Source organism: Streptomyces sp. NPDC051987 (genome assembly GCF_040680735.1).
Classification (GTDB): Bacteria; Actinomycetota; Actinomycetes; order Streptomycetales; family Streptomycetaceae; genus Streptomyces.
In genome coordinates this window covers 1-40,956 of the sequence record NZ_JBFAXI010000075.1, presented here as the reverse complement: position 1 = coordinate 40,956, position 40,956 = coordinate 1, and the positions used below count along the sequence as shown (strand labels likewise).

At 70.8% G+C, this 40,956-nt stretch carries 37 protein-coding genes, 3 pseudogenes and 1 riboswitch; of the genes and pseudogenes, 18 read left to right on the top strand and 22 right to left on the bottom strand.

Going from position 1 to position 40,956, the window contains the following annotated elements; all coding sequences use genetic code 11:
• Positions 1-85: 85 nt before the first annotated feature.
• The 6 genes from bioD to AB0M11_RS30605 all read right to left on the bottom strand — a co-directional run bounded on the left by bioD (position 86) and on the right by AB0M11_RS30605 (position 8,121).
• The gene (bioD, locus tag AB0M11_RS30630; protein ID WP_365711186.1) at positions 86-802 is read right to left on the bottom strand and encodes a dethiobiotin synthase; all 717 of its coding nucleotides are present in this window, start codon (positions 800-802) and stop codon (positions 86-88) included.
• 2 nt (positions 803-804) lie between these two features.
• Positions 805-2,091, bottom strand: coding sequence for an adenosylmethionine--8-amino-7-oxononanoate transaminase (locus AB0M11_RS30625; protein WP_365711182.1), 1,287 nt, complete (start codon positions 2,089-2,091; stop codon positions 805-807).
• Entirely contained in the window at positions 2,084-3,298 is a 1,215-nt protein-coding gene (gene bioB / locus AB0M11_RS30620) for a biotin synthase BioB (protein WP_365711180.1), read from the bottom strand. The genes AB0M11_RS30625 and bioB overlap by 8 nt, the downstream gene beginning before the upstream one ends.
• Before the next feature lie 283 nt (positions 3,299-3,581).
• Positions 3,582-6,272: an RICIN domain-containing protein gene (locus tag AB0M11_RS30615; protein WP_365711178.1), complete on the bottom strand. Its 2,691-nt coding sequence runs from the start codon at positions 6,270-6,272 to the stop codon at positions 3,582-3,584.
• A gap of 761 nt (positions 6,273-7,033) precedes the next feature.
• On the bottom strand, positions 7,034-7,156 hold the full coding sequence (locus AB0M11_RS30610) for a hypothetical protein (RefSeq protein WP_365711176.1): 123 nt from the start codon (positions 7,154-7,156) through the stop codon (positions 7,034-7,036).
• Between the two features lie 266 nt (positions 7,157-7,422).
• Positions 7,423-8,121, bottom strand: a complete 699-nt coding sequence (locus tag AB0M11_RS30605) for a helix-turn-helix domain-containing protein (protein ID WP_365711174.1) — start codon at positions 8,119-8,121, stop codon at positions 7,423-7,425.
• A 135-nt stretch (positions 8,122-8,256) separates the two neighbouring features.
• Here AB0M11_RS30605 and AB0M11_RS30600 point away from each other — a divergent pair.
• The 5 genes and pseudogenes from AB0M11_RS30600 to AB0M11_RS30580 all read left to right on the top strand — a co-directional run bounded on the left by AB0M11_RS30600 (position 8,257) and on the right by AB0M11_RS30580 (position 12,859).
• Positions 8,257-9,137 (top strand): annotated as a pseudogene (locus tag AB0M11_RS30600) (NADP-dependent oxidoreductase).
• A 264-nt stretch (positions 9,138-9,401) separates the two neighbouring features.
• Positions 9,402-10,435: pseudogene (locus AB0M11_RS30595) on the top strand (alpha/beta hydrolase).
• Between the two features lie 21 nt (positions 10,436-10,456).
• Positions 10,457-10,681 (top strand): zinc-binding dehydrogenase, encoded by a 225-nt coding sequence (locus tag AB0M11_RS30590; RefSeq protein ID WP_365711172.1) that lies wholly within the window; start codon positions 10,457-10,459, stop codon positions 10,679-10,681.
• A gap of 82 nt (positions 10,682-10,763) precedes the next feature.
• Positions 10,764-11,669, top strand: a complete 906-nt coding sequence (locus AB0M11_RS30585) for an NADP-dependent oxidoreductase (protein WP_365711170.1) — start codon at positions 10,764-10,766, stop codon at positions 11,667-11,669.
• A 197-nt stretch (positions 11,670-11,866) separates the two neighbouring features.
• Positions 11,867-12,859, top strand: coding sequence for a hypothetical protein (locus AB0M11_RS30580; RefSeq protein WP_365711168.1), 993 nt, complete (start codon positions 11,867-11,869; stop codon positions 12,857-12,859).
• Positions 12,860-13,706: 847 nt separating this feature from the next.
• On the opposite strand, the pseudogene AB0M11_RS30575 reads toward AB0M11_RS30580, so the two are convergent.
• The 7 genes and pseudogenes from AB0M11_RS30575 to AB0M11_RS30545 form a co-directional block, all read right to left on the bottom strand.
• Positions 13,707-13,802: pseudogene (locus AB0M11_RS30575) on the bottom strand (2-deoxy-D-gluconate 3-dehydrogenase); the annotation flags it as partial.
• Between the two features lie 130 nt (positions 13,803-13,932).
• The gene (locus AB0M11_RS30570) at positions 13,933-14,838 is read right to left on the bottom strand and encodes an amidohydrolase family protein (RefSeq protein WP_365711166.1); all 906 of its coding nucleotides are present in this window, start codon (positions 14,836-14,838) and stop codon (positions 13,933-13,935) included.
• A gap of 38 nt (positions 14,839-14,876) precedes the next feature.
• A complete protein-coding gene (locus AB0M11_RS30565) occupies positions 14,877-15,224 on the bottom strand; it encodes an L-rhamnose mutarotase (RefSeq protein WP_365711164.1) in 348 nt (115 codons plus the stop codon).
• Positions 15,221-17,269 carry a hypothetical protein gene (locus AB0M11_RS30560; RefSeq protein WP_365711162.1) on the bottom strand — a complete coding sequence of 683 codons (2,049 nt, stop codon included), beginning with the start codon at positions 17,267-17,269 and terminating at the stop codon, positions 15,221-15,223. The genes AB0M11_RS30565 and AB0M11_RS30560 overlap by 4 nt, the downstream gene beginning before the upstream one ends.
• A gap of 8 nt (positions 17,270-17,277) precedes the next feature.
• Positions 17,278-18,132: a carbohydrate ABC transporter permease gene (locus tag AB0M11_RS30555; protein ID WP_365711160.1), complete on the bottom strand. Its 855-nt coding sequence runs from the start codon at positions 18,130-18,132 to the stop codon at positions 17,278-17,280.
• A 103-nt stretch (positions 18,133-18,235) separates the two neighbouring features.
• On the bottom strand, positions 18,236-19,150 hold the full coding sequence (locus tag AB0M11_RS30550) for a sugar ABC transporter permease (RefSeq protein ID WP_365711158.1): 915 nt from the start codon (positions 19,148-19,150) through the stop codon (positions 18,236-18,238).
• Positions 19,147-20,511, bottom strand: coding sequence for an extracellular solute-binding protein (locus AB0M11_RS30545; protein ID WP_365711156.1), 1,365 nt, complete (start codon positions 20,509-20,511; stop codon positions 19,147-19,149). The genes AB0M11_RS30550 and AB0M11_RS30545 overlap by 4 nt, the downstream gene beginning before the upstream one ends.
• 303 nt (positions 20,512-20,814) lie before the next feature.
• Here AB0M11_RS30545 and AB0M11_RS30540 point away from each other — a divergent pair, with 303 nt between their 5' ends.
• On the top strand, positions 20,815-21,576 hold the full coding sequence (locus tag AB0M11_RS30540) for an FCD domain-containing protein (RefSeq protein ID WP_365711154.1): 762 nt from the start codon (positions 20,815-20,817) through the stop codon (positions 21,574-21,576).
• Positions 21,577-21,853: 277 nt separating this feature from the next.
• Here AB0M11_RS30540 and AB0M11_RS30535 read toward each other — a convergent pair whose 3' ends face one another.
• The 3 genes from AB0M11_RS30535 to AB0M11_RS30525 form a co-directional block, all read right to left on the bottom strand.
• Complete coding sequence (locus AB0M11_RS30535) at positions 21,854-23,461, bottom strand: MFS transporter (protein ID WP_365711152.1); 1,608 nt, start codon at positions 23,459-23,461, stop codon at positions 21,854-21,856.
• A gap of 14 nt (positions 23,462-23,475) precedes the next feature.
• Positions 23,476-24,888: an alpha/beta hydrolase gene (locus AB0M11_RS30530; protein WP_365711150.1), complete on the bottom strand. Its 1,413-nt coding sequence runs from the start codon at positions 24,886-24,888 to the stop codon at positions 23,476-23,478.
• Positions 24,889-25,047: 159 nt separating this feature from the next.
• Positions 25,048-25,872, bottom strand: a complete 825-nt coding sequence (locus AB0M11_RS30525; protein ID WP_365711148.1) for a PaaX family transcriptional regulator C-terminal domain-containing protein — start codon at positions 25,870-25,872, stop codon at positions 25,048-25,050.
• 191 nt (positions 25,873-26,063) lie between these two features.
• Here AB0M11_RS30525 and AB0M11_RS30520 point away from each other — a divergent pair, with 191 nt between their 5' ends.
• Positions 26,064-27,191 carry an 8-amino-7-oxononanoate synthase gene (locus AB0M11_RS30520; protein ID WP_365711146.1) on the top strand — a complete coding sequence of 376 codons (1,128 nt, stop codon included), beginning with the start codon at positions 26,064-26,066 and terminating at the stop codon, positions 27,189-27,191.
• A gap of 111 nt (positions 27,192-27,302) precedes the next feature.
• On the opposite strand, the gene AB0M11_RS30515 is transcribed toward AB0M11_RS30520, so the two are convergent.
• Both AB0M11_RS30515 and AB0M11_RS30510 read right to left on the bottom strand, forming a co-directional pair.
• A complete protein-coding gene (locus AB0M11_RS30515; protein ID WP_365711144.1) occupies positions 27,303-27,530 on the bottom strand; it encodes a DUF397 domain-containing protein in 228 nt (75 codons plus the stop codon).
• Between the two features lie 9 nt (positions 27,531-27,539).
• Complete coding sequence (locus tag AB0M11_RS30510) at positions 27,540-28,400, bottom strand: helix-turn-helix transcriptional regulator (protein ID WP_365711142.1); 861 nt, start codon at positions 28,398-28,400, stop codon at positions 27,540-27,542.
• A 211-nt stretch (positions 28,401-28,611) separates the two neighbouring features.
• Between AB0M11_RS30510 and AB0M11_RS30505 the strand changes: the two genes are divergently transcribed.
• Positions 28,612-29,070 (top strand): ATP-binding protein, encoded by a 459-nt coding sequence (locus AB0M11_RS30505; RefSeq protein ID WP_365711140.1) that lies wholly within the window; start codon positions 28,612-28,614, stop codon positions 29,068-29,070.
• Positions 29,071-29,107: 37 nt separating this feature from the next.
• Here the strand turns inward: AB0M11_RS30505 and AB0M11_RS30500 are convergent, their stop codons facing one another.
• The 3 genes from AB0M11_RS30500 to AB0M11_RS30490 form a co-directional block, all read right to left on the bottom strand.
• Entirely contained in the window at positions 29,108-29,581 is a 474-nt protein-coding gene (locus AB0M11_RS30500; RefSeq protein ID WP_365711138.1) for a C40 family peptidase, read from the bottom strand.
• 3 nt (positions 29,582-29,584) lie between these two features.
• A riboswitch (cyclic di-AMP (ydaO/yuaA leader) is annotated at positions 29,585-29,769 on the bottom strand.
• A gap of 361 nt (positions 29,770-30,130) precedes the next feature.
• On the bottom strand, positions 30,131-30,439 hold the full coding sequence (locus tag AB0M11_RS30495) for a hypothetical protein (protein ID WP_046730013.1): 309 nt from the start codon (positions 30,437-30,439) through the stop codon (positions 30,131-30,133).
• A 7-nt stretch (positions 30,440-30,446) separates the two neighbouring features.
• Positions 30,447-31,082, bottom strand: coding sequence for an ATP-dependent Clp protease proteolytic subunit (locus AB0M11_RS30490; protein ID WP_365711137.1), 636 nt, complete (start codon positions 31,080-31,082; stop codon positions 30,447-30,449).
• 141 nt (positions 31,083-31,223) lie between these two features.
• Here AB0M11_RS30490 and AB0M11_RS30485 point away from each other — a divergent pair, with 141 nt between their 5' ends.
• From AB0M11_RS30485 to AB0M11_RS30450, 8 genes are all read left to right on the top strand, one after another.
• Positions 31,224-31,511, top strand: coding sequence for a type II toxin-antitoxin system Phd/YefM family antitoxin (locus AB0M11_RS30485; protein WP_365711136.1), 288 nt, complete (start codon positions 31,224-31,226; stop codon positions 31,509-31,511).
• A 449-nt stretch (positions 31,512-31,960) separates the two neighbouring features.
• Positions 31,961-32,263 (top strand): urease subunit gamma, encoded by a 303-nt coding sequence (locus AB0M11_RS30480; RefSeq protein ID WP_037782101.1) that lies wholly within the window; start codon positions 31,961-31,963, stop codon positions 32,261-32,263.
• An 11-nt stretch (positions 32,264-32,274) separates the two neighbouring features.
• Positions 32,275-32,586 carry an urease subunit beta gene (locus tag AB0M11_RS30475; RefSeq protein WP_365711135.1) on the top strand — a complete coding sequence of 104 codons (312 nt, stop codon included), beginning with the start codon at positions 32,275-32,277 and terminating at the stop codon, positions 32,584-32,586.
• The gene (locus tag AB0M11_RS30470; protein WP_365711134.1) at positions 32,579-34,300 is read left to right on the top strand and encodes an urease subunit alpha; all 1,722 of its coding nucleotides are present in this window, start codon (positions 32,579-32,581) and stop codon (positions 34,298-34,300) included. The genes AB0M11_RS30475 and AB0M11_RS30470 overlap by 8 nt, the downstream gene beginning before the upstream one ends.
• Before the next feature lie 15 nt (positions 34,301-34,315).
• Positions 34,316-34,996 carry an urease accessory UreF family protein gene (locus tag AB0M11_RS30465; protein WP_365711133.1) on the top strand — a complete coding sequence of 227 codons (681 nt, stop codon included), beginning with the start codon at positions 34,316-34,318 and terminating at the stop codon, positions 34,994-34,996.
• A 198-nt stretch (positions 34,997-35,194) separates the two neighbouring features.
• Complete coding sequence (gene ureG, locus AB0M11_RS30460) at positions 35,195-35,875, top strand: urease accessory protein UreG (protein ID WP_365711129.1); 681 nt, start codon at positions 35,195-35,197, stop codon at positions 35,873-35,875.
• Entirely contained in the window at positions 35,872-36,633 is a 762-nt protein-coding gene (locus AB0M11_RS30455; protein ID WP_365711184.1) for an urease accessory protein UreD, read from the top strand. Before ureG ends, AB0M11_RS30455 begins: the two co-directional genes overlap by 4 nt.
• 139 nt (positions 36,634-36,772) lie before the next feature.
• Positions 36,773-38,377 carry an alpha/beta hydrolase gene (locus AB0M11_RS30450; protein WP_365711127.1) on the top strand — a complete coding sequence of 535 codons (1,605 nt, stop codon included), beginning with the start codon at positions 36,773-36,775 and terminating at the stop codon, positions 38,375-38,377.
• A gap of 110 nt (positions 38,378-38,487) precedes the next feature.
• Here AB0M11_RS30450 and AB0M11_RS30445 read toward each other — a convergent pair whose 3' ends face one another.
• Entirely contained in the window at positions 38,488-39,213 is a 726-nt protein-coding gene (locus AB0M11_RS30445; RefSeq protein WP_365711125.1) for a lysophospholipid acyltransferase family protein, read from the bottom strand.
• A 578-nt stretch (positions 39,214-39,791) separates the two neighbouring features.
• Between AB0M11_RS30445 and AB0M11_RS30440 the strand changes: the two genes are divergently transcribed.
• Both AB0M11_RS30440 and AB0M11_RS30435 read left to right on the top strand, forming a co-directional pair.
• A complete protein-coding gene (locus AB0M11_RS30440) occupies positions 39,792-40,199 on the top strand; it encodes a DUF6153 family protein (protein ID WP_365711123.1) in 408 nt (135 codons plus the stop codon).
• A gap of 83 nt (positions 40,200-40,282) precedes the next feature.
• Positions 40,283-40,900 carry a DUF305 domain-containing protein gene (locus tag AB0M11_RS30435; protein WP_365711121.1) on the top strand — a complete coding sequence of 206 codons (618 nt, stop codon included), beginning with the start codon at positions 40,283-40,285 and terminating at the stop codon, positions 40,898-40,900.
• The last annotated feature ends 56 nt before the right edge of the window (positions 40,901-40,956 follow it).

Sequence of the window (40,956 nt, the reverse complement as noted above, 5' to 3'; positions counted from 1 at the left end):
GCGTCGCCGACCCCCTTCTTTTAGGGGCGCGGGGAACTGCGCGACCAGTCCCCACGCAGCCGCACCTGACCAACGGCCTGCACCCCTAGGGCGCCTCCCGTACCCGGAAGGCCTCCGCGTCCCAGCTCCCGTCCAGCCGCGGCGACAGCCAACCCGGCGCCGCCGCGCGGAAGCCGGTGGGCGTCAGCGCCCCGGCCCCCGCGGGCACCGCGCCCAGCAGCGGCGCCCCGGCCACCTCCGGCAGGTCGGCGACATTGCACCGCGACGCCAGATCGGGGGAGTCGGGCCAGCTGCCGATCACCACACCCAGCAACTCCAGCTCGCGCAAGCGCAGTTCACGGGCCGTCAGCTCTGTGGTGTTCAGGGTGCCGAGCCCCGCCGACGCCACCACCAGCACCGGCGCGTTCAGCAGCCGGGCCGCGTCCGCCAGCGTGCCGCCCGTCGCGTCGAACCGGACGAGCAGGCCGCCCGCGCCCTCGACCAGCACCAGCTCGTGCTCGGTCGCCAGCTTGGCGGCGGCCTCCGCCACGTCCGCAGGCCGCACGGGGGCCAGGCCCGCCCTGCGGGCCGCCGTGCCCGGCGCCAACGGCTCGGGGAACCGTGCCACTTCGGCCGCCGTCACGGCCCCGGCGAGCCGCGCGACCTCCTCGGCGTCCCCGCGTTCGCCCGGTCCCACCCCCGTCTGCGCGGCCTTCAGTACCGCCACCGAGCGGCCCGCGGCGAGCGCGGCTGCGGCGACCGCGGCCGTGGTGACCGTCTTGCCGACCTCCGTGCCCGTCCCCGTGATCACCAGGATCGGCAAGTTCATCCCTCCCGGGCTGCGGCGCACACCGCGCGCGCGATCCGTGCCACGTCCGCGTCACCCGTGACGTACGGCGGCATCGTGTACACCAGGTCACGGAAGGGCCGCAGCCACACGCCCTCGCGCACCGCGGCCGCCGTGGCGGCCCTCATGTCGACGTCGTGGTCGAGTTGGACGACGCCGATGGCGCCGAGGACCCGGACGTCCCGCACCCCGGGGAGCTCCCGGGCGGGTTCCAGCCCCTCCCACAGCCCCGCCTCGATCCGCTTGACCTCCGCGAGCCAGTCCTGGCCCAGCAGCAGCCCGAGCGAGGCGCAGGCCACGGAGGCGGCGAGCGGATTGCCCATGAAGGTCGGGCCGTGGGCCAGCACCGGCACCTCGCCCCGCGAGATGCCCTCGGCCACCCCGGGCGTGCACAGGGTCGCCGCCATCGTCAGGTAGCCGCCGGTCAGCGCCTTTCCCACGCACATCACGTCCGGGGTGACCCCCGCGTGGTCCGCCGCGAACAGCGCGCCGGTACGGCCGAGGCCGGTGGCGATCTCGTCGAACACCAGCAGCACGTCGTGCACGTCGCACGCCTCGCGCAGCACCCGCAGGTAGGCGGGGGAGTGGAAGCGCATCCCGCCGGCCCCCTGCACCACCGGCTCCACGATCACCGCGGCCAGCTCGTGCGCGTGCCGTTCGACCATGGACCGCAGGTGGTCGGCGTACGCCTCGTCGTACTGGGTCGGCGGCGCGTCGGCGAACACCTGGCGGGGCAGCACCCCGGACCAGAGTTCGTGCATCCCGCCGTCGGGGTCGCAGACGGACATCGGCTGCCAGGTGTCGCCGTGGTAGCCTCCGCGCCAGGTCAGCAGGCGCTGCTTGGCGGGCCGGCCGAGGGAGCGCCAGTACTGCAGGCACATCTTCACCGCGACCTCGACCGACACCGACCCCGAGTCGGCGAGGAAGACGTGCTCCAGGCCGGCGGGCGAGATGTCGACCAGGAGCTTGGCCAGGCGGACGGCGGGCTCATGGGTGAGCCCGCCGAACATCACATGGCTCATCCGGCCGAGCTGCCCGCGCGCCGCCTCGTTGAGCACCGGGTGGTTGTAGCCGTGGATCGCCGACCACCACGACGACATGCCGTCGACCAGCTCGCCCGAGCCGTCGGCCAGCCTCAGCCGGACCCCGCTCGCCGACTCCACGACGAGCGGTTCGGCCCGGCCGGGCATCGGACCGTACGGGTGCCACACGTGCCGGCGGTCGAGCTCCAGCAGCTCGGGGACGCTCAGGCCGGGGTCAGGCATTGGGCGCGAGATCCGTGCCGGCCCCCCGGCGGCGGACGGCGACCAGATCGGTGCGCGGCTCGTTGGCGGGGACGGCCGCGGCGCCGACAGCTTCGTGCGAGCCGCACCCCGCGCCTTCGTGCGAGCCGCACCCGGCGTCGGCGTGCGCCCCGCAACCGGACCCGCACCCTCCCTCGGCGTGCGACCCGCAGACACCGCCCGCCGCCCGGTGCTCAGGCAGCGTCACCTCGTCCGCGCCCTCCACCACGAACCCGGCGTCCGCGATCATCTCCAGGTCCGCCTTGCCCGCCTGGCCCTCGGTGGTCAGGTAGTCGCCGAGGAAGATCGAGTTGGCCAGGTGCAGCGCGAGCGGCTGCATGGTGCGCAGGTGCACCTCGCGGCCGCCCGCGATCCGGACCTCGACGTCGGGGCAGACGAACCGCACCATCGCCAGGATGCGCAGGCAGCGCTGCGGGGTGAGGTTCCACTCCTTGGCCAGCGGGGTGCCCTCGACCGGGATCAGGAAGTTCACCGGAACGGAGTCCGGGTCCAGCTCGCGCAGCGAGAAGACCACGTCGACCAGGTCCTCGTCCGACTCGCCCATGCCGGCGATCAGGCCCGAGCAGGCCGACAGCCCCGCCGCGTGCGCCTTGTTGACCGTGTCCACCCGGTCGGCGTACGTGTGCGTGGTCGTGATGTCCCCGTACGTCCCCTCGGACGTGTTGAGGTTGTGGTTGTAGGCGTCCGCGCCCGCCTCGCGCAGTCGCTCCGCCTGCCCGTCGGAGAGCAGACCGAGGCAGGCGCACACCTCGACGCCCTCGTTCTGCTCCTTGATCGCCTTGATGGTGCCGGCGACCCGGTCCACGTCCCGGTCGGTCGGACCGCGCCCGCTGGCCACCAGGCAGACCCGCTTGGCGCCCCCGGCCAGGCCCGCGGCGGCTGCCTTGGAGGCCTCGTCGGGTTTCAGCCAGGTGTACTTCAGGATCCCGGTGGTGGAGCCCAGCCGCTGCGAGCAGTAGGAGCAGTCCTCCGGACACAGTCCCGACTTGAGGTTGACCAGGTAGTTGAGTTTCACGCGCCGGCCGAACCACTGCCGGCGTACCTTGCCGGCCGCGGCCACCACGTCGAGCACGTCGTCGTCGGAGGTCGCCAGCACGGCGAGCGCTTCCTCGCGGGTCGGCAGCTCGCGCCGAAGCCCCTTGTCCACCAGCGTGTTCAGCAGGTCCATGAGAGCCGATCCTCTACTACGAGGCTGCTCCGGGCCAAGGAGAGTTTGCACAACCCTGTCAGTTCGACGTGTGGGGTATGTAACATGCCCGCCCCAGGACGCAGGGTCTACAGAGAGCACGGAAGACCAGGTCAGAGGCCCGAAGGGGGACCGCGTGGCGGGACCGGGTCCGAGCGGCAGGCATGCCCTCGCAGGTCTCGGCGGCCTGCATCCCAATGATCGGTGGGGCAGGGAGGCCGTCGCCCCCTGCCCCACCGTCTGCGGTCCTGCGTCGGTCACCCTGTCACTGGATCGTCCAAGCCTGGTTGGACTGGTTCAGGGGCATGTACTGATCGATGGTGGCCCCGTTCGCGGTCGAGCCGCCGCTCACCTCCAGGATCTGCCTGCTCTCGAAGTTGCGGATCAGGTAGCCACCGCTGGTCGGCTCGAAGTACCACAGCTGGTTGTTGCTGCCGTTGTAGGTGCTCTGCTGCAGCGCGGTACCCCTCCAGTGGCTGGCCCAGCCGAAGTCCAGGACCTTGCCGCTGTTCCTGTTCACGATCTTGTAGAGCTGACCGCTGACCGGGACGATGTTCCACTGCTGGTTGGTCCCGCTGTTGTTCGGCCACTGGATGACGCTCGCGCCGTCGGCGGTGGAGGCCTGGTACACGTCCATCAGCTGCCCGCTGTTGACGTTCTTGATCGTGTAGAAGGTCGTGGGGTTGGTGTTCGGTGTACCGGTGGAGTCCTCGAGCGCTCCGCCGGCTTGCTGCACGCTGAAGTCCGTGATGTAGAAGTAGGCGCCGTCGGTCTTGGCGACGCGGATGTAGCGGAAGGCCTGGCGGACGTCGATGTCACCGGTGAGGGTGGCGGCGAGCGGCAGGGTGCTCGTCTGGCGTCCTACGACGGTGTAGGTGGCGAAGGACGGGTCGTTGGATGCCCGGATCTCGAAGTTGCCGCGGGTCTCGGACTGGTCGAGGTCCTGGCGGGTGGTCAGGGAGAACTGTCCGAGCTGGTAGGCCTGTCCGAGGTCGACCTGCCACCAGGCGGAGGTGTCGCTGCCGGTCGGCGACCAGCCGGTCGTGCCGTTGTTGTCGACGGCGTTGGAGGCGGGCGTGAAGGAGGCGTAGACCGACGACGCGGACGCCGGTTTGTTGTAGGCGAGGTTGAGCTTCGCCGCCAGCCCCTGGTAGGCGGACTCAAGACCGGAGGCCTTGATGACCGAGTCGCCGGACGTCGTGTTGTTGGTGAGCGTGACGTTGGAGCCGTTGGCGTTCTGGTTGATGAAACCGTCCGTCTGCGACAGCACGTTGTTCGAGAGGGTCATGTTGTTCGACCCCTCGTCCGTGTAGAGGCCGGCCACGGCTGAGCCGCAGGCGGCCGGCGTCCTCACCACGTCGTGGATGTAGTTGCCGTTGATGACGGTGCCCGGGTCGTTGGAGAGGTGGTAGATGGCGGCGGAGTCGCAGAGCCGGTTCATCACGTTGCCGATCCGGTTGTAGCTGATGCTGTTGTTGCCTTCGGCGTTGGCCGCCGACTGCCAGCCCCAGCCCAGCGAGATCCCAGCCCACGGGGTGTCGGAGATGTCGTTGTGGTCGATGGCGGTGCTGTTGACGAAGCCCGCGTTGATGCCCGCGGTTCCCGGGTAGTCCTCGCCGATCCGGGTGATCAGGTTGTCCTTGACGGTGATGTTCTTGACCACTTCCCGGGCGTCCTCACCTGCCGGTGAGGTGGGCGGGTTGTAGACGGTGTGCATCTCCACGGTCGGGTCGGAGAACTTGCCGACCATGATCCCGTTGCCGGCGATGTCGTAGACGAGATTGCCCGTCACGGTGCTGTCGTGCACACCGTGGGACAGATCGAGGGCGCTGGCGCCCATCTGCGTGAAGGTGTTCCCGGTGAAGGAGACACGGTCGGCGTCCGCCGCCTGGACCCCGGCCGGCGGGCGGCCGACGTACTGGTGGTTGGACGAGTCGGCGGAGATGTTGTAGTTGCCGCCCTGGCCGTTGAGGTAGCCGTTGTCGGTCGCTTCCATCCAGGTGGTCCCGGTGAAGGTGATCCCGGAGAAGCGCAGGTCATGGACGGGACTGTCGAGGCTGGTGCCCTTGATGTCGAAGAGCGTCTTCAGCGTCGGCGCCTGCACGGAGGCCGTGGACATGTCCTCGCCGGGGCGGGGCTTGTAGTAGACGGTCTGCGCGGCCGTGTCGACGTAGAACTCGCCCGGTTCGTTGAGGAACTCGTGGGCGTTCTCGAAGTGCAGGGGGGAGCCGTCGGAGAGCTGGGGCCAGGGGCGCGGGAAGAGGATGCCCGCCTCGTGGTCCTGGATCGACACGTTCGCGATGCCGCCCGCGGAGGTGAACGACTTCAGCCGCAGGTAGCTCTCGCCCCACTGCGTTTCCAGCATCATCTCGACCTGGCTGAGGTTGTTCCAGTTGGAGACCTGGGAGCTGAGCACCTTCAGCAGCTTGTTGGTCTTGTCGCTGCCCTGGAGCTGGAAGTCCGTGCCGAGGTCGGGGAAGCGGGCCCGGGTGGCGCGGACCCCGTTGACGTACAGCTGCCGGAAGTTGAGGCTGCCCACGGACGCCTTGTACTCGCCGTTGCTGGCCGCGGTCCACCCGGTGATCGCCTTGCCACCGGTGATGACGGGCGTCTCGCCGTTGTAGGCCTGGTAGACGACCGTGTGGCCGTTCGTGCCCGAGTCGCTGGTACCGAAGGTGATCGGGGCCGTGAGGGAGTAGGTGCCGCCCCGCAGGTTCACGACGATGTCGTCGGACATGTTCGCGTTGACGGCCCGGACCGCGGCCTGGGCGGCCTGTACGGTCCTGAACGCTGCGGCAGTGCTGGTTCCTGAGTTGCTGTCGTTGCCGTTGACCGGGTCGACATAGAAGTTCGTCGTCGCCGCGTAGGCAGGTTGGGCAGGCAGTACGGCTGCGAAGACGACGGCAGCCGCTGCGAGCGCCTTCACTGCTCCCGCTCCGATGCGTAGGGGTCTCATCTGTGGTGTTCCTCCTCTGAACCCCGCTCTTATGAGTGGCATTTATCGATGCAGGAGGGCGTCGCGGTCAAGGTGATAGGCATACTTATTTTTCTCAGCGGCAACATCATCGACACAAGGAATCGCTAGGTCTGGCCACGCGGAGCCCCATCGCTGCAGCTAGAGCGGCTACTCGCTCTCAATCAAAGATCACCGAGCGGTGTGCGATTCGCCAAGTCCGGCGAGCCGGCTTCCCACAAATGAGTACTACTTATCACTCGGCCCACTCGCCCCGCTCGCCCCTGTACCCGTGGTCCGCCGCCCGGACCTACGCCGGCGCCGTCTCTCGGAATTCCCAAGTCGGGCGGAGCTGGGCTTCGGCTCCGGCATGACCTGCCGGCGGTCTCGGCTCGCATCCAGGTCGTCCCGCCCGGACGCGGCCGGCGCGGACGAACGCGACAACGACCGGTAGCGCTCTACGCCGACCGCGGCTACGCAGGTCGCCTGAGTGGCGGCCGCGGCCGGAGTCGGAGTGCTGTCGCTCAGAAGCCATCCGCTTTCCGAACGTGATCGTTTGGTTCGGGCTGGGTGGGCATGAACTCCGGCTGGTGGCGGGAGAGCTGGGCGTGGTTCGTCTGCTCGTGTCGCTGGTGGAGGTGGCTGGTGCCGTCGGTGCTCGGTTTGCTGGAGGCCCGGGAGAAGAAGGTCCGGGAAGAGGTGGCACGGCTGCGGGAGGAGGCCGAGCGAGTGGAGGCTGCCCTCGGCGAGGCGGAACGGGCGCTTCAGCGTCTGGCGGATGCCCGCGTGACGGTGGCCGAGGTGCCGGCCGAGCCGCCCGTCGCGGTCGCGGAGCCGTTGGTGAGTGCGGTGGCGGGGTCGGTGGTGTCCAGACGGACCGAGGGCATGACGGCGGCGCCCCACGCTCGGCGGCAGCGTCCGCGGCGTGCACGCCCCCGGCTTGTACGTGCTCCGCGGCAGTGTGGATCGGAGCGTTTTTTGGAACTGGGCGCTAAACGTCGTGCCGCGCCCCAACCAGGGCGAGGCGGCGGTCAGGTCGCCGCCATGCGTGCGTGCCAACCCCCGGGCGATCGTCACCCCGATACCGCTGCCCCCTGCCTCGGTGTCTGAGGGGATCACTCGAGACCGTGATGTGACCGCAGGGATGTTCCGGTCATGGCGGTGGATCGTCGCTGGGTGGCCGATCAGGGATGATGCCCTGAGTGCGTTGCATGGCCCGGAAGAGGGCGTCGTGCGCCGGCGGTGCCGGAAGCGGCCGGGGGTCGCCGGCCGCGAAGGCTTGCAGCAGGTATTCCACGTGGCGTTGCCAGGCTTCGGGTGCGGTGCCTGCGGTGGCGGCGACGACGCCCGCGTTGGCCATCAGCAGCACGACCATGTCGTGGGGATGGAAGTCCGGCCGGAGCCGGCCGGCCGCTTTGGCCTTGTCGACGATGGTGACCCAGTCGTTGTATGCGCAGTCGCGCCGGTTCTCCAGCTCCTCGGTCGCCGGGTTGACTGGGGCGAAGGTGAGCGTGAGCAGGTCGGCGAAGCCCCGGTCGCCGGACTGCATGGCGCACACGCGGCGCACGTAACCGCAGAACCCCCGCCACGGGTCCGGCTCGGCGAGGGCCTCGGCGCCCGCGTCGGCGTAGGCGCGCATCTTGTCGCCGAACGCGGCGGCGATCAACGATGCCCGGTCCGGGAATCGGCGGTGCACGGTGGCCTCGCCGACCCCGGCCCGCCGGGCGATCTCGTCGAACGGCACCTGCAGGCCGGACTCGGCGAAGGCGCGCTGCGCCGCGGCCACGATCAAGGCACGGTTGCGGGCGGCATCGACGCGCAGGGGCCGCTCGGGCGACGTTCGTTCGGGCACGGCTCCACGATCGCACAAGTGGCGGACATCCGCCACTTTCGTGCTACGGTGAAGTGAAGGAAGGGCTCCACTTAACTGGCGCCCGCAGACGGGCGGTGGGTCTTGCGCCCACGCGACCTGAGAGGCGTCCTTTCGGTGCGAGCAGTGACTTACCACCGGTACGGCGATCCGTCGGTGTTGACGGTCGAGGAGGTGCCCGAGCCGCATGCCGGCCCGGGACAGATCCGGATCCGCGTCGCCGCGGCCGGCGTCACCCCGATCGGCTGGAAGCTGCGGGCCGGATACCTGCGCGAGATGTTTCCGCTGCAGTTCCCGAAGGTCCCGGGCCGGGACGCGGCCGAAGTGGTGGACGAGGTCGGTGAAGGTGTGGCCGGCATCGCGGTCGGCGACCGGGTGTTCGGCAACACGAGCGTGGGGACCACGGCCGAGTACGCGGTGCTCTACGAGTGGGCGCGGGTGCCGGACGCGTGGACGATGGAGCAGGCCGCGGCCGTGGGGGTGGCGGCCGAAACCGCGATCCGTGTACTGAACCAGCTGGGCGTCCGGCCCGGCAGCACCCTGCTGGTCGAGGGAGCCGCGGGTGGGGTCGGCAGCGCTGTCGTCCAGTTCGCCGTCGCCCGGGGAGCCACCGTGATCGGCACGGCCGGCGAGGGCTACCACGAGTTCCTGCGTTCGCTCGGCGCCATCCCGACCGCGTCCGCGCGCTCGCCCCTGCCGGCGTGGACGTCGTGCTCGACGTGGCGGGCGCCGGCTCCCTGCCGGACCTTGTCAAGATCGCACCCAGTGCCGCCGACGTCGTCTCGATCGCCGACCACACCGCCCAGGAGCACGGCGCCCGCCTGTCGACCGCGCCCGACGACCCCACGCCGGCCTCGCTGGTCGAGGCCGCGGCCTTGGGAACGGCCGGGAGCTACGTCCCGTACGTCGACGCCGGCTTCGCCCTCGACCAGATCGCCGAGGCGCATGCCCGCAGCCAAGCCGGACACGCTCGGGGAAAGCTCGTCATCCGGCTCTGACCACCGCGCGGCCCGGCGCCTTCCCCGCCCATCGTCAACTGGCCCTGGCGGCCGGCGCCGCCCACGCCGTAACCCACACCTCCGGCGGGTTACGTGGGGTCAGGCGCCGTCCGCCGGCACCGCCGGCCCGAGGACGGCGGCTCGGATCGAGGTCAGGCCGGTCACCAGGGGCCGGCGCGTCTTCGCCGCCGGCTACGGCCCCACCAGCGGGACCGCCACTTTCACGTTCTACGAAGACCGCGACTACCTTGGAGAGACGCCAGTATGACCACTAGCGAGTCGGCCGTCGACATCAGTGTCGACCCCGAGGGCACGATCACAGTCGGCCCGCGCACGATTCCCCTGCCAGGATCGATCAGTGAGCCAATGCGCCGGGCGCTTTCGACGCAGCCGCCGCCCCAGACGGCGCTTCCGTCGCCCGAGGACAAGGACGCTTGGCGAAAGCTGGTCGACCAGTGGAACGCGGCCACGGCTCCGGTGGTCGACGCCGTCCTGCAGGCGACGAAGGAGGTGGCGGCAATCGAGACGGTCACGCTCGGCGAGACCGTCGTCCACGTCGGGACGCCGACACGCCCCGCGGGTCAGAACAACGAGCGCGCCGTGATCACCGTCCACGGCGGCGCGTTCATCCTCTTCGGGGGTGCCAACGCCCGCCGCCCGGCGGCGGAGGCCACGGCCCAGTGGAACTGTCCGTCGTACTCGGTTGACTACCGCATGCCCCCCGACCATCCTTACCCGGCAGCACTCGACGACACGCTGGCCGTCTACCGCTACGTTCTTGAGCGTCACGAGCCCGCCAACGTCGTCCTGTGGGGTCAGTCCAGCGGGGCGGCCTCGCGGCCGGCGCGATATTGCGGGCTCGCGATGAAGGGCTGCCGCTCCCCGGCGCGCTGATGGTGAACACGCCGGAGTGCGACATGACCGAGTCCGGTGACTCGTTCCACACGCTGCAGTCGATCGACCCAAGGCTGCCCGCCTGGATATCGGACGCCGCCAAGCTCTACGTTGGCGACCACGACCCAGCCGACCCGTACCTGTCGCCGATCTTCGCCGACTTCAGCCGCGGTTTCCCGCCGGCCCTCGTGCAGAGTGGCACGCGCGACGTCTTCCTCTCCAATGCTGTCCGCCTGCACCGGGCACTGCGCGACGCTGAGGTCGAGGCCGAGCTGCACGTCTGGGACGCGGTTCCGCACCACGGTTTCGTGGGCTTCGCCCCTGGCGCGGCCGAGAACGCCGAGATCCTCGCCGAGCAGGCGCGGTTCCTGGCCAAGCACGGCGGCCCGGCGTGGCGCGGCTGAGCCTGGATCCACCGATCAACGGTGGGCCTGGCGCTGTCACCGCTCATCAGCCAGAAGGTGCTGGCGCTCGCGGTCATGCCCACCGCCTCGGACTTTGAGCAGCTGAGCGAGGTCGTCACGGCCGGAAAGCTCACACCCGTCATCGACCGGACCTACCCGCTGCGCGACACGGCCGACGCGATGGTCTATCGCCACACGGAACGCGCCCGCGGAAAGGTCATCGTCACGGCCACCGAGGCCGCCTGAGCGCCCCGCAGCATGGCGCCCACCCACCCAACTATCGACTCCCAATTACCCGATTCCACAAAGGACTTGGAGGTCCATTTCGATGCGAGCAGTGACCTACCACGAGTACGGCGACCCGTCGGTGCTGAGGGTCGAGGACGTGCCCGAGCCGCACGCCGGTCCGGGCGAGGTCCGGATCCGGGTCGAGGCCGCCAGTGTCAACCCGATCGACGTCAAACTCCGGGCCGGGTACCTGAAGGAGATGATGCCGCTGCAGTTCCCGAAGATCCCGGGCCGGGACGCAGCCGGAGTGGTGGACAAGGCCGGTGACGGCGTGACGGGTGTCGCCGTCGGCGACCGGGTGTTCGGGAACTCGGCCGTGGGGACCACGGCCGAGTACGCGGTGCTCTACGAATGGGCGCCGGTACCGGACGCGTGGACGATGGAGCAGGCCGCGGCCGTGGGGGTGGCGGCCGAGACGGCGGTCCGCGTGCTGAACGAGCTGAAGGTCGGTGCGGGCAGCACGCTGCTGGTCGAGGGTGCCTCCGGTGGTGTCGGCAGTGCCTTGGTCCAGTTCGCCGTCGCCCGGGGAGCCACCGTGATCGGCACCGCCGGCGAGGGCAACCAGGAATACCTGCGCTCGCTCGGCGCCACGCCCACGACCTACGGGCCTGGGCTGGCGGACCGCGTGAGCGCGCTCGCTCCCGCCGGTGTGGATGCCGTCGCCGACTTGGCGGGCGCCGGCTCCCTGCCGGACCTCGTCAAGATCGCGCCCACTCCGGCAGCCGTCGTCTCCATCGCCGACCCGACCGCTCAGCAGCACGGCGCCCGTCTCTCGGCCTCCCCCGACGTCCCCACGCCGGCCTCGCTGGTGGAGGCCGCGTACCTGGGAGGGGTCGGCGCGTACGTCCCGCACATCGAAGCCACGTACCCCCTCGACCGGATCGCCGAGGCCCACGCCCGCAGCGAGGCCGGCCACGCCCGGGGCAAGCTCGTCATCACGATCTGAGCAGGCCGCACGGCCCCGGCGATCGGCACCACCCTGCTCAACACGATCGCCGCCTACGCCAAGACCTCCTGCGACGCCGACCCATCCCCCTTACCCCGTTTCGACCTGGCTGGGCATGATGCCGTGCCCATCGCATCCCACCTGCACACCTGCCTACCCGGGCCGCCGACACAACGGCCCATGACCCAGATTGGTTCATGATGCACAGACGAGCACTCCTGACCGCCGTCGGCGGCGCTGCCACGGGACTGGCACTTCTCGGTTCCGCTCCGGCCGCCGGGGCCGCACCGGCGACGACGCGGTCCGGACCAGCCGAACGCCGCGCCGGTGTCTACCCGGATGTCGCGGACACCAGCCACGCCTCCAAGAGGGCAGTGGCCTTCTTCCGCAGCTACTACACGGCCAAGGACCTGCGTGACTCCGACGCCTTCATGGAGCACTACCTCCGGTCCCAAGTCGGCTACTACGACGGCGTTCTCGGCGGCAGCGTCGTCGTGACCGACTGGACCATCATGAAGGAAGCGAACACCCAGGCCATGAGCAGCTGGGCACCGGGCGCGCTGGCGTACCCGCTGCGCATCTTCGGCGACACCAACAGCGCCATCGTCCACTTCGTCGACACACCCGAAATGTTCGGGGCGGAAATCCGCGGCCTTTCCACGTTCGACTTCAAGGACGGCAGGATCACCCGCCAGGTCGACTACTGGGACGGACGGCGCAATCCCTTCATCACCGGCCGTGCCCCGGTCGACCAGTACCCGCGCACCCTCGGCGTGGAGAAAGTACGGCAGAACGCATCCCCGGCCATCGACAGGGTTGCCCGTCAACTGGGCGCCGCGATGGGGGCGGGCGACGCCGCACGGAGCGCAGCGCTGTTCTCCGCCGACGCCGTCTTCGAGGACCTGACCACGAGAGCCGGCCTGGAGGGACGGCTGGCGATCGGCCGCTACCTTCACCGAGCGCTGCCCCAGCTGCCGTACGGGCCGGGGGCGGTGGTCCGCCACGTGCTCGGCAGCGCACAAGGCGGCGGCTACGAGTGGGTTGTGGACGGCAGGCCGGAACTGAGCGGCGTCACCGCACTGCAGCTCGACAGCGCGGGCAGGATAACCCGGCTCAGCACCGTCTGGGACGGTTCGCGGCACAGTGATCCGGCCATGCGGTCCCTGGCGGCCCTCTCCATCGAGGACTGACACAGCTGCCTCGCCCGAGCCGAGAACGGGTGATCATTGATGGTTCTCGGCATCGCCGGCCCCGGCGGTCGGCACGTTCCGCCCTTCGGCCGCCCCCGGGAAGGGGCGCCCGCGCGCTCCTTCCCGGCCCCTCTCTCCTTCCCTCCCCGAAAGATCCTCTCCCGTGAACGTCGTCCTGTGGATCGTGCAGGCGGTGCTCGCCGCCGTGTTCGCCATGGCAGGTGTCACCAAGTCCACCCGGCCCAGGACAAGCTGACCGAACAACTGCCCTGGGTGGCCGCCTTCTCCCAGGGCACCGTCCGCCTCATCGGAGTCGTGGATAGCGGATCGCATCCAGCATGACGCGGTGGCAATGGCCCTCCGGTCTGCCGCCCCGCCCCTGAAGCCACGTGGGGATCGGCAGCAGCGGCCGGATGACCTGCCATTCGGCCTCCGTCAGGTCGGAGCCGTAACACGGGACGCGGTCCGGCCCGTCCGCCGCGTTGCCGAACCTGTGCGCGAGACAGTCACACGCCGGAGACGGCGCGTTGGACTCCACGGACGCAAGCGCGACAGACTGCAGCAGCAGGGCCTCCCGGTGCTCGTTGGCTTCGACAACCCCGAGCTACCGCGAGGCCCTGCCTTCATGCACCGACCCCACCGCGATCACCCGATCAAGACCCTTGTTCGACCAACAAACCCGCTGATCGGAAAGCGGATGGCGTCTCAGTCCGTCCCACAGGCTGTCGGGGACACGCCGGGCGTGGAGCTCCACGTTGCGGCGGATCGTGCTCGGGGTCGCGCATGCCGAGGGGGACGTTGATGACGCTCGGTTGAATGAGGGCAGTGGTTTCGGCGGTCACCGGCCTCACCGGCCCAGCCGGCCGCCGTCGACCGGCAGGGCGGCGCCGTGCGGGTAGGCGGCGGCGCCGGAGGCGAGGAGCACGGTGCCGCCCGTGAGGTCGCCCGTGAGGTCGACGGCGAGTGGCTCGGCGTCCATGGCGGTGAGCCCGGCGTGGGTTGGTGCCGGTTCATGCGGGTCGGTGTGGTGGGTGCGGCCTGCGGTGGTGGCTGTCGCCGCGGGTGGGAGCGGGTCAGGTGGTCGGGGCGGAGGCCTGCCCTTCTCCAGCGACGGGGGCAAGGCCGTAGAACGCGCCGGCCGTGCCGGCCAGGAGGGCGTGGACATCGCCCTCGCTCCAGCCGGTGAGCAGTTCGTCCACGGTGGCGGCCCACCGGTTCCAGCCGCCCGCCAGGTTGGCGACCGGCCAGTCCGAGCCGAACATCAGCCGGTCGGGGCCGAAGGCGGAGAGCAGCACGTCCCAGACGGGGCGGATGTCGTCGACGGTCCACTTCTCGTGGTCGGCCTCGGTGATCAGACCCGAGACCTTGCACATCACCTGCGGGTGCCCGGCCAGTTGCCGTATCCGGCGTTCCCAGTCGGCGATGTCCCCTCGGGCGATGTCCGGCTTGCCCGCGTGGTCGAGCACCTGGGGCAGGTCGGGGAAGCGCTCCGCGAGCCGGATCGCCTGAACGAGCTGGTGGTCGCGCACCAGCACGTCGTAGCGCAGTCCGCGATCCCGGGCCGCCCCCAGTCCGCGTTCCACGTCCGGGCGTTGCAGCCAGTCGGGGTCCGTCTCGCCCTGGACGAGGTGGCGCAGGGAGCGCAGGTACACGCCGCCAGGCCCGTCGATCAGCCTGTCGAGCACGTCCCCGATCGCCGGGGACGTCAGATCCGCCCAGCCGACCACGGCACGGATCAGCGGCTCCTGTTCGGCGAGTGCCAGCAGGTCCTCGGTCTCGGCGACCTCCGCTATGCACTGGACGACCACCGTGCTGTGCAGCTGTCGGCCCGCAATGGGGTGAGTGGCGGTGGTGCGCAGGTCCTCGGGGGTGAAGGTGCGGCGGATCGACGCCACGCCGGGGTCGTCCAGCCAGGGCTGGGGTCGGTGGGAGAGGTCCCACAGGTGGTGGTGGGCGTCGACGAGCACGGATGTGTTCACGGGCTGGTCCAAGTCGGGTCGGGCGGGCGTGGGCCCGGTCAGGCGGTGGCGTCGTCGGCAGGCGGGCTCAGGTGCCAGATCTCGGGGAGTTCGGTCCACTGGCGGGAGTCGCCCCGGTCGGGCCAGGGTTCCTGGCAGGGGTCGGTGAGCTTCCACCAGCGCTGGGTCTCGGGGTCGGCCTCGATGGAGGCCATGTCGGCCTCGAAGTTCTCGCCGTGGTACTCCAGGTAGGCAAACAGCGCGTCACCGTGGAGGAAGATGCTGTAGTTGCGGATGTTCGCCCGGTGCAGGGCCGCTTCGACTCCTGGCCACACCGCGGAGTGGAGCCGCAGGTATTCCTCGCGGTGTTCGGGGCGGAGTCTGATGGTCTGGGCGATGCGCTTCACGCCGATTCCCCTGTCGTGGTGGTGGAGTTGGAGCCGTCGGCCGGGTTGTCGAACGGAGTGCGGTAGCTGGGAGTACGGGTGCGCAGTTGGAGGCGCAGGGTGAGCCGGATGCGGGTGGAAGCGGGCAGACGGACTGTCAGGAACGGTCCGTCGCATGTGGTTTCGGTCTCGGTGACGGTCGGTTCGGTGTGGCCGTAGTCGTACATGTCGCCGATCCAGCTGTCGTCGGTGCAGGTGGTGTACCGGACGGTGGTGATGGTGTGTTCGGCGAAGGCGCCGGCCTGGACGATGACGGTGCGGTCGGTTTCGGGGGAGAGGTTGAGGAGTTCGACGGTGGTTGCCTGGGGGTCGATGGAGGTGACCAGTGCGGCGATGTCGGCGGGCAGGCCGGCGCGGCGGGCGTCGGCGTCGTGGTAGCGCAGCCGGGCCTGCTGCAGTCCGCCTTGATACAGGACCTGGGGGCCGCCCCAGGTCAGCTGGACCAGGGCTTCGGTGACCACGGGGTTGCACTGCTGCCAGACGTGGATGTCGGCTTCGGGTACGTCCAGGTCGCGGTAGCGGTCGATGCGCCGTAGCCGGTGGCGGATCTGGGCCTGGGCGGCGGCGAGGATGCGTTCGGGGTAGCCGGGGTCGTCGCCGGCGAGGAAGGCGAACCAGGCTTTCTCGTGTCCGGAGTCCTCCTTGGACCGGAAGGGCCGTACGGTGCGCCAGTCGATGCCGTCCGTCTCGCGCAGGTGCTCCAGCCGGGCGCGGTCGGCGGCGGAGAAGGTGTGGTGCCACAGGGCCACCGGTACGGGGGGTGTGGCGGGGTTGTGGTCGAACCAGCCGGAGTCGTTGTGGCGGAAGGGCAGGTGCGGGGTGGGTGTGTGGCGGTCGTCGGGGCCGAGTTCGACGGCCCATTTGGAGGGCAGGCTGGAGTCGGCCTCGGTGTGGGGCATGACCTTGGCGTGGTCGATGAGGGTGTCGAGTGAGGTGGCGACCATGGAGAGGTAGTCGTCGTCGCCGGTGACGGTGGCGGCTGCGAGTGCGGCCACGCAGGCTGCGTGGCCGAGGCTGTGCCAGCCGTGCGGCCAGGACCAGCCGTAGTGGCCGCCGTACCAGCGGCCTTCCAGCAGGCCGCCGACGATGCCGTCGGGGCTGACGTTGTCCGGGATCAGGCCGCCGTTGGCCTGGGTGCGTTCGCGCCAGGCGCCGACGTACTCGGTGATCCAGTCGCGGTAGCGTTCCTCGCCGGTCAGGATCCAGGCGTTGAGGACGAGTCCGGCCGCGGCGAGGTTCATCGTGGTGTCGCCGACGCCCGTCCGGTCGCGCATCTGCTCGCCCAGGCGCGGGTCGGCGGAGAGCGGGTAGGGGCCGTCCTGGGCTTGGGGGAGCCATTCGAGGGGGTAGCCGTAGGTGTCTGCTTCCTTCTGCAGCCAGGGGTAGACGTCGCCGTCGAAGAGGCCGGTGCGGTCGGGGTCGCTGCCGTTGTGGGGGCGGGTGATGATGCGGTGGGCGGGGTCGTAGTTGCCCTTGGCCGGGTCGACGTACAGCTCGGCGAAGCGCAGGGCGCGCTCGCGCCAGCGGTCGGGTGCGGCCATGCACAGGAAGTACAGCAGGAGCAGGCTCTCGCCCTGGTGGAACCAGTCGTAGCCGCGCTCGTACTCCTCGCGCAGCATGTTCAGTTCGGTCAGCTGCCGGGTGACGCCCTCCCAGTGCTGCTCGCTGGCGGGCAGGAGGTCGTCGGCGCCGCCGAGGAGGTAGAGCTGGGGCCAGTTGAAGAACACTTCGTAGAAGTCGTCGACGCCGTCGCGGGTGGTCAGCTGCCCGTGGTAGTTCAGGCGTCCGTCGGGGCCGGTGAAGGCGTCCTCGAAGCGCCGCCAGGCGTGGTCGAGCAGCTCGAACAGGGCGCGCTGGGCGACGGCCCAGCCGGGGGGTTCGAGCAGCGGCACCGAAGCCTGAACGTCGGGTGCGGGTGCGGGTGCGGGTGCGGGTGCGGCGCGGTCGGCGGCCGGGGTGTCGTCGCCGGGGTCGCCGGAGATGTGGGGGTGGGGGCTGGAGGGCATGAGAGCGGTCACTCCTTGGTGGCGCCGGCGAGCATTCCGCTGACCAGGAAGCGCTGGGCGAACAGGAACACGACGAGGACGGGGGTGATGGCGACCAGTGTGGCCAGTGCCAGTTGCGGGCGTTGGATGGCGAGGTTGCCGACGGTCGGGTTGAACGACGGCACGTTGCTGAGCAGGCTGCCGACGCCCACCTGGACGGGCATCTGGTCGCTGTCGGGGAGCATCACGTAGGGCAGGAAGTAGTTCGTCCAGTTGGCGACGAAGCTGAAGAACCCGACGAGCGCGATGACGGGGGTCGCCAGCGGCAGGGCCACATGGCGGAAGACGCCGAACTCCGAGCAGCCGTCCATGCGGGCTGCGGCCAGGAGGTCCCGGGGCACGGCGGTGGTGAAGTAGATGTAGGTGAGGTACACCCCGAACGGGTAGAACGAGTACGGCAGGATGATCGACCACATGGTGCCGATCAGGTGCACCGCGTTGATCTCCAGGAACAGCGGCACCACCAGGGTGGCGTTGGGCATGAGCATCACGACCAGGGTCGCGATCAGCAGCGTGTGCCGGCCGCGGAACTCGGTCATGGCCAGCGCGTATCCGGCGGGTATGGCCAGGCAGAGCGTGATGACCAGGGAGATCGCGGCGTAGAGGGCGGAGTTGCGCAGCCACAGCAGGATGGCGTCGTCCTGGAAGGCGGTCAGCGCGTGCCAGTTGGCTGTCAGCGCGTGCCAGGATCCGAAGGAGAGCGGGTTGCCGTGGACGAGTTGCTGGTCGGTCTTGGTCGCCGCGAGCAGCAGCCAGATCACGGGCAGCACGAAGAACACCACGAACACGGTGAGCACCGAACCCGCCAGCAGCCCTGAGCCCACGTGCCGCGGCGGACGGCGGCGCTGCCTCCGCTCTCCGTGCCCGCTTTTGCTGTTCCGGTCCCGTTTCGCGTGAGGAGCGGAGGCAAGGGGGGTGGTTCGTGTGTCAGTCGGCATCGAAGAACCCCGATCGTGCGACGAAGACACCGGCGACCGACACGCTGACGACCAGGAGTTCCACCGAGACCGCGGCGGCGCCGTTGATGTTGTTCATCTGGAAGGCGAAGTCGTAGGTGAGCTGGTTGAGGGAGTAGTCGCGGCCGGCCACGCCGGTGCTGGCCAGGGAGAGCAGCTGCGGCTCGACGAAGAGCTGCGCGCCGCCGGCGAAGGCGAGGATCACCATGTAGACGATCCACTTGCGCAGCATGGGGATCTGTACCCGCCAGGCGGTCTGCCAGCCGTTCGCGCCGTCGATGCGCGCGGCTTCCATGACGTCCTTGGGGATGTTGTTCAGCGCCCCGTACATGACCACGATCCAGCCGCCCGCGCCGGTCCAGAACGCGATGATCGTGAACAGCAGTGCCAGGTTGCCCGGCGCGATGACCGCGCCGAAGGTGTGAAAGCCCAGGGCCTGAAGCAGCGAGCTGACCGGGCTGACCGTCGGGTCGAGCATGAACAGCCACACCAGGACGCTCGCGGCACCGGCCAGCGCGCCGGGGATGTAGTAGAGGAAACGCAGTGCCTGGCTGAGCGGCCCGGAGGACAGCTTGTGCAGCAGCAGCGCCAGCAGCACGACGAACACGACCAGCGACAGCAGCCAGAACACCAGGTACAGGGCCACGTGGCCCAGGGAGTCGGCGAAGCGGAAGTCCCGGGCTGTGGCGGTGAAGTTGGAGATGCCGGTGAAGGCCCCGCCTGCGTCGGTGAACGCGAAGTAGATCGCGTAGCAGGTCGGCAGGACGCCGAAGGCGGTCAGCAGCAGGACGTAGCCAGCGACGAATGCCACGCCGGCCCGGCTCTGCCGGGAGGTGCCGCGAGGGCGCCCCCGGACAGAGCCGGCCGAAGAGTGCGTGGCCGTCACTGGGCGACCTTGTATCCGTCGGCCTGGGCGTACTTGACGATCGCGTCCTGCCAGGCGGGCAGCAGCGACTCGATGGTCTTGCCCTGGGTCAGGCCGGGCTTGACGGTGGCGGCCCAGATCGCCTCCTGGCTGAACTGGCCCGAGCCCCAGTCGGACCACACCTGCGAGGAGGCGTCCTTCAACGCGGTGAGGTCACCGGCGAAGTACCCCGAAGCGGCCTGCGCCTTGAGCCAGGTGGCGGCGGCCGGCGCGTAGGCCGGGAAGCCGGGGGCCTTCTCGCCCTGGTAGGCGTTGTCGGTGGTGACCCACTTCAAAAAGTCGGTGGCCGCCTTGATGTGGGCGGAGTGCTTGGACAGCAGCCACGTTCCGCCGCCGACGTTGCCGGTGGAGGGTGAGGTCTCGCCCTGCCACTGCGGGATGGGCGCCACCGCGATCTGCTGGGCCGGGGTCTTGAAGGTGCCCTCGAAGACCGCGCCGCCGTACCACGCCGGGCCGGGCATGAGCAGGACCTTCTTGGCCTTGTTCTTGCCGAAGTCGGTGCTGAAGACACCGCTCGTCGACATCGACTTGTCCTTGATCAGCACATCCAGCAGCTTGGCCATCCTGGTACAGGCCTCGCTGGTGGTGTTGACCGACACCGCCTTGGGGCCGGTGATGTGGTTGGCGCCGCACTTGCCCGCCCACAGGTAGATCTCGGGGGTGAAGGTGTCACCCGCGTCACCCACCAGGTAGCCGGGGTGCTCCTTGGCGACCTTCTCACCGAGCGCCTGGTACTGCTCCCAGGTGGTCGGCACCGTGTAGTGGAACTTCTTCAGCAGCGGCGCGTTGTACCACAGCACCGCCTGGGAGAGGTCGTTGCGCAGGCAGTACAGGGTCCCGTCGACGGTGCAGACGTCGTTGGCGCCCTTGGCGAACCCGCTGAGGGTCGCCTGCGGGATCAGACCCTTGTTCAGCGGCGCCGCGAAGCCCGCGTCGACCGCCCAGCTCGCCTCGTTGTTCTGCGAGCTGAACACCACATCCGGCCAGCCCTTGCCCGTCCGGTTGAACAACTGCACCTTCGTCTGCAGGTAGTTCGAGCCGTTGGCGTCACCGTCATAGCTGACGATGTGCAGCTTCACACCCGGGTGCGACGCCTGGTACTGCTTCGCCGCAGCCAGGCGCGTCGCGTCCACCCACACGGTCAACGCCCCCTTGTCCTGCGCGGCCTGCGCGAAACCGTCCTTCGTCGTGCCGGTCGAACCGCCACCCCCGCCACAGGCGGTCACGGTCAGCAGGACGGTGGCGGCACAGCCGGCCAGCAACCCGGCACGTCTCCTGCTGGTCCCCGGCTCCTGGGTGACCGAAGGCTTGTATACGGACATGTGCGACTCCACTGGGTGCGCGTGAGACTGACGGCTCTGTCATTACCGCCGCGGAAGAAATTAGCCGCCACATCAAAGGCCGAGTCAAGAGGTATGTACGGCTTTTCCGAAGGCGAAGTGCGTGCGAGATCAGCTCCGTCGGATCCTTGAAGTGCGCAAATAGGCACTTAGCGGTCATGTCTTCTCTCAAGATGCCACCAGGTAGGCCCCAGATGAGTACTACTTATCGTGGCCTGGGGTACGATGAGCTCGGCTCCAAGGCCGATCAGTCGCCGTCGTCGCAGTCACCCGGAGGCAGGACATATGAAGGACACGCCCGCCGTGGCGGCAGTGATGAACGGATCGGATGAGCGACGGGACTACCGCCCCGGATACGAGGTCGTGGCGGAGCGGATCCTCGAGTTCATCGCCGAGTCGCGCCTGGTGCCCGGAGACCGGATGCCCACGGAGAACGACCTGGCCCAGCAGTTGGGCACCAGCCGGGCGGTGGTCCGGGAAGCCGTGAAGATCCTCTCGGCGCTCGGCCGGGTCCGGGCGCACAAGGGGCGCGGGCTGTTCGTCGCGGACGACGAGGGCATGCTGATCACCAGCCGCTGGGGCGGCTTCTTCCGGCCCGTGGACCTCGATCACGTGCTCATGTTGTTCGAGTTCCGCAGGGTTCAGGAGATGGCCGCCGTCCGGCTCGCGGCCACCCGTGCCACGCCCGCCGAACTGCGCACGATCGAGGTTGCCATGCAGCAGTGCCGGCACGGGTACACCCATGGCGAGGTCGAGGTCTTCAACCAGGGTGACGACGATTTCCATGCGGCGGTGGCCGCCGCCTCGCACAACACCTTCCTCGGCAGCGCGGTGCGTGACGCCCGCCGGCTGCAACGCCAGTCCAGCGCGATCGGCATCCACGACTCCTTCGGTGACGGCACCGCGGCAGCGGTCGAGGAACACGAGGCGATCTACCGCGCCATTCGGGACGGCCGACCCGACGAGGCCGCCGAGGCCGCCGCCGTACACCTCGACCGCACCCTGGAGGACTACCGGCGGGAGATCCAGCGGCGCCTGTTCGGCTGACCGGCAGTGGCCGTAGCGGGCGAGGGTCACCGCTCGGCGCTGCGCACCCTGCCGGAGCGGGAACGCTCCGCCCGCCCGTGTCGTGGAGCCTTTCGCCGCGTAGGCGCCCGCCCCCGCACGATCACCAGCACGTCCTGTGGCCCCAGCCCGAAGGGCTGGGGCCACAGGCGCGTTCACGGTCCCGGGATCCGTCCGCGGCTTTCTGCACACCGGACGTCCACGTGCGGGGATACGCACCGTCCGATCGGGACGGCCTCCTGCCAGGGCTGCTGTGATCTCAGCCCGCGGCGGGTGCGGGCTGCTCCGCGACCTCCTTCGCTTCCGTCGCGTCCTCCTCCGCCGTGCGTCCCCGCAGCGCGGTCACCACCAGCACCGCCGAGAGCAGGGCGGCCGAACCGCACACGACGAATCCGATCCCGTAGCCGTGTCCCAGGGCGTCGAGGGCGTAGGACCGGGCCGCGCCCGGCGGGGAGGTGGCGGGGACGGAGTTGAGGGCGAGGGGGCCGCCCTCCTTCAGCACCTCGTGGGCCGCGGCCTTCGACCCGGCGTCCAATGACGTCGAGGTGGCCAGCGAGGAGGCCACCCGGGACGCCGCCTGGCTCAGCGCGACCGCGCCGATGACCGCCGGTCCGAGGGTGAAGCCGAAGTCACGCAGCAGGTTGGTGGCCGCACTGGCCATGCCCGCGAGCGGGACCGGCACGGTGTTCACGGCGGTCGCGGTGATGGACGACACGGTGAAGCCGAAACCGATGCCCACCAGGCCGAGCGGCAGGATCAGCGAGGTGAGCGCCCGGTCGTCCACGTCGAGTCCCGCGGCCAGGAAGTCACCGGCGGCGATCAGCGCCAGGCCGACGGTGAGCAGCCACCGCGAGGACAGACGGTGCAGCAGCCGCGAGGTCAGCGGCGTCAACAGCGGTGTGATGCCGTTGAGCAGGAGGAACGCGAACGCGGTACGCATCGGGCTCTGGTGCTGGATGGGGCCGAGTCGGATGCTCGCCGCGTACGCGGTGCCCAGGAAGCTGAACATGCCCACGACCGCGACGACCGCGGCGACGGCGAAGGACCGGTTGCGGAACAGGTCCAGCCGCAGCAGGGGCGAGCGGGCTCGGCTCTCGGCGTAGACGAACAGGGCCACGAACACCACCGCGATCACGAATGCCGCGACCACGGGTGCCGAACCCCAGCCGTCCGTCGGTCCCTGGATGACGGCGTACAACAGGGCGAACAGACCGACACCGATGGTGACCTGTCCACCGAAGTCCAGCGAACGGCCTTCCGGCGCCCGCGAGTTGACCGCGAGCCACAGGCTCACCGATGCGCTGACCGCGGCGAGCGCGGCGACCACCACGAACGCCGAGCGCCACGAGCCGTAGGTACCGGTGAAGCCACCGAGCAACGGTGCCAGGAACCCGCCCGCGGACAGGCTGGAGGCCCAGACGGCAATGGCGCGGGCGCGCTGCACACCGGTGTGCGTACCGGCCGCGATCATCGCGAGCGAGGTCGGGAAGAGGGCGGCGGCGCCCAGGCCCGCCAGTGCCATGCCCACCCACAGCTGGTGGACACCGGAGGCGCTGGCCGCGACGATCTCGCCCACGCACAGCACACCGGCGCCTCCGACGAGGAGCTGTTTGCGCCCGAAGAGGTCGCCCAGCACACCGAAGGAGAGTTCGAGGACGGCGACAGGCAGCAGGAACGCGTCGGATATCCAGGTCAGTTGGGAGCCGACGGGGTGAAGGTGTTCCTGGAACAGGCCGTTCAGGGTCGCCGGTATCGCGAGGCCGATCTGGGCGAGGCAGACGGCGAGACAGCCGGCGACGAGCGTGCCGATCGGGAGGGGCGAGCGCGCGGCAGCGGACACGGGCGAGGACGGGGGTGCGTCGGACATGAGAGGTCCCAACATCAGTGGTGGGTGGGGTACGCGGGGCGGTCGCGGCCGACTGTCAGCGGGGCCGGGTGGTAGGTGACGTAGGCTGCCCCGTCGAGCCCGAGAGCGGTGGCGGAGCGCTGGAGCACGTCCGGGGTCGCGGCGTCGCCCCAGTGGCCGGTGCTCACCCGGTGTTCGAGCGCATGCAGGGCGGCCACCGTCTCGGCGGTCGTGAACGTGCAGTGCCCCTGCCGTTCGACGAACGCCTGCCGCAGCAGCGCACCGTCGCCGGACGCCTTCACCCGCCCGGCGAAGCGGTTCTCCTGCTCTACGGGCACGAGGTTGTCGCCGGTCGTGTGGATGTCGAGCAGGGGTACCTCAAGTCCCTGACCGGCGGAGGATGTCCGCAGCGCGGTACGGACTGCGGCGGGATCGGCGGTGATGGCGGCCCCCGCGGTCAGCGTGCGCAGGTCGGCCCCCAGGTCGAGGCCCGCCGCCTTGTAGAGGGCACGGACCTGGGGTGCGTGTTCGGAGCCGGCGAGCAGACGGGCGTAGTCCACCCCCCGGTTCCAGGAGTTGTTGCCGCCGGCCGACTGCTCGATGGCGTACCGGCCGCCCTCGACGAACGACAGGATGCCCTGCGCGAACCAGTCGTACTGCTGCTCCTCCTGTCCCGCCCAGTCGGTCGCGGCGGGCCGGTCCTTTCCGGGCGACCAGGCGGGCAGGTTCAGGAAGGCCGCCGCCAGCGCGATCCGGGCCCGGCCCCGCGGGGTGGCCTGAGCGGCTGTGACCGCGTCGGTGAGCCGTCCGGCGACGGCGGCCGCGTCCGCGGAGGAACCGAAGTGGACGAGCTGCACCTCCTGCGCCGGCAGCAGCAACCGGGCGATGGTGTACTCGGCGTCGAGCTGGTAGTTGTCCAGATCGGTACCACCCGCGACCAGGCCGCACTGGCCGAGCGCGCCGTCGATACGCCCACCGCCGTCCCGGGCGAGCTGCGCATTGACGAGCCCGCCCATGGACTGGCCGACGGCCAGCGTGCGCCGCGGTTTCCCGATCTTCGCGACGACGGCGTCGAGTGTGGCGAACTGGTCGCGTTCAGCGCTGTTCAGGGCCCACATCGAGCCATTGGGGTCGTACGACGACCCTGCCATCGCATAGCCCTCGGCGAGCAACTCGGTGCGTACGGCGTCGGTGGGGGCGTCCCTGGCGACGGTCGGCCCGAAACCGTGGCTGAAGACCAACAGGGTGCCGTTCCAGTTCACGGGAACGTCCGCGACCCACGTAGCGCCGTCGGACAGGGTGCCGGTGAGGTGGCCGGCGGTCGCCGTGTCCGCCTGGGCGGTCGATGACGGGAGCGCGGTCAGAGCCGCGGAGGTCAGCGTGGTCAGAGCGGCAATGGCGATGCGCAGACGGGGGCGACGCGTGCGGGGACGGGTGCTGGCAGACATGGGGGGCTCCCTGAGGAGGCGGCTGCGGAGCGGGGCACGGGCGGATACTCAGTGCACTGAACCAAGATGCCGTGGAATGTAGGGCTCATTTCTTGCGACAGTCAAGAGAATGCACAACATGACTGAAGCCGGCACGACGGCATGGACAGCGTGCCGCGGCTACGCCGGAACCGTCTCGATCAGTCGGCGCGCCGCCTCCCGGGCCGGCGCCTCCAGCCGGGCGTGAACCGCACGGAACGTCTCCTCCGCCGTCCCCGCGGGCCAGGTCGCCGGCAGGTGAAGTACGGGCAGCCTGGGGTCGGTGCGGATGACCTGCAGCCACTCCGCGGTCAACCGGAGACGCAGGGCGAGGGCCTTCTCCGTGGGCAGGTCCTCACCGCTTGAGACGTACGGCTTCCAGGCTTTCTCGAAGGCCCGGTAGCGGTTGGCCAGTTCCTGCAGATCCCAGGCATCGTCGATCATCTCGGCGATGTCCATGCCGACGTCCGCGCGGGCCCGGAACACCTTCACGTGCGCGGCCAGACCCAGTTCGGCGACGATCCCGGAGACGTCGACATCGCCCGGCGCGATCCACAGCCCGCCGAACAGCGCGCCGAACCCCGCCCAGGTCAGCTGCGAACGCAGATCGTGCCGCTGGCGTTGCCAGGACTCCGGAAGCGAGAAACCCAGGAGCGTCCAGGTGCCGTCCCAGTCCCGGTTGACCGCGCCCGCCTTCCAGATGCGCCGCTCGCCGTCACGCAGGATCGCCTCCGAGCGGTCGGTGAGACCGACGTAGACCCGGCGCCCCTCGCGTCGGCGACGCAGCAGTCCCCGGTCGACCATGCGGGTGAGGGTGGACCTGGTGGCCTGTTCTCCGACTCCGGCATGCCGGAACACCTCGATGATGCTGCCCGTGTACACGCACTCACCGCGGCCCAGCACCTCGTCACCGAGGAAGCTCAGCAGAAGGGCCTGAGGGCGGGGGGCGGGACCGGTCACGCGCATACATTACGACGCCGCGATCCGCCGGACCTACGGCGCAAACCCCCAGGACACCGCGGACGCTGTGCCCGGCGACGCCGCGTTCGACGCGGGAGGCCGGGGGGCAGCACCCTGTCTGTGGGTAGTGCCACACAGTGGGCCGAGAGCCGCCCCGCTAGGGTCTTTCCACTGCCTACACATTCACCGGAGGGGCCATGGCGTTCGGCTGGATCGACGAACAGGCGGAGCGGCGCCGCCGCGCCGGACTCGTGCGGACCCTGCGCCCCCGCCCTGCCGACTCGCCGCTGCTGGACCTCGCGAGCAACGACTACCTGGGCCTCGCCCACCACCCGGAGGTGGCCGAGGGCGCCGCCGGGGCGGCCCGGACCTGGGGCGGCGGCTCCACCGGCTCCCGGCTGGTGACCGGCACGACGGAACTCCACACCGAACTGGAGCGGGAACTGGCCGATTTCTGCGGGTTCGAGGCCGCCCTGGTCTTCTCCTCCGGTTACGCGGCCAACCTCGCGGCCGTCACCACGCTCGGCCCGCACGGCTCCCTGATCGTCTCCGACGCCCTCAACCACGCCTCCCTGATCGACGGCTGCCGGCTGGCCCGCGGCACCACCCAGGTCGTCGGGCACGCCGCCCCGGACGCCGTGGACAAGGTGCTCGGCACCCATGAGGGGCCCGCGGTGGTCGTCTCCGACACGGTGTTCTCGGTCGACGGCGACGCGGCACCGCTGGCCGGCTTGGCCGCGGCATGCCGGGAGCACGGCGCCGGGCTGCTGGTCGACGACGCCCACGGGCTCGGGGTCCTCGGGGAGGGCGGGAGGGGGGCGCCGTACGCGGCCGGGCTCGCCGGCGCCGACGACGTGGTGGTCACGGCGACCCTGTCGAAGTCGCTGGGCAGTCAGGGCGGCGTGGTGCTGGGCCCGGCCCGGGTGATCGACCATCTGGTGAACGCGGCCCGCACCTTCATCTTCGACACCGGCCTGGCCCCCGCGGCGGCGGGCGCGGCGCTGGCGGCCCTGCGCCTGCTGCGCCGGGAGCCAGGGCGGGCGGCGCGGGCCCGTGAGGTGGCCGCGGAGCTGCACGCACGGCTGACCGCCGCGGGTCTGGAAGCGGTGCGTCCGGACGCCGCGGTGGTCTCCGTGCGGGCCCCGTCCCCGGAGCAGGCGGTGCGGTGGGCGGCCGACTGCCGGACGGCAGGGCTGGCCGTGGGGTGTTTCCGTCCGCCGTCGGTGCCGGACGGCATCTCACGGCTCAGGCTGACCGCCCGTGCGGACCTCTCCGGGGCCGAGATCGAACGCGCTGTACGTGTGATCGGCGAGACACGACCATGAGTCGGCGTGACACGGCCGGGCCTGGCTCGCGAGCGGATACGGAGTAGGGGATGGACCGGGTCGGAGTCTGGTCGGTTCCGGTCGTCTCCGATCAGACCCTGCTGGGGCCGATCAGTCGGTGAGCGCGGCCGTGAATCCCGCCCAGCTCTCGGGGGAGAAGAGCAGCGCGGGGCCCGCCGGAGCCTTGGAGTCGCGCACGGCGAGCAGTCCGGCCGCCGGGCCGGAGCGCGGCCGTGCCGTCTCCACGCAGTTGTTGGCTCCGGTGCTGTAGCTGCTGCGCAGCCACCGCAGTCCGGTCAGATCAGCACTTGAGGGAACGTTCCGAGGCAGTGCGGTCATGGTGCCTCCTTACGCGCCGTCAGCTATTGCGGCGATGTAATCCAACGAGTCCTCGGGGGAAAGGGCGTGGATCCGGAGCGTGTCGAAGGCCTCCGTGTAGGCCTGGAGGTCTTCTTTCCGCTCCAGGTAGAGGCTACTCGTCAACTGGTCGATAACAACCACGTCCAGATCGGAAGTGCTCGGAAATGAGAAGATTACGAAAGGGCCGGTGATGCCGATATGGGCTCCGGCCGCGAACGGCAGCACCTGGAGCTGTACTTGGGGCAGCCGGGCCGCCTCCACCAGTCGCGTCAGCTGCCGCGCCATCACGCCGGGGCCGCCCACCTCCCGGCGCAGCACCGCCTCGTCCAGGACCGCGTTCAGCTCCAGCGGCGGATCGTTGTGCAGCACGTCCTGCCTGGCCAGCCGCACCTCCACCAGGGTGTCCAGAGCCTCGTCGTCACTCCCGTCGACGGCCGCCCGGGTCACCGCGCGCGCGTACTCCGGGGTCTGCAGCAGGCCCGGCACCACCAGGGTCTCCAGGGTGCGCATCGCGCTGGCCTGTGACTCCAGGCTGATGAAATCCCGGTAGGCGGGCGGCAGTACGCCACGGTAGGCGTGCCACCAGTGGTGGCGCCCCGTGGTGTCCTCCGATCCCGCCAACACCAGGAGCAACTCACGCAGTTGCCCCTCGGACACGCCGTAGGCGTCCAGAAGTAACCGCACATCGGCCGGTTTCACACCGCTGGCGCCGGTCTCGATCCGGCTCACCTTCGACTGATGCCAGCCCACCAGACGGGCGGCCTCACCGCTCGTGAGGCCGGCGCCGGTGCGCAGTGCGCGCAGTTCGGCGCCCAGTTTCCGGCGGCGTACCGCGGGACCGTTCTGCATGGGCTACTCCTTACTCCTACCGAGCCACCCAAATACGGTCTGAGGTCGCAGAGTTCACCGCTTCGGGCGACAGATATATGCATATCTTGGTGGATCGCTCCCCTGACCGGCCCGGTAATGGCAGTCTGGCGAAGAAGCACCAGTCCGGGACCGTACTCGAACCATCCGCACCGTGTCGGACTCCGGTCCCGAGGAAAGGGACGACGTCGCCATGGCAGACCATCTGGAAGCATCCGTCACTCTGCCGAGCGAACCAGCCTCGGTCGCCACCGCCCGCTCCTACGTGCTGGACGTCCTCGCTGAGTGGGGACTGCCGCCCGAGACGGAGACCGCGGACACCGTCCGCCTCATCGTCTCCGAACTCGCCACCAACGCCGTGCAGCACACCTTCGGGCAGTCACCCACCTTCACGGTGGGCCTCGCGCTCGATCGGGACGAGCACCTGCGCATCGGCGTCACGGACAGCCATCCGCGCTTCCCCAAGAGACTTCCCGCCGCGGTCCAGCAGGACAACGGGCGCGGCATGGTCATCATCCGCTGGCTGACCGCCGAGTGCGGCGGCAAGCTCCGGGTGCGCCCCACCCGGGAGGGCGGCAAGACCGTCTCCATCGAACTCCCCTGGACGGTCCCCGCGAGCACGGTCACCGTGGCCGGTCAGCAGGAGCCGTAACCCCGAGCCCCTGCCGGCCGGCCGTCGCGGGAACGGGTCAGCTGACCCGGCCGTACCAGACACTGCGGGTCCAGATCTTCTGGAGCCGCACCACGTCCCCGGTCTTCGGGGCGTGCCAGATCTTTCCCTTCCCGGCGTAGATGCCGACGTGGTACACGTTGGAACCCGAGTGGAAGAAGACCAGGTCCCCGGCCTTGCGGTTGCCGGCCGAGATGTGACGGGTCTTGTTGTACTGCTGGGCCGCCGTCCGCGGCAGGGTCTTGCCCGCCTTCTTGAACGAGTACAGCGTGAGCCCGGAGCAGTCGAACCGGTTCGGGCCGGTGGCACCCCAGCGGTAGGGCGCGCCCTTCTTCGAGGCGGCCACCTGGAGCGCCTTCGTCGCCAGCGTGGCGGCCGAGGCGTCGGAGGCGACACCCGGTATCACGATCGAGCCGCCCACGGCGGCGATCGTCAGCGCGGAGGCCGTACCGGCCCGGGCCATGAGCGACGGAACACGATTGAGCGCAGTCATGCGCAACCCTTCGTCAGCCGCCTGTGAAGGATGACCTGTCGGATTCGGGCTGGCGAAGTTGCCCGGCCGTGGTGCCACGGCTTCACCCCAAGGGCTGCTCGGCCCGGTCATGGCGTGACCGTGCCGGCGACCCGGCTTGCTTGGGTCCTCCACTCCTGCCGATGCACTTCTGTCGACGGGTCAATCCGGGCGGCGGCAGGACTCGGCGTCCGCCCGGACCGCCCCGCCGCTGTGGCGGGGGCTTGTCGTCAGACAGGGATCTTCACTCACGCGTGTCCGAAAATCCCAACGGAATCGGGGGTTTGTGGGGTTACTCACCACCCACCCGTTCGGGTGGACAGTCCTGTGTTCGATTCTTCGTCAACTGCCCTGCGTACCCCCGGACCTGCGCGGAAGCCCCTCGGAGGCACCCCCGCGCAGGCACCCTGAGCGGCCTCCGCGGGCAGGTAAAACCACGCCACACTCCACCGAACGGCGGTAACCCCTTTGGAGCGTTTCGACTCCGGCCCCCGCGCACCGTCGACGCCCCGGACCGGAGTCCGGCGGGTCTCACCGTACGCAGTCGGGCGGGAGTGCGACGCGAGCGGTCCGGCGCTCGCCGTCGAGCACCCGCAACGCCCGTGCCAGCGTGTCCCCGTGAAGCTCCGTCTCGCCCCGCCGGTGCATCAGGGCCAGCGCGTCCCGCAGCTCGGACGCCGCGCGCACCAGCGCCTGCGCGGCGCGCAGCCCGCGGTAGGTGTCCTCGTTCTGCGCCGGATTGATCCGGCCCAGCAGGTCCACCACGTCCAGGTAACGGTCGATCAGCTCACCCTCGGCCCGGGTCAGTGCGGGCAACGGCGGCAGCTCCGGTGGCAGCATCGGCGGCTCACCTCGCGCCCGGCAGGCCGGGCATGGGGCGGCGGCCGGGCACGATCCGGTCCACCAGGCCGTACGCCAGCGCCGCCGGCGCGTCCAGCACCAGATCCCGCTCCAGGTCCCGGTGCACCTGCTCCGCCGTGCGTCCCGTGTGCCGGACGAGCAGCTGTTCGAGCAGCGCCCGGACCCGCTCCAACTCCTCGGCCTGGAGGAAGAGATCACTCGGTTGGCCCTGCACGGGTTGTGGCAGTGACGGCTGTTGGAGCACGACGCGCGCGCCCGGCAGCATGGACCGCTTGCCCGGTGTGCCGGCCGCGAGCAGGACCGCCGCCGAGGCCCCGGCCTGGGCGAGGCAGATCGTCTCCACGTCGCAGCTCACGTACCGGACCGTGTCGTAGATCGCGGTCATGGCGCCGAACGAACCGCCCGGGGAGTTGATGTACAGCGCGATGTCCCGCTCCGGAGCCGCGTGCTCCAGATACATGAGCTGCGCCGTCACGTCGTTGGCCGAGACCTCGTCGACGGGCGCGCCGAGGAAGACGATCCGCTCCTCCAGCAGCTTCGAGTACGGGTCGAGGGTGCGGTGCCCAGCGGTCGTGCGTTCGGTGAACTCGGGCAGGACATGGCGGGCGGACGGTCGGGTCATGGCTGTACCCCTCCTCGCGACGGAGACGGCCCGGTTGCCGGGCTCTCTGGTCAAAATGTACAGGACGTACAGATCGTTGCGGAGGGGTTCCGCTGTCACCGGACAAGAGGTGATGTCCGGGGTGCCCCGTAAGCTGGGTTCATGGCCTACGAGATTCCGGTGACGCAAGCCAGGGCTGAGCTCGCCGAACTGATCAACCGGGTGGTGTACGGCGGTGAGCGCGTCGTCGTGACGCGCCACGGCAAGCCGCTGGTCGCCCTCGTCTCCGCCGCCGACCTCGAACGCCTCGAAGGGCTCTCGGAGCCCGCCGAGGACCATGTGGACCACGTGGTCAGCTCGGTCTCCACGGTCCGCGAGACCCCCACCGCGCGGCCGGAGCGCAGCCGCTTCGGCATCGCGGCGGAGCACCGGGGGGCCACCGGCGGCTAGCCGGCCCCGAGCGAGCGCGGCGGCCCTCCCCGGGCGTTCGGGTGAGGGCCGTTCGGGTGTCGTGGGCGGCGCGGGTGGCGCAGGGCGGCGCGGGTGTCGTGGGTGGCGCGTGGCGCGTGGCGCGGGTGTCGTGGGCGGCGCGGGTGGCGGACGGGTCCGGCGGCGCCGCCGGGGCGTGTGGCGGAGCGATGCGGAGTGAGGCGGTGCGGTGCGGAGTGAGGTGGAGCGAGGCGCGCTTCCGTGCGCCGGTCGCGCCGCCTGTGCCGCTCGTGCGCCGGTCATGAGGTGATCAAGGTCCGGTTAACGTCGTCGAAACGCCGGCGAACTAGCCTGCCGATCCATGCCACCTGGGGTTTTCCCCGGCCGGATCGGGTCGTGAGCCCCGTCGGTCGCGGTGGCCGCGGCAACCGGACCCCGCACGGTCCGGAGCGAGGACTGTGAGGTGGGACGTGCAACTGACCCCGCACGAGCAAGAGAGGCTGCTGATCCACGTGGCGGCCGACGTCGCCGAGAAGCGCCGGGCCCGCGGGCTCAGGCTGAACCACCCCGAAGCGGTCGCGCTCATCACGTCGCACATTCTCGAAGGCGCCCGTGACGGCCGTACCGTCGCCGAACTGATGGCCTCCGGGCGCAAGCTGCTCACCAGGGACGACGTCATGGAGGGCATTCCCGAGATGATCCACGACGTGCAGGTCGAGGCGACCTTCCCGGACGGCACCAAGCTCGTCACCGTCCACGACCCGATCGTCTGAGGGGGGCGACGATGATTCCCGGAGAAGTGCTCTTCGCCGACGGACCCGTCGTATTCAATGCGGGCCGCGAGGTCACCCGGCTGACCGTCCTCAACGCCGCCGACCGGCCCGTCCAGGTCGGCTCCCACTACCACTTCGCCGAGGCCAATCCCGGACTGGAGTTCGACCGGGAGGCGGCGCGCGGCAAGCGGCTGAACGTCGCCGCCGGCACCGCCGTCCGTTTCGAGCCCGGTATCCCCGTCGACGTCGAACTCGTCCCGCTCACCGGCGCCCGCGTGGTCCCCGGGCTGCGCGGCGAGACCGGAGGTGCCCTCGATGCCTGAGATCTCCCGCGCCGCGTACGCCGACCTGTTCGGGCCGACCACCGGGGACCGGATCCGGCTCGCCGACACCGACCTGCTCGTGGAGATCGAGGAGGACCGCTCCGGCGGCCCCGGGCTCGCCGGGGACGAGGCGGTCTTCGGCGGCGGCAAGGTCATCCGCGAGTCCATGGGCCAGTCCCGCGCTACGCGCGCAGACGGCACCCCCGACACGGTCGTCACGGGTGCCGTGATCATCGACCACTGGGGCGTCGTCAAGGCCGACATCGGCATCCGCGACGGCCGGATCACCGGCATCGGCAAGGCCGGCAACCCCGACACCATGGACGGCGTCCACCCGGACCTGGTGATCGGCCCCGAGACCGAGGTCATCGCCGGCAACGGACGCATCCTCACCGCGGGCGGTGTGGACGCCCACGTCCACTTCATCTGCCCGCAGATCGCCGACGAGGCGCTGGCGTCGGGGATCACCACGCTGGTGGGCGGCGGCACCGGCCCCGCCGAGGGCTCGAAGGCGACCACCGTCACCCCGGGCCCCTGGCACCTCGCCCGGATGCTGGAGGCGATGGAGCAGTACCCGCTCAACATCGGGTTCCTCGGCAAGGGCAACACCGTCTCGCACGAGGCGATGCTCTCCCAGATCCGGGGCGGAGCGCTGGGGCTGAAGCTGCACGAGGACTGGGGGTCGACGCCGGCCGTCATCGACGCGGCCCTGACCGTCGCCGACCGGACCGGCATCCAGGTGGCCATTCACACGGACACCCTGAACGAAGCGGGATTCGTGGCGGACACGCTCGCCGCGATCGGCGGCCGCGGGATCCACGCTTACCACACCGAGGGTGCGGGCGGCGGGCACGCCCCGGACATCATGACGGTCGTCTCCGAACCGCACGTGCTGCCGAGTTCGACCAACCCGACCCGGCCGTACACGGTGAACACCGCCGAGGAACACCTCGACATGCTGATGGTGTGCCACCACCTCAACCCGGCGGTGCCGGAGGACCTGGCCTTCGCCGAGTCCCGGATCCGGCCGTCGACCATCGGCGCGGAGGACATCCTGCACGACCTGGGCGCGATCTCGATCATCTCGTCCGACTCGCAGGCCATGGGACGCGTGGGCGAGGTGATCCTGCGCACCTGGCAGACCGCGCACGTGATGAAGCGGCGGCGGGGCGCGCTGCCGGGCGACGGGCGCGCCGACAACCACCGGGTACGGCGCTACGTCGCCAAGTACACGATCAACCCGGCCCTCGCGCAGGGGCTGGCCGGGGAGATCGGCTCGGTCGAGACCGGCAAGCTCGCCGACCTGGTGCTCTGGGAGCCCGCGTTCTTCGGGGTCAAGCCGCAGCTCGTCCTCAAGGGCGGCCAGATCGCCTACGCGCAGATGGGCGACGCCAACGCGTCCATCCCGACGCCCCAGCCGATCCTGCCCCGCCCGATGTACGGGGCGATCGGGCGGGCCCCGGCCGCCAACTCCCTCAACTTCGTCGCCCCGTTGGCGATCGAGGACGGCCTGCCGGAGCGGCTGGCGCTCGGGAAGCGGTTCGTCGCCATCGCGTCGACCCGGGGTGTCACCAAGGCGGACATGCGGCAGAACGACGCGCGTCCGCGGGTGCGGGTCGATCCCGACAGCTTCGCCGTGCACATCGACGGGGAGCTGGTCGAGGCGACGCCGGCCGCGGAACTGCCCATGGCCCAGCGCTACTTCCTCTTCTGAGCGCAGGGGGTCGGGATGTCTCGGGCAGCTTTGCTGGTGCTGGCCGACGGCCGGTTTCCCGCCGGCGGGCATGCGCACTCCGGCGGGGCGGAGGCCGCCGTCAAGGCCGGGCGGATCACCGGGGCCGCGAGCCTGGAGGAGTACTGCCGGGGGCGGCTGCACACGGCGGGGCTGGTGGCGGGTGCGGTCGCCGCGGCGGCGGTACTCGGCGTCGGCGTAAGGGAGTTGGACGCCGCTGTCGACGCGCGGACGCCGTCGGCCGCGCTGCGGGGGGCGGGGCGCAGGCTCGGGCGGCAGTTGCTGCGGGCCGCGCGGGTGGCCTGGCCGTCCGCCGAACTCGACGCGCTGGCCGGTGGGTTTCCCAAGGGGGCGCACCAGCCCGTGGTGTTGGGGGTGGTGGCGCGGGCTGCGGGGCTTTCGGCGGAGGACGCGGCGTACTGCGCCGCGTACGAGAGTGTGAGCGGGCCGGCCACGGCGGTGGTGCGGTTGCTGGGTCTGGATCCGTTCGAGGCCACGGGGGTGCTGGCGCGGCTGGCCGGGGAGGTGGACCGGGTGGCCGACGGGGCGGTGGAGGCGGCGCGGGAGGTGGTGGCCGGCGGGGACGGGGTCGATGCGTTGCCCGCGGGGTCGGCGCCGTTGGCGGAGATCGGGGCGGAGTGGCATGCGGCGTGGGCGGTGCGGTTGTTCGCGTCGTAGGGGGTTTCACGCCCCCGCCGCCCCTACCCGTCCCGTCCCTCCAGGGGGTGGGCCCCCTTCGACCGCCCGGTTCGGGGGCTGCCGCCCCCGGACCCCCGCATCGGCCTGCCGGCCTCGTCCTCAAACGCCGGACGGGCTGAAAGCGTCTGCCGGACGGGCTGAAAGTGTCCTCGAACGCCGTTGAACAAGGAGCCGTACATGCATCTCGATCATGATCACCACCACGGTCCCGCTGCCCTCGGCGCGGACGCCCGGCGGGCCGACGGGTCCCGGCGGGCTCTGCGGATCGGGCTCGGCGGGCCCGTGGGGTCCGGGAAGACGGCCACCGTGGCCGCGCTGTGCCGGGCGCTGCGGGACGAGCTGTCCCTTGCTGTGGTCACCAACGACATCTACACGCGCGAGGACGCCGAGTTCCTGCTCCGGGAGGCCGTGCTGCCGCCGGAGCGGATCGCCGCCGTGGAGACGGGGGCCTGTCCGCACACCGCGATCCGGGACGACATCTCGGCCAACCTCGAAGCCGTGGAGGACCTGGAGGACGAGGTCGGGCCGCTGGACCTCATCCTCGTCGAGTCCGGCGGGGACAATCTCACCGCCACCTTCTCCAAGGGGCTCGTGGACGCGCAGATCTTCGTGATCGACGTGGCGGGCGGGGACGACATTCCGCGCAAGGGAGGACCGGGGGTGACGACGGCCGACCTGCTGGTGGTCAACAAGACGGACCTGGCGCCCTACGTGGGGTCGGATCTGGCGCGGATGGCCGTCGACGCCAAGGCGCAGCGCGCCGAACTTCCCGTCGTCTTCCAGTCGTTGCGTGGCGAGACAGGCGTCGCGGACGTGGCCGCGTGGGTGCGGGAGCGGCTCGCGGCGTGGGCCGCGTGACGGGCACGGGGGTACGCGCCCTCGCCCGGATCGTGGCGCGGCCCGACGGGCGGGGCGGTACCGCGCTGCCCGTGCTGGAGGGCGAGGGGCCGCTCGCCCTGCGGCGTACCCGGGGGAGCGGCGCCGAGGCCCGGGTGATGGTCGTCGGGGCGATGAGCGGGCCGCTCGGCGGGGACCGCTTCGGGATCGAGGCCCGGGTCGAGGCGGGGGGCCGGCTCTCGGTCGGGTCGGCCGCCGCCACCATCGCGCTGCCGGGCCAGGGGAAGGAGGAGGCGCGGTACGACGTCCGGCTGGAGGTCGCCGACGAGGCTGAACTGCGGTGGCTGCCGGAACAGTTGATCTCGGCCGGCGGGAGCGATCTGCGGGTCCGCACCCGCGTCGACGTCGCGGCGGGCGGCCGGCTCGTGCTGCGGGAGGAGCAGGTGCTCGGGCGGGTGGGGGAGGAGCCCGGCCGGCTCGGCAGCCGGCTCACCGTCCGGGTGGCCGGGAGAGTGGTGCTGGACCAGGAGTTGGCCTGCGGACCCGGGGCGCCGGGCGGCTGGGACGGGCCCGCCGTGCTCGCAGGACATCGTGCCGTGGGACAACTCGTGGTCATCAGGCCGGAGTTCGCGGAGGAGCCGATGGCGGCGCGGATGCTGGGGGAGTGCGCCGCGCTCACTCCGCTCGCCGGGCCCGCGGTGTTGGTGAGCGCGGTGGCCGGGGACGCCCTGCGGCTGCGGCGGAAACTGGACGAGGCGTTGGCCCGGTTGGGCGACTGATCCGCTCAGCGGGACAAGCGGGATGTGAACGTCCGGTTATCGGATTGGTAAAGACGGCTGACAGGCCCTGTTCTCAGCGGGCTCACAGCCGGAAGGATCTCCCCTGACCGATCGTCATCATGTGAGGGGGAGGGCCCACTTGAGGGACATCCGCAGATCGAGAAGCCGGGTGCTGGCGCTGGGTTCGGCCGGAGCGCTCGTCACGGCCGGCCTGATCGCCGGCGGCCTCGCGGCACCCGCCGCCGGTGCCGAGGCCCGGTACGGCGGCCAGGACCGTGCGCAGCAGGGTGCGGCCGTCGCGGCCGCGCGGGCCGCCAAGGCCGGGATCGACTGGGCCGACTGCCCTGCCGACTGGGCACTGACCAAGCCCGTGCAGTGCGGCTGGGTCAGTGTGCCGCTCGACTACACGAAGCCCTACGGCAAGCAGATCAAGCTCGCCGTCGACCGAATAGGCAGCACCGGGACGCCGGCCGAGCGCCAGGGCGCGCTCGTCTACAACCCCGGCGGTCCGGGCGGCTCGGGGATGCGCTTCCCGCTCCGGGTCACCAACAAGAACCCCCTGTGGGTCAACGCCTCCAAGGCGTACGACTTCGTGGGCTTCGACCCGCGCGGTGTCGGCCACTCCGCGCCCATCTCCTGCCAGGACCCGCAGGAGTTCGTGAAGGCCCCCAAGGCCGACCCGGTGCCGGACACCGAGGCCGACAAGACCGCGCAGCGCAGGCTCGCCAAGCAGTACGCGGACGGCTGCGCCGAGCGCACCGGCCGCGCGATGCTCCAGCAGATGACCACCGCCAACACCGCCCGTGACCTGGACGTCATCCGGGCCGCGCTCGGCGAGAAGAAGCTCAACTACCTCGGTGTCTCCTACGGCACCTACCTCGGCGCGGTGTACGGGACGCTGTTCCCGGACCACGTGCGCCGGATGATCGTCGACAGTGTCGTCAACCCGTCGCGCAAGAACATCTGGTACCAGGCCAACCTGGACCAGGACGTCGCCTTCGAGGGCCGCTGGAAGGACTGGGAGGACTGGGTCGCCGCCCATGACTCCGCCTTCCACCTGGGGACCACGCGGGACGCCGTCCAGGCCAAGTGGCTGCAGCTGCGCGCCACCGCCAAGGCGCACCCGATCGGCGGGGTCGTCGGACCGGCCGAGCTGATCGGGTTCTTCCAGAAGGCGCCGTACTACGACTCCTCGTGGGTCCCGGTCGCCTCGGTGTTCGCCAAGTACTTCGCCGGTGACACCCAGGCCCTGGTCGACGCGGCCGCGCCGGACCTCAGCGACACCGCCGGCAACATCACGTCGGAGAACGGCAACGCCGTCTACACCGCCGTCGAGTGCACCGACGCCAAGTGGCCCACCGGCTGGCACAAGTGGGACCGCGACAACACCGAGCTCAACAAGCAGTACCCCTTCTTGACCTGGGCCAACGCCTGGATGAACCTGCCGTGCGCCACCTGGCCGGTCCAGCAGCAGACGCCGGTGGAGGTCAGGACCCACAAGGGGCTGCCGCCGGTGCTGATCGTGCAGTCCACGCGGGACGCCGCCACCCCGTACCCCGGCGCGGTCGAACTGCACAAGCGTTTCCAGGGCTCCCGCCTCATCACCGAGCAGGGCGCCGGCTCGCACGGCGTGACCGGCCTGGTCAACCCGTGCATCAACAGCCGGGTGGACACCTACCTGCTCACCGGCGCGCTGGACGGCACGGACGTCACCTGCGGCCCGCACGCCACCCCGCAGCCGTAACCGCTCCGCCACGACGACGAGGGGCGGCCGGATCACTCCGGCCGCCCCTCCCGCGCTCCCGGTCGGCCGCCCCCGGTGCTCCCCGTCGGCCGCCCCTCCCGCGCTCGCGGTCAGCTCAGCGGTGCCCGCGGGAACCTTCGCTCCTTCTCGCCCTTCGCCGTCGCCTGCTCCGCCTTGACGACGGCCGCGTACTCGTCGACGTACTCCTGCTCCGACAGGGTCAGGATGGCGTACATGATCTCGTCGGTGACGGCGCGCAGGACGGCCTTCTCGTCCTCCATCCCGGCGTAGCGGGAGAACTCGAGGGGCTCGCCGAAGCGGATCACGACGGGGTGGATGTTCGGGACGACCTTGCCGGGCGGCTGTGCCTCGAACGTGCCGATCATCGCGCAGGGGACCACCGGGACACCGGCCCGCAGCGCCATCACCGCGACTCCTACCTTGCCCTTGTACAGCCGGCCGTCGTGCGAGCGCGTGCCCTCCGGATAGATGCCGAGCAGCTCGCCCTTGCGCAGCACGCCCAGCCCCTCCCGGATCGCGGCCTGACCCGCCTCCTTGCCGGAGCGGTCCACCGGGATCTGCCCGGCGCTGCGGAAGAAGAAGGCGGTCAGCCGGCCCCGCACCCCCGGCCCGGTGAAGTACTCGGCCTTGGCGAGGAAGGTGATGCGCCGCTTGAGGACGGCCGGCATCAGGAAGTGGTCGGAGAAGGAGAGATGGTTGCCGGCGATGATGGCCGGTCCCGACGGCGGCACATGCTCCAGGCCCTCGATCCGCGGCCGGAACACCACTCTCAGCAGCGGCCCCAGCAGTACGTACTTGAGCAGGTAGTAGAACACGGCTCTCTCCTCTACTTTCGCCGGTCCCCGCCGGAACCGGCGTCTCCCCAGGTCGGATCGTCCACGGCGGCCCTGGGTTGATCGGCGCCCGCCGTCATCCGTGGCCATGTCCCGGTCGTTCTCATGCTGATCCTTCCCCGTCGGCCTGATAAGCCGTCAGGTCAGGTACGGCAGAGTGCGACGCGAGCGTGACCGGCCCCCCCGTCACAGCCGATCGAACATCGTCTCGTCGGATTTCACCATGCTGGAGACCGGGTCGTCGGCCGCCCGCGGCAGGACACCGCCCCGCCGCACCGCGGGCTCTTCACCACGAGTGGTCGGCCAGGGACAGGAGAAGACGTGCGGTCTCCGGCCGGAGGCGGTCGGAATGCGCACCGGCGGGTCAGCTGCCGCGCACGAAGACCTCGCTCGCGTCGATGGAGACGATCAGACGCGTAATCGCCGCCCATGGGTGCTGAGCGCACGACAGCCGGATTCCGTCCGCTTCCTGCCCGTGGCCGGCGCCGGGCGCCGCTGCGGGTGGCTGGGCGGGAGTGCCGGTGCCGGTGCGCTCTCAGGGGATGCATAGGATGGCCCCGATGCGCCCCACCGAGCAGCCCGCCCCGCGACCGCCCTTCCGGCGGTGGCGTGCCCTCCTCGTGCTGGGGCTGCTGGCCGGGCTGCTGGGCATGCACGCGCTGGCACCCGGCGGTGGCCTGGCAGGCCACGCCGGACCGGAGCGGGCCGTCCCGCACCCGGCGGTCATGGTCACCGCCTACGACGGCTGCTCCGGCGACGACGGCCACTGCGGCGACCACCATGCGCACCACGCCGACGCGACCTGCGCCTCCGGTGCGGTCAGCGGCGGACCGGCGTTGACCGCACCGGCCGCGGACCCGGCGCCGGTCCCCGCGGCCGCCCGCGCGCTCGGCTCCCGCCCCGCCACGGCACCGGACGCCGCCCGGCCGCCCCCTGATCTGGCCGAACTGCAGCTCCTGCGGATCTAGAGGCACCCGAGCCGGCCGTACGCGCACCCGCGCCGCGGCCGTGCTCCCGCGTGCCCCCTCACCGCTATCGCAGGAGATCCAGCATGACCACCACGCGTACCCGTGCCGTCCTCGTCGCGTTCACCGCGACCGCCGCCCTCGCCCTCGCCGCCTGCGGTGGCGGCGACGACAGCGCCGGCACCGCGCACGCCTCCCACTCGGCGGCGGGCGGCGGCACCGCCTCCGCCTCCGCCGGGGCGCACAACGCGCAGGACGTGTCCTTCGCGCAGACCATGATCCCGCACCACCGGCAGGCCCTGGAGATGGCCTCCCTCGCCGCCGACCACGCCTCCTCCGCCCAGGTGAAGGACCTCGCCGCCCGGATCGAGAAGGCCCAGGACCCGGAGATCAACACCATGACCGGCTGGCTGAAGGCCTGGGGCGAGGAGGTGCCCATGGCGGGCATGGACCACACCGGTCACGGCGGCATGGCCGGGATGATGTCCGACAAGGACATGACGATGCTGAAGCAGTCCAAGGGGAAGGACTTCGACACGATGTTCCTGACCATGATGGTCCAGCACCACCAGGGCGCCGTGCAGATGGCCGGTACCGAGCAGGCCAAGGGCGCGTACGCGCCGGCCACCGGCATGGCCGGCGCCATCGTCACCGGGCAGAACGCCGAGATCGAGGAGATGAACAAGCTCCTCGGCAAGGGCTGAGGGGTGCCGGTGGTGTCGTCCAGGGCTATCCGGGCGCGGGGGGCGTGGGCCGCCTC

Excerpts from the sequence above, each read along its gene's own strand:
- AB0M11_RS30515 (WP_365711144.1), bottom strand. The coding sequence starts at position 27,530 with ATGACCGCACTGCCTCGGAACGTTCCCTCAAGTGCTGATCTGACCGGA.
- bioB (WP_365711180.1), bottom strand. The coding sequence starts at position 3,298 with ATGGACCTGCTGAACACGCTGGTGGACAAGGGGCTTCGGCGCGAGCTG.
- ureG (WP_365711129.1), top strand. The coding sequence starts at position 35,195 with ATGCATCTCGATCATGATCACCACCACGGTCCCGCTGCCCTCGGCGCG.
- AB0M11_RS30490 (WP_365711137.1), bottom strand. The coding sequence starts at position 31,082 with ATGACCCGACCGTCCGCCCGCCATGTCCTGCCCGAGTTCACCGAACGC.
- AB0M11_RS30560 (WP_365711162.1), bottom strand. The coding sequence starts at position 17,269 with ATGCCCTCCAGCCCCCACCCCCACATCTCCGGCGACCCCGGCGACGAC.
- AB0M11_RS30540 (WP_365711154.1), top strand. The coding sequence starts at position 20,815 with ATGAAGGACACGCCCGCCGTGGCGGCAGTGATGAACGGATCGGATGAG.
- AB0M11_RS30585 (WP_365711170.1), top strand. The coding sequence starts at position 10,764 with ATGCGAGCAGTGACCTACCACGAGTACGGCGACCCGTCGGTGCTGAGG.
- AB0M11_RS30530 (WP_365711150.1), bottom strand. The coding sequence starts at position 24,888 with ATGTCTGCCAGCACCCGTCCCCGCACGCGTCGCCCCCGTCTGCGCATC.
- AB0M11_RS30615 (WP_365711178.1), bottom strand. The coding sequence starts at position 6,272 with ATGAGACCCCTACGCATCGGAGCGGGAGCAGTGAAGGCGCTCGCAGCG.
- AB0M11_RS30465 (WP_365711133.1), top strand. The coding sequence starts at position 34,316 with ATGTCTCGGGCAGCTTTGCTGGTGCTGGCCGACGGCCGGTTTCCCGCC.
- AB0M11_RS30440 (WP_365711123.1), top strand. The coding sequence starts at position 39,792 with ATGCGCCCCACCGAGCAGCCCGCCCCGCGACCGCCCTTCCGGCGGTGG.
- AB0M11_RS30510 (WP_365711142.1), bottom strand. The coding sequence starts at position 28,400 with ATGCAGAACGGTCCCGCGGTACGCCGCCGGAAACTGGGCGCCGAACTG.
- AB0M11_RS30505 (WP_365711140.1), top strand. The coding sequence starts at position 28,612 with ATGGCAGACCATCTGGAAGCATCCGTCACTCTGCCGAGCGAACCAGCC.
- AB0M11_RS30535 (WP_365711152.1), bottom strand. The coding sequence starts at position 23,461 with ATGTCCGACGCACCCCCGTCCTCGCCCGTGTCCGCTGCCGCGCGCTCG.
- AB0M11_RS30610 (WP_365711176.1), bottom strand. The coding sequence starts at position 7,156 with ATGCCCTCGGTCCGTCTGGACACCACCGACCCCGCCACCGCACTCACC.
- AB0M11_RS30485 (WP_365711136.1), top strand. The coding sequence starts at position 31,224 with ATGGCCTACGAGATTCCGGTGACGCAAGCCAGGGCTGAGCTCGCCGAA.
- AB0M11_RS30625 (WP_365711182.1), bottom strand. The coding sequence starts at position 2,091 with ATGCCTGACCCCGGCCTGAGCGTCCCCGAGCTGCTGGAGCTCGACCGC.
- AB0M11_RS30520 (WP_365711146.1), top strand. The coding sequence starts at position 26,064 with ATGGCGTTCGGCTGGATCGACGAACAGGCGGAGCGGCGCCGCCGCGCC.
- AB0M11_RS30435 (WP_365711121.1), top strand. The coding sequence starts at position 40,283 with ATGACCACCACGCGTACCCGTGCCGTCCTCGTCGCGTTCACCGCGACC.
- AB0M11_RS30475 (WP_365711135.1), top strand. The coding sequence starts at position 32,275 with ATGATTCCCGGAGAAGTGCTCTTCGCCGACGGACCCGTCGTATTCAAT.
- AB0M11_RS30500 (WP_365711138.1), bottom strand. The coding sequence starts at position 29,581 with ATGACTGCGCTCAATCGTGTTCCGTCGCTCATGGCCCGGGCCGGTACG.
- AB0M11_RS30470 (WP_365711134.1), top strand. The coding sequence starts at position 32,579 with ATGCCTGAGATCTCCCGCGCCGCGTACGCCGACCTGTTCGGGCCGACC.
- AB0M11_RS30545 (WP_365711156.1), bottom strand. The coding sequence starts at position 20,511 with ATGTCCGTATACAAGCCTTCGGTCACCCAGGAGCCGGGGACCAGCAGG.
- AB0M11_RS30495 (WP_046730013.1), bottom strand. The coding sequence starts at position 30,439 with ATGCTGCCACCGGAGCTGCCGCCGTTGCCCGCACTGACCCGGGCCGAG.
- AB0M11_RS30580 (WP_365711168.1), top strand. The coding sequence starts at position 11,867 with ATGATGCACAGACGAGCACTCCTGACCGCCGTCGGCGGCGCTGCCACG.
- AB0M11_RS30525 (WP_365711148.1), bottom strand. The coding sequence starts at position 25,872 with ATGCGCGTGACCGGTCCCGCCCCCCGCCCTCAGGCCCTTCTGCTGAGC.